At 59.0% G+C, this 56622-nt stretch carries 54 protein-coding genes and 2 pseudogenes (1 of these 56 only partly in view); 34 read left to right on the forward strand and 22 right to left on the reverse strand.

What is annotated here, in order from left to right:
- The 6 genes from TL5118_RS05615 to TL5118_RS21595 form a co-directional block, all read left to right on the forward strand.
- The coding region (locus TL5118_RS05615) for a DNA modification methylase (RefSeq protein WP_058260770.1) at positions 1-1175 on the forward strand (1175 nt) is incomplete at its 5' end.
- Positions 1172-1468: a DUF7220 family protein gene (locus tag TL5118_RS05620; RefSeq protein WP_370701665.1), complete on the forward strand. Its 297-nt coding sequence runs from the start codon at positions 1172-1174 to the stop codon at positions 1466-1468. The genes TL5118_RS05615 and TL5118_RS05620, both read left to right, overlap by 4 nt.
- A gap of 31 nt (positions 1469-1499) precedes the next feature.
- On the forward strand, positions 1500-1793 hold the full coding sequence (locus TL5118_RS05625) for a hypothetical protein (RefSeq protein WP_058243021.1): 294 nt from the start codon (positions 1500-1502) through the stop codon (positions 1791-1793).
- 220 nt (positions 1794-2013) lie between these two features.
- Positions 2014-2610: a hypothetical protein gene (locus TL5118_RS21585; RefSeq protein WP_058243020.1), complete on the forward strand. Its 597-nt coding sequence runs from the start codon at positions 2014-2016 to the stop codon at positions 2608-2610.
- On the forward strand, positions 2525-3034 hold the full coding sequence (locus TL5118_RS21745; protein ID WP_306345408.1) for a phage terminase large subunit family protein: 510 nt from the start codon (positions 2525-2527) through the stop codon (positions 3032-3034). The genes TL5118_RS21585 and TL5118_RS21745 overlap by 86 nt, the downstream gene beginning before the upstream one ends.
- The gene (locus TL5118_RS21595; RefSeq protein WP_242601734.1) at positions 2991-5657 is read left to right on the forward strand and encodes a phage terminase large subunit family protein; all 2667 of its coding nucleotides are present in this window, start codon (positions 2991-2993) and stop codon (positions 5655-5657) included. Before TL5118_RS21745 ends, TL5118_RS21595 begins: the two co-directional genes overlap by 44 nt.
- A 25-nt stretch (positions 5658-5682) precedes the next feature.
- On the opposite strand, the gene TL5118_RS05645 is transcribed toward TL5118_RS21595, so the two are convergent.
- The gene (locus tag TL5118_RS05645; protein WP_058243018.1) at positions 5683-6558 is read right to left on the reverse strand and encodes a DUF1186 domain-containing protein; all 876 of its coding nucleotides are present in this window, start codon (positions 6556-6558) and stop codon (positions 5683-5685) included.
- A gap of 82 nt (positions 6559-6640) precedes the next feature.
- On the opposite strand from TL5118_RS05645, the gene TL5118_RS05650 reads away from it, so the two are divergent.
- Together TL5118_RS05650 and TL5118_RS05655 are read left to right on the forward strand one after the other, a co-directional pair.
- A complete protein-coding gene (locus tag TL5118_RS05650; protein ID WP_058243017.1) occupies positions 6641-6856 on the forward strand; it encodes a phage head-tail joining protein in 216 nt (71 codons plus the stop codon).
- 5 nt (positions 6857-6861) lie between these two features.
- The gene (locus TL5118_RS05655; protein ID WP_306345407.1) at positions 6862-7914 is read left to right on the forward strand and encodes a phage portal protein; all 1053 of its coding nucleotides are present in this window, start codon (positions 6862-6864) and stop codon (positions 7912-7914) included.
- Between the two features lie 161 nt (positions 7915-8075).
- Here TL5118_RS05655 and TL5118_RS05660 read toward each other — a convergent pair whose 3' ends face one another.
- The 6 genes from TL5118_RS05660 to TL5118_RS05685 form a co-directional block, all read right to left on the reverse strand.
- On the reverse strand, positions 8076-9008 hold the full coding sequence (locus tag TL5118_RS05660) for a cation diffusion facilitator family transporter (RefSeq protein ID WP_058243016.1): 933 nt from the start codon (positions 9006-9008) through the stop codon (positions 8076-8078).
- Between the two features lie 22 nt (positions 9009-9030).
- Positions 9031-11388, reverse strand: coding sequence for a heavy metal translocating P-type ATPase (locus TL5118_RS05665; protein ID WP_058243015.1), 2358 nt, complete (start codon positions 11386-11388; stop codon positions 9031-9033).
- 125 nt (positions 11389-11513) lie between these two features.
- A complete protein-coding gene (locus tag TL5118_RS05670; RefSeq protein WP_082626224.1) occupies positions 11514-12182 on the reverse strand; it encodes a TVP38/TMEM64 family protein in 669 nt (222 codons plus the stop codon).
- A gap of 63 nt (positions 12183-12245) precedes the next feature.
- Positions 12246-12713, reverse strand: coding sequence for a rhodanese-like domain-containing protein (locus TL5118_RS05675; protein WP_058243014.1), 468 nt, complete (start codon positions 12711-12713; stop codon positions 12246-12248).
- Between the two features lie 24 nt (positions 12714-12737).
- Complete coding sequence (locus tag TL5118_RS05680; protein WP_058243013.1) at positions 12738-13124, reverse strand: DUF302 domain-containing protein; 387 nt, start codon at positions 13122-13124, stop codon at positions 12738-12740.
- 85 nt (positions 13125-13209) lie between these two features.
- The gene (locus TL5118_RS05685; protein ID WP_058243012.1) at positions 13210-13806 is read right to left on the reverse strand and encodes an EF-hand domain-containing protein; all 597 of its coding nucleotides are present in this window, start codon (positions 13804-13806) and stop codon (positions 13210-13212) included.
- A gap of 172 nt (positions 13807-13978) precedes the next feature.
- On the opposite strand from TL5118_RS05685, the gene TL5118_RS05690 reads away from it, so the two are divergent.
- The 9 genes from TL5118_RS05690 to lgt all read left to right on the forward strand — a co-directional run bounded on the left by TL5118_RS05690 (position 13979) and on the right by lgt (position 22279).
- Positions 13979-14701 carry a response regulator gene (locus TL5118_RS05690; RefSeq protein ID WP_058243011.1) on the forward strand — a complete coding sequence of 241 codons (723 nt, stop codon included), beginning with the start codon at positions 13979-13981 and terminating at the stop codon, positions 14699-14701.
- Positions 14701-16104, forward strand: a complete 1404-nt coding sequence (locus tag TL5118_RS05695; protein ID WP_058243024.1) for an ATP-binding protein — start codon at positions 14701-14703, stop codon at positions 16102-16104. Before TL5118_RS05690 ends, TL5118_RS05695 begins: the two co-directional genes overlap by 1 nt.
- Before the next feature lie 127 nt (positions 16105-16231).
- Positions 16232-16426 carry an SHOCT domain-containing protein gene (locus tag TL5118_RS21600; RefSeq protein WP_058243010.1) on the forward strand — a complete coding sequence of 65 codons (195 nt, stop codon included), beginning with the start codon at positions 16232-16234 and terminating at the stop codon, positions 16424-16426.
- Positions 16427-16493: 67 nt separating this feature from the next.
- On the forward strand, positions 16494-18494 hold the full coding sequence (locus TL5118_RS05705; protein ID WP_058243009.1) for a heme lyase CcmF/NrfE family subunit: 2001 nt from the start codon (positions 16494-16496) through the stop codon (positions 18492-18494).
- 3 nt (positions 18495-18497) lie between these two features.
- Complete coding sequence (locus tag TL5118_RS05710; RefSeq protein ID WP_058243008.1) at positions 18498-19061, forward strand: DsbE family thiol:disulfide interchange protein; 564 nt, start codon at positions 18498-18500, stop codon at positions 19059-19061.
- Positions 19061-19537 (forward strand): cytochrome c-type biogenesis protein, encoded by a 477-nt coding sequence (locus TL5118_RS05715; RefSeq protein WP_058243007.1) that lies wholly within the window; start codon positions 19061-19063, stop codon positions 19535-19537. The genes TL5118_RS05710 and TL5118_RS05715 overlap by 1 nt, the downstream gene beginning before the upstream one ends.
- Entirely contained in the window at positions 19534-20691 is a 1158-nt protein-coding gene (gene ccmI, locus TL5118_RS05720; protein WP_058243006.1) for a c-type cytochrome biogenesis protein CcmI, read from the forward strand. Before TL5118_RS05715 ends, ccmI begins: the two co-directional genes overlap by 4 nt.
- Before the next feature lie 4 nt (positions 20692-20695).
- Positions 20696-21277, forward strand: a complete 582-nt coding sequence (locus TL5118_RS05725) for a L,D-transpeptidase (RefSeq protein WP_058243005.1) — start codon at positions 20696-20698, stop codon at positions 21275-21277.
- A gap of 96 nt (positions 21278-21373) precedes the next feature.
- The gene (gene lgt, locus TL5118_RS05730; protein ID WP_058243004.1) at positions 21374-22279 is read left to right on the forward strand and encodes a prolipoprotein diacylglyceryl transferase; all 906 of its coding nucleotides are present in this window, start codon (positions 21374-21376) and stop codon (positions 22277-22279) included.
- Between the two features lie 51 nt (positions 22280-22330).
- Here the strand turns inward: lgt and TL5118_RS05735 are convergent, their stop codons facing one another.
- From TL5118_RS05735 to TL5118_RS05745, 3 genes are all read right to left on the reverse strand, one after another.
- Positions 22331-22807 carry a DUF411 domain-containing protein gene (locus TL5118_RS05735; protein WP_058243003.1) on the reverse strand — a complete coding sequence of 159 codons (477 nt, stop codon included), beginning with the start codon at positions 22805-22807 and terminating at the stop codon, positions 22331-22333.
- Positions 22808-22998: 191 nt separating this feature from the next.
- On the reverse strand, positions 22999-25086 hold the full coding sequence (locus TL5118_RS05740) for a protein-disulfide reductase DsbD family protein (protein ID WP_242601735.1): 2088 nt from the start codon (positions 25084-25086) through the stop codon (positions 22999-23001).
- Between the two features lie 325 nt (positions 25087-25411).
- A complete protein-coding gene (locus TL5118_RS05745; protein WP_058243001.1) occupies positions 25412-25717 on the reverse strand; it encodes a DUF2933 domain-containing protein in 306 nt (101 codons plus the stop codon).
- A 171-nt stretch (positions 25718-25888) separates the two neighbouring features.
- Here TL5118_RS05745 and TL5118_RS05750 point away from each other — a divergent pair, with 171 nt between their 5' ends.
- From TL5118_RS05750 to TL5118_RS05780, 7 genes are all read left to right on the forward strand, one after another.
- A complete protein-coding gene (locus TL5118_RS05750; RefSeq protein ID WP_058243000.1) occupies positions 25889-26458 on the forward strand; it encodes a L,D-transpeptidase in 570 nt (189 codons plus the stop codon).
- A 34-nt stretch (positions 26459-26492) separates the two neighbouring features.
- Positions 26493-26951, forward strand: coding sequence for a c-type cytochrome (locus tag TL5118_RS05755; protein ID WP_058242999.1), 459 nt, complete (start codon positions 26493-26495; stop codon positions 26949-26951).
- A 390-nt stretch (positions 26952-27341) separates the two neighbouring features.
- Positions 27342-27920, forward strand: coding sequence for a c-type cytochrome (locus TL5118_RS05760; protein WP_058242998.1), 579 nt, complete (start codon positions 27342-27344; stop codon positions 27918-27920).
- 1 nt (position 27921) lies between these two features.
- Positions 27922-28821, forward strand: a complete 900-nt coding sequence (locus tag TL5118_RS05765) for a c-type cytochrome (protein ID WP_058242997.1) — start codon at positions 27922-27924, stop codon at positions 28819-28821.
- Positions 28822-28869: 48 nt separating this feature from the next.
- Positions 28870-30264 carry a multicopper oxidase family protein gene (locus tag TL5118_RS05770; protein WP_058242996.1) on the forward strand — a complete coding sequence of 465 codons (1395 nt, stop codon included), beginning with the start codon at positions 28870-28872 and terminating at the stop codon, positions 30262-30264.
- The gene (locus TL5118_RS05775) at positions 30261-30743 is read left to right on the forward strand and encodes a c-type cytochrome (protein WP_106404186.1); all 483 of its coding nucleotides are present in this window, start codon (positions 30261-30263) and stop codon (positions 30741-30743) included. Before TL5118_RS05770 ends, TL5118_RS05775 begins: the two co-directional genes overlap by 4 nt.
- Before the next feature lies 1 nt (position 30744).
- A complete protein-coding gene (locus TL5118_RS05780) occupies positions 30745-31479 on the forward strand; it encodes a DsbA family protein (protein ID WP_058242994.1) in 735 nt (244 codons plus the stop codon).
- A gap of 47 nt (positions 31480-31526) precedes the next feature.
- On the opposite strand, the gene TL5118_RS05785 is transcribed toward TL5118_RS05780, so the two are convergent.
- Positions 31527-31727 carry a heavy-metal-associated domain-containing protein gene (locus TL5118_RS05785; RefSeq protein ID WP_058242993.1) on the reverse strand — a complete coding sequence of 67 codons (201 nt, stop codon included), beginning with the start codon at positions 31725-31727 and terminating at the stop codon, positions 31527-31529.
- A gap of 160 nt (positions 31728-31887) precedes the next feature.
- Here TL5118_RS05785 and TL5118_RS05790 point away from each other — a divergent pair, with 160 nt between their 5' ends.
- Positions 31888-34398 carry a heavy metal translocating P-type ATPase gene (locus tag TL5118_RS05790; RefSeq protein WP_058242992.1) on the forward strand — a complete coding sequence of 837 codons (2511 nt, stop codon included), beginning with the start codon at positions 31888-31890 and terminating at the stop codon, positions 34396-34398.
- Between the two features lie 11 nt (positions 34399-34409).
- Positions 34410-34829: a Cu(I)-responsive transcriptional regulator gene (gene cueR, locus TL5118_RS05795; RefSeq protein WP_058242991.1), complete on the forward strand. Its 420-nt coding sequence runs from the start codon at positions 34410-34412 to the stop codon at positions 34827-34829.
- A 79-nt stretch (positions 34830-34908) separates the two neighbouring features.
- On the opposite strand, the pseudogene TL5118_RS05800 reads toward cueR, so the two are convergent.
- Positions 34909-35217 (reverse strand): annotated as a pseudogene (locus TL5118_RS05800) (integrase core domain-containing protein); the annotation flags it as partial.
- Positions 35218-35256: 39 nt separating this feature from the next.
- Between TL5118_RS05800 and TL5118_RS05805 the strand changes: the two are divergent.
- Both TL5118_RS05805 and TL5118_RS05810 read left to right on the forward strand, forming a co-directional pair.
- The gene (locus tag TL5118_RS05805) at positions 35257-35964 is read left to right on the forward strand and encodes an IS6 family transposase (RefSeq protein ID WP_058242990.1); all 708 of its coding nucleotides are present in this window, start codon (positions 35257-35259) and stop codon (positions 35962-35964) included.
- Between the two features lie 54 nt (positions 35965-36018).
- Positions 36019-36372: pseudogene (locus TL5118_RS05810) on the forward strand (DNA methylase); the annotation flags it as partial.
- Between the two features lie 344 nt (positions 36373-36716).
- Here the strand turns inward: TL5118_RS05810 and TL5118_RS05815 are convergent.
- On the reverse strand, positions 36717-37784 hold the full coding sequence (locus TL5118_RS05815; RefSeq protein ID WP_058242988.1) for an integrase core domain-containing protein: 1068 nt from the start codon (positions 37782-37784) through the stop codon (positions 36717-36719).
- A gap of 327 nt (positions 37785-38111) precedes the next feature.
- Here TL5118_RS05815 and TL5118_RS21335 point away from each other — a divergent pair, with 327 nt between their 5' ends.
- Together TL5118_RS21335 and TL5118_RS05820 are read left to right on the forward strand one after the other, a co-directional pair.
- Entirely contained in the window at positions 38112-38279 is a 168-nt protein-coding gene (locus tag TL5118_RS21335) for a hypothetical protein (protein WP_165590022.1), read from the forward strand.
- 719 nt (positions 38280-38998) lie between these two features.
- Complete coding sequence (locus TL5118_RS05820; protein WP_058242987.1) at positions 38999-40315, forward strand: enoyl ACP reductase FabMG family protein; 1317 nt, start codon at positions 38999-39001, stop codon at positions 40313-40315.
- A gap of 82 nt (positions 40316-40397) precedes the next feature.
- Here TL5118_RS05820 and TL5118_RS05825 read toward each other — a convergent pair whose 3' ends face one another.
- The gene (locus TL5118_RS05825; protein ID WP_058242986.1) at positions 40398-41021 is read right to left on the reverse strand and encodes a LysE family translocator; all 624 of its coding nucleotides are present in this window, start codon (positions 41019-41021) and stop codon (positions 40398-40400) included.
- 93 nt (positions 41022-41114) lie between these two features.
- Positions 41115-43262 (reverse strand): phosphatase PAP2 family protein, encoded by a 2148-nt coding sequence (locus TL5118_RS05830; RefSeq protein WP_131727413.1) that lies wholly within the window; start codon positions 43260-43262, stop codon positions 41115-41117.
- 159 nt (positions 43263-43421) lie between these two features.
- Here TL5118_RS05830 and TL5118_RS05835 point away from each other — a divergent pair, with 159 nt between their 5' ends.
- Both TL5118_RS05835 and TL5118_RS05840 read left to right on the forward strand, forming a co-directional pair.
- Complete coding sequence (locus tag TL5118_RS05835; RefSeq protein ID WP_058242984.1) at positions 43422-44534, forward strand: phosphatase PAP2 family protein; 1113 nt, start codon at positions 43422-43424, stop codon at positions 44532-44534.
- Position 44535: 1 nt separating this feature from the next.
- Positions 44536-46299: a hypothetical protein gene (locus TL5118_RS05840; protein ID WP_058242983.1), complete on the forward strand. Its 1764-nt coding sequence runs from the start codon at positions 44536-44538 to the stop codon at positions 46297-46299.
- A 65-nt stretch (positions 46300-46364) separates the two neighbouring features.
- On the opposite strand, the gene TL5118_RS05845 is transcribed toward TL5118_RS05840, so the two are convergent.
- The gene (locus tag TL5118_RS05845) at positions 46365-48038 is read right to left on the reverse strand and encodes an AfsR/SARP family transcriptional regulator (RefSeq protein WP_131727414.1); all 1674 of its coding nucleotides are present in this window, start codon (positions 48036-48038) and stop codon (positions 46365-46367) included.
- Positions 48039-48530: 492 nt separating this feature from the next.
- Between TL5118_RS05845 and TL5118_RS05850 the strand changes: the two genes are divergently transcribed.
- Entirely contained in the window at positions 48531-49958 is a 1428-nt protein-coding gene (locus TL5118_RS05850; RefSeq protein WP_058242981.1) for a hypothetical protein, read from the forward strand.
- Here the strand turns inward: TL5118_RS05850 and TL5118_RS05855 are convergent.
- From TL5118_RS05855 to TL5118_RS05880, 6 genes are all read right to left on the reverse strand, one after another.
- A complete protein-coding gene (locus TL5118_RS05855) occupies positions 49922-51316 on the reverse strand; it encodes an ATP-binding protein (RefSeq protein WP_082626223.1) in 1395 nt (464 codons plus the stop codon). The two genes, TL5118_RS05850 and TL5118_RS05855, sit on opposite strands and share 37 nt — an antisense overlap.
- On the reverse strand, positions 51300-51974 hold the full coding sequence (locus TL5118_RS05860) for a response regulator transcription factor (RefSeq protein WP_058242979.1): 675 nt from the start codon (positions 51972-51974) through the stop codon (positions 51300-51302). Before TL5118_RS05860 ends, TL5118_RS05855 begins: the two co-directional genes overlap by 17 nt.
- Positions 51975-53345, reverse strand: a complete 1371-nt coding sequence (locus TL5118_RS05865; protein ID WP_058242978.1) for an LssY C-terminal domain-containing protein — start codon at positions 53343-53345, stop codon at positions 51975-51977.
- A 9-nt stretch (positions 53346-53354) separates the two neighbouring features.
- Positions 53355-54089, reverse strand: a complete 735-nt coding sequence (locus TL5118_RS05870) for a glycosyltransferase (protein WP_058242977.1) — start codon at positions 54087-54089, stop codon at positions 53355-53357.
- Positions 54090-54184: 95 nt separating this feature from the next.
- Positions 54185-55213 (reverse strand): 5-oxoprolinase subunit C family protein, encoded by a 1029-nt coding sequence (locus TL5118_RS05875; protein ID WP_058242976.1) that lies wholly within the window; start codon positions 55211-55213, stop codon positions 54185-54187.
- Positions 55210-55962, reverse strand: a complete 753-nt coding sequence (locus tag TL5118_RS05880) for a 5-oxoprolinase subunit B family protein (RefSeq protein WP_165590023.1) — start codon at positions 55960-55962, stop codon at positions 55210-55212. Before TL5118_RS05880 ends, TL5118_RS05875 begins: the two co-directional genes overlap by 4 nt.
- A gap of 184 nt (positions 55963-56146) precedes the next feature.
- Between TL5118_RS05880 and TL5118_RS05885 the strand changes: the two genes are divergently transcribed.
- Positions 56147-56622 carry the 5' end (the start) of a TRAP transporter substrate-binding protein gene (locus tag TL5118_RS05885; protein ID WP_058242974.1) on the forward strand. The gene runs 490 nt beyond the window's last position, so only the first 476 of its 966 coding nucleotides appear in the window; it begins with the start codon at positions 56147-56149; its stop codon lies beyond the right edge, outside the window.

A 56622-nucleotide genomic window follows, 5' to 3' on the forward strand; every position in this document is an offset into this window, starting at 1 on the left:
ACAACGCCGAGGCTATCGCCACGGTCGCGGCCTCGATCCAAGAGTTTGGCTGGCGCCAACCCATCGTCGTGGACGAGGCAATGGTCGTGTTAGCCGGGCACACCCGTCTTGAAGCGGCCCGCAAGCTCGGTTTCAAAACCGCGCCGGTGCATGTCGCCAAGGGGCTGACGGCATCCCAGGCGCGGGCCTTCCGGATCATGGACAACCGCTCCAGCGAAAACGCGGAGTGGGACAAGGACCTGCTTAACCTTGAGATGGCTGACCTGCTGGAGGCGGAGTTCGACCTTGGCCTGACGGGCTTCACCGACGATGAACTCAACGCACTGATGTCCAGCCTTGAGGACGGCGCCGGTCCCCAAGAGGGTGAGGAAGATGTGCCGGAAACTCCCGAGGATCCGATCAGCCGCCCCGGCGATCTCTGGATCCTCGGCAACCACCGGCTGCTCTGCGGCGACAGCACCGTCGCCACGGATGTAGAGCGCGTCTTGAACGGGATAACACCCCTCCTTATGGCGACAGATCCTCCATACGGTGTTGAATATGACCCGAGCTGGCGCAACCAAGCGGGCGCCGCCAAGACTAAGCGCACCGGCAAGGTGCTGAATGATGACCGGGCCGACTGGCGCGAAGCCTGGGGGCTGTTTCCCGGCGACGTCGCCTACGTCTGGCATGGCGCCTTGCATGCAGCCACAGTCGCCGAAAGCCTCGAAGTCGCAGGCTTCAGCATCCGGTCGCAGATCATCTGGGCCAAAGAACGGTTGGTTCTGAGCCGTGGAGATTATCACTGGCAGCATGAACCGGCCTGGTACGCTGTCAAAAAGACCGGCAAAGGCCATTGGGCGGGGGATCGCAAGCAGACAACGCTCTGGCAGATTGCCAACAAGGATCAGGACGAAAAAACAGTCCACGGGACGCAGAAGCCGGTCGAGTGCATGCGACGGCCTATCCTAAACAACTCGAGCCCCGGGCAGGCGGTCTATGAACCCTTCATGGGATCAGGAACGACGCTGATCGCAGCCGAGACCACGGGCCGCGTTTGTCTCGGGATCGAGCTGAACCCGGCTTATATCGATGTAGCCGTCCAACGCTGGCAGAAATTCACGGGCAAAGAGGCAGTGCTTGAGGGTGGCGAGATGACCTTCGATGCCCTGAAACCTGAGCGCGCGGCTGCATGAACCAGTCCCGCCTCATGTCTCTGGTCGAGGCGATCACCAACGTGATCGTCGGCTATGGCGTCGCGGTTGTGACGCAGATCCTGATCTTTCCGATCTTTGGGCTGCAAACAACGTTGGGACAAAATCTTGCTATGGGCGGGATCTTCACGATCGTCAGCCTGTTGCGATCGTTCGCTCTGCGGCGGCTATTTAACCAGCTTGCTGCGCGTCGTGGAGTCGGCGATAGTTTGCCTTATGTCCAAAACGCAGTCGCAAGATACACCGCTTTTAGATGCCGCCAAGGCGGCCGCTAATGTAGAGGATACACGCTCTCCTGAGCGGCGTATGTTGCCCCATGATCTTGATGTGGCGCTCAAATATCTCTCCGATGGGGAGCTTTCAGCGCTTTCGCGTGCTGTGACGGCTGAGTTGGATCGCCGGAATTCTTTGATGGCAAAGCCTCTAATGGAGCCCGCACAGCCCAAGCGGAAGCCAGCTCAAAAAGTTGAGGGCTTAACGCAATCCCAGATCAACCTGATCCAAGCTTCTGTAAAGGCCGGGGTTAAGCCAGCTGTTTTGTCGCGCCAATTTGGGCTCAGCCAAGCGCAAATCCGCGCTGCTTTAAAGGCGGGCGGATAAAAAAGGGCCAGCACATGGCTGGCCCAGTTGTGAGGCACATGACGCCGAGCAGAGAGGCGTCATGGAGCGAGGGTTCATACAGGCGAATCCTCGTGAATAAGCTTTGATGTTTGGCTTTCCGGGGGCAAGGCGTGGGGTTGACGTCCGCGTCAAGAGTCACCGCAATGACACATGTTTTTCCTCTGGGTGTCATCGTGTTGAGGGGAGGGGGGAGCGCACTATGTCAAACGCCACCCAACCCATCAGCGTCATCTCGCGACTCCTCGATCTCTCGGAACGGCGGGTGCAGCAACTGAGCCGCGAGGGTGTGATCCCAAAGGCCGAGCGTGGGCAGTATGACCTGATCGGCTCTGTGCGCGGCTATGTCCGCTATCTGCGCGACCAGGCCGTCAAGGCGCAGGCCGGTGCGCCAGACTATGCCGCCGAACGTGCCCGGTTCATCCGAGCGCGGGCGAACCTCGCTGAAATGGAAGCCGAGGAAAAGCGCCACTCGCTGATCGCAGCGGACCAGATTGAGGCAGCCTGGATCGCCGTGCTTGCGCTTCTGAGAACCCGCCTGTTGGCGCTGCCGGATCGGCTGGCGCCACAGGCCTTTGACCAACCCACCGTCGGAGATACCCGGACCCTGATCCGCACTGCGATCCGCGAGGTGCTCGATGATCTCGCGCAGCCAGACATTGAACTTGAAGCCGACATTGATCTTGAAGGGGTCGCCAATCCTGAAACGGACAGTGGCGAAGGCACTGGCAGTTCTGAAGCCGCCGCCGGACCTGACGATCAGCGATTGGGCAGACCAGAACCGCCGTCTGAGCTCTGAGGCCAGCGCCGAGCCGGGCCAGTGGCGCACGAGCCGCGCGGAATACCAGCGTGGGATCATGGAAGCGGTCTCTGATGCCGCCACCGAAACCGTCGTGATCATGTCCAGTTCACAGGTGGGCAAGGCGCTGGCGCTCGATACGCCGCTAGCGACGCCTACCGGCTGGACCACGATGGCCGACGTACAGGTGGGCGACATCCTTTTTGACGAAACTGGCGCGCCGTGCCGCGTCACGGGCGCCACGGATGTGATGCTCAATCGGCGCTGCTACCGCGTGCGGTTTTCAGACGGCAGTTCGATCATCGCCGATGCCGATCACCTCTGGGCGGTTGACAGCGACACACCAGTGCGCGCGCAGGACGCGATGAGGGACCTGTTCCATGACGATCCACCGGGCGGTCCTGACGACGAAGGAGATTGCTGAAACCGCGCATTACTACGGCGCGAAAAAGCGGAACCGATATGCCATCCCTGTGGCCGGTGCGCTGCAGCTGCCCGAACAGGCCTTACCGATTCCACCCTATGCCCTTGGTGTCTGGCTTGGGGACGGCCACAGCTACGGCTCGCAGATCACCTGTCATCGTGATGATCTGGAAATCGCCGACCATCTGCACGCATGCGGCATGGAGGTTGAGGTGACGTCGAAGGACAGGCGGTTTCCGCACATCCTGACACTGAAGCCGACGTTGCCTTGGCCAGCGCATATCTGCCGCCGCGGGCATGACATGAATGTGCTGGGTCGCCACGGAAATGGAAAGTGCGCGGAATGTGGGCGGCAGTTCTCGATGCAATGGAAGCACGGTTCTGCGGTTGATCCTGTTCTAGAGGAGGGCAAGCCGTTCAGCCTGCGCTTGCGGGAGATGGGGCTGGCGAAGGATCGGAAGACGCCAGAAACCGGCAAACACATACCGCCCGCCTACCTGCGCGCGTCGATAGATCAGCGCATGGCCCTTCTGCAAGGGCTGATGGATACCGACGGCTACATCGCGGAATGCGGCCGCTGCGAGTTCATCACCATTCACCGACGCCTGGCGGATGGCTTTGGCGAATTGTTGGCCTCCTTGGGCATCAAGTTTACTGCCGTCGACAAACAGCCGACGGTGGTGGTTGACGGCGAACGACGTCTTGGAAACCCTGCGACGCGGTTCTCCTTCATGATCTATGACGACACGCAGGTGTTCCGACTGTCTAGGAAGCGGGCGCGCCAGGTCTCCCGTGAGGGACGGCGGACAACGGAAACCGAGCGGCGCCGTATTGTCGCTGTCGAGCCGGTTGAGAGCGTGCCTGTGCGCTGCATTCAGGTCGATAGCCCAAACCGGCTCTATCTGGCGGGGCGGACCATGATCCCGACGCATAATACGGAGATGGTCAACAACGCCGTCGGCTACCACATCGATCAGGACCCGGCACCGATCATGGTGGTGATGCCGACCGAGCGCGACGCGGAAACCTGGTCGAAGGACCGCTTCTCACCGATGGCGCGGGATACGCCGTGTTTGCAGGATAAGATCGCTAATCCGAAGTCGCGAGACGGCAACAACAAGATCCTGCACAAGCGGTTCCCGGGCGGGCATCTGACCATCGTGGGCGCAAATGCGCCCTCTGGCCTTGCGAGCCGGCCGATCCGCTTGCTGCTGTGCGATGAGGTCGATCGCTATCCGTTCAGCGCAGGGGCTGAGGGGGACCCGGTCAACCTCGCGAAAAAGCGGACAGTGACGTTTTGGAACCGCAAGATCGTGCTGGTGTCCACGCCGACGAACAAGGGCGCGAGCCGGATCGAGGCGGCATTCGAGGAGAGCGACCAGAGGCGGTTCTGGGTGCCATGCCCGGCCTGTGGCCACGACCAAATCCTGACCTGGGGACAGGTCAAATGGGACAAGGACGAGAATGGCGGCCATCGTCCAGAAACCGCGCGCTACCATTGCGCCGAGTGCGATGCCGCGTGGAAGGATGAGACCCGCTGGGCAGCCATCTCGAAGGGCCGCTGGATCGCAGACGCGCCATTCAATGGGACTGCAGGCTTCCATCTGAACGAGATCTATTCGCCCTGGGTGCGGCTTGAAGCCATGGCCAAGGCGTTTCTCTCGGCGCGCGCGGGCGGCGACGAGACCATGAAGACCTTCGTCAACACCTCGCTCGGCGAGACCTGGATGGAAAGTGGCGAGGCGCCGGACTGGCAGCGACTGCAGGGTCTGAAGGAAGATTGGCGCGCGGGCATGGTGCCGGCGGGCGGGTTGTTCCTGACCGCTGGGGTCGACGTGCAGAAAGACCGGATTGAGATCGATGTCTGGGCATGGGGCAGGGGCCTGCAAAGCTGGCTCATCGATCACATCGTGATTGAGGGTGGCCCGGGGGATCCGGCGTGCTGGCAGCAACTCTCTGATCTGCTTGGCCGGACATGGCAGCATGAGTGTGGTATCTCGATGACCCTCGCCAAACTGGCGATCGATACGGGCTATGAGACCAGCGCTGTCTATGCTTGGGCGCGGCAGGTGGGGTTTGGACAGGTGGCGCCGATCAAAGGCCTTGAGGGCTTTAATCGGGCAAGCCCAGTGACAGGGCCGACGTTTGTCGACGCGACGATCGCGGGCAAGCGTCTGCGAAGAGGGGCACGTCTGTGGACGATCGCGACCTCGACCTTCAAGGCCGAGACCTATCGCTTCCTGCGGCTCGATCCGCCGGAGGTCAGCAGCCCGGCGGCGGAGGAGAGGTTTCCTCCCGGCTTTCTCCATCTACCGGGCTGGGTCGACGCCGAATGGCTCAAGCAGTTGACGGCCGAGCAACTGGTCACGATCAAGAACAAGCGCGGCTTTGCGAAGCTCGAATGGCAGAAGCTGCGGGAACGCAACGAAGCCCTCGACTGTCGGGTTTATGCCCGAGCTGCGGCTTGGATTCTCGGGGCTGACCGCTGGTCTGATGCGCGGTGGGAGGAATTGGCCGAACAGTTCGCTGTCGCTGAGGCAAAGGGCAGGGCCGTTACCAAAGCACAGAATCCGACGCGCAAAGCAAAGGTCCGCTACGTCGCGCGGTCAACATACATGGGCTAAGAAAGAAATGGGTTTATTGGTGGCATCACTGCAGGCAGCATTTTTTGAACTTTTTGCCGCTATCACAGGGACAAGGGTCATTACGACCGACTTTATCTGCGGCGTTCACAAAAGCCTCGGTCCATGGCGAAACCCGCAATAGATTATCGGCTTTGCGCCGATTTTGTTCTGCGAGGTATTCTGCGGAATAACTGTGCCATTTCGAAAGTTCGTCGATCGCATCTGAGATCAGAGCTTTCTGGTAACGCTGGCCCACTAGCGTGCCATTGGCAGCTAGCGTGGCTTCGTAATCCTCAAGAAAATGCTCGACGTTGCAGTATTCTTTTGGGATCAAACCTTGGTCGAACACATCGCGTACAGGTTGCGACATGTTAGGGATGCCGAGAGCAGCAATGGCTTCCATCCAACCGGTGAGCACATCAGTCTGTGCCTTGGGGCAGCGTTGACGAAACGTCCGGAAGTAATCCTCAATGCCCGCGCGTTGTTCGGAGTGCTGTTGCGCAATCAAGACTAGGGCATCGAGGAGAGAACTTCTGGAAAAGTCATCAGCTTTATCGTCTTCGACTGCCTCAAAGATTGGCTGCAAGTCACCATCGAATGTGCCTGCGATGACGCGAAAGCTGGTCTCGGTCACTGCATCTCCGAGGAGGTGCTCGAGAGCGTGGGTGGGGCGTCGGAGCAGTTGTAGCAATGGCCGATAGGCGCTCGGTTCACGCCATTCACCAAGCAAGTGGAAGATGGGAATGAGCGCCATCACGTCATCAGCCTGCATATCGCGAATGCGTTGCCGCGTGAGACGGTCGATGAGATTGATGAAAACAGGCGCCATATCATCACGCTTGTCGCTGGCCTCGGCCATTGCGGCTTTGGGGAAAATGTCGTCGCGCGCAAGATCGCGCATGATCTCATCTGGGGTCATGGTGTCGGCTGAACTCTCAATTGTTGCGCCTATTGAAGCAATTTAATGAGGGAGGTCAATTCGGATGCCGACAATTACCGATCTTCGTCTACGCCGCGAGGTACTTTCAACGCAGCGCGCCTCTGGTGTGGCGCGAGTGAGCTACGACGGTAAGAAGGTCGACTATCGCTCTGTCGCCGAGATCGACCGGGCCATCGAAGCGCTGGATCGTGAGATTGCCTTGGCAGAGGGGCGGCGGATCGTGCGCCATGTCCGCGTGACAGCGACCAAAGGCCTCTGAGCGAAATGGCAATTTTTGACCTGTTCCGCCGCCCCAAGCCGGGCGACCCTGAAGCCATGCGCGCGCGGCTTGAAGGGGCGATGGCCAAGCGCCGGCTGCGCGGTTGGAACCCGCCGCTGGAAAACATCAACGCGTTGGTCGCCTCCGGCGGCCCCCGCCTCTTGGCCCGCTCGCGGGAACTGGTGGTGACCAATGGCTATGCGGCGAACGCCTGTGAAGCCTTCGCGGCCAATCTCGTCGGAGACGGCATCAAACCGTCTTCGTTGATTGGTGATGCCGATCTTCGTGATCAGGTGCAAAAGCTCTGGCTCGCCTGGACCGACGAGGCGGATGCCGATGGGCTGACCGACTTCTACGGCCTGCAAGCCATGATCGCGCGCGAGATGTTTGTCGCAGGCGAGTGCTTCGTGCGCTTGCGCCCGCGTCGCGCGGAGGACGGTCTGCTGGTTCCACTGCAATTGCAACTTCTCCAATCCGAGATGTTGCCCTTCGAGAAAACCGAGACGGACCCAAACGGGAACCGCATTCGCTGCGGGATCGAGTTTGACCTGATCGGACGCCGGGTGGCCTATCACTTTCGCAGGCGGCATCCCGGCGATAGCACGGACCAACGCGTGGCAGTACCCGAGACGGTCCGCGTGCCGGCCGAGGAGGTGCTGCACATCTACCGCCCCATTGATGCGGGGCAAATCCGGGGTCTGCCGCATGTGGCGCCTGCCATGGTGCGGCTGTTCCTTCTCGACCAATACGACGACGCAGAACTCGACCGGAAGAAAACCGCGGCGATGTTCGCAGGCTTCATCACCAAGACAGCGCCAGAAGACCCAATGATGGGGGAGGGGGAGGCGGACCTTGATGGCGCGGCGCTGGCAGCTGCCGTCGAACAAGATCTTGACGTCAAATCCGGATTTGATCTGGTGCGTTTCAATGCCGGAGTTTCGGCGCCACCTCAGGGAAGGAACCAATCCGATTCCGCTGAAGGCGTACAAAGAAATCGAGGAGGCGAAACGAAATGGGCACCTTTATTGATTCTGGGCCCAATATCCGATCGCGCTTAGCAGAACGGACGAATCAGTTTGGGATCCGTAACCAAAAGATATCTGCGAGTTCCATTCGGTCTACTCAGGACTCTCTTATTTCGACCAATCCTCCGTTTTCTAACTATAGGGCCGGACCACTCAAGTGGGGCGGATCACGATGTAGTGCGTGAATGTTTTCATCAGCCATGGCTGTGGTTTCCTTCCTTCTCAATTGCCGACAAATCGATCACGTCGGCACCACTCTCATCAAGGCAATGCGTCTCGATCTGAAGCGTGACGAAGAAGAACCCGTAGGTTTCGCGAAGCTGGGAATGCGCTTCTTCTAGTATGGTCTGTTGAGGGGCGCCTTCCGTGATACGCAAATGCGCTGAAAACACGTGCCGCCCGCTCGTCAGCGCCCAGGCATGGGCGTGATGGACGTCTTCGACTCCTGAGAGCGCTTCCAGCGCACGTGAAACCTCTGGCAAGCTGACATCGGGCGGTGCGCCCTCCATTAACAGATGCGCCGCTTCCCTGAGAATCCCCCAACTGGCCCAGATCAGGACAAACCCGAATCCCATGCCCAGAAGCGGGTCGATCAGCAAGAAACCGGTATAGCGGATCACCAGCGCGGTCACGATGATCAGAAGGCTGCCGACGAAGGTCTGGATGACATGCCAGAGCGCGCCCTTGGTGTTGAGATCGTCCTTGCTCTGCTTCCAGATCAGGCCTAGCGATATGAACTCAGTGATGAGCCCGCCGGCGGCTGCGATCAGCATTGGGCCTGTCGGAAGATCGATCGGTGAGGAGAGACGCATAGCGGCCATGGCGATGACGACGAGCGCCATGGCCAACAGAAACCCACCATTGACGAGCGCCCCGATGATCTCGGCGCGATACCAGCCGAAGCTGCGCTCCTCATCCGCGGGTCGCCGCGCCAGCTTTGCAGCCACGATAGCGACCAACACGCCTCCGACCGCCGAGAAAGTGTGAAAGGCGTCCGAGATCACGGCGATGGAACCGGTCCAGAGGCCTATCCCAAGCTCGATGACAAAATACACACCCGTCAGCCAAGCCGAAATCGCCAATCCGCGACCGCTGGTGGGCATGTGTCCCTGATGTCCGTTTGCCATGGGTTTTCCTCCTAAGCCACTATCAAAGCCGCACCCGCCGCAGCCGCAGCGCATTCGAGATGACCGAGACAGATGACAGGCTCATCGCCGCGGCGGCGATCATTGGGGACAACAAAAGGCCGAAAACCGGGTAGAGAATACCGGCCGCGACCGGGACGCCGGCGGCGTTGTACGCGAAGGCAAAAAACAGGTTCTGCTTGATGTTGCGCAACGTCGCCGTGGCGAGTTTGCGCGCCCGCACGATACCCACCAAGTCACCGCCGAGAAGGGTGATCCCGGCACTTTCGACGGCCACGTCAGCCCCGGTTCCCATGGCAATGCCGACATCGGCTGCCGCGAGGGCAGGGGCATCGTTCACCCCGTCGCCGGCCATGGCGATATGGGCCCCGTTGCTGCGCAGTTCCTCGACCAAGGCCTTCTTGTCCTCTGGCAAAACGCCGGCGCGCACCTCGTCGATGCCAAGTTTTCCAGCTACGGCCTCCGCGGTGCGCTGGTTGTCGCCTGTCGCCATGATGACGCGTAGACCCAGCGTGTGCAGGTCCCGGATGGCACCTGCGGTCGTCTCCTTGATCGGATCGGCGACGGCAACAATTCCGGAGAGCGCGTCGTCGACCGCGATATACATCGCCGTTTTCCCGTCGCTGCGCAGACCGTTGGCGGTCTCGTCAGTCGATGTCGTGTCGAGGCCCAGTTGCTGCATCATGGCCGGGTTCCCGAGCGCGACCTTGCGTCCATCCACGACGCCTTGGACACCCTTGCCAGTGACGGCCTCGAATTGCTCGGCCAGCGACAAAGCTATGCCACGCTCCTGTGCCCCTTCGACAATGGCTTCGGCCAGCGGGTGTTCTGACCCGCGTTCAAGTGCCGCGGCAAGCGCCAGGACCTCTTTTTCATCCCAGTCCGCAAAAGCTATTACATCGGTCAGCTTCGGTTTGCCGAGGGTCAGGGTGCCGGTCTTGTCAACGATTACGGTATCGACGCGCGCCATTCTCTCCAAGGCTTCGGCATCCTTGATGAGAACGCCGGCCTGCGCTCCGCGCCCGGCGGCGGTTGTAATCGAAATCGGCGTTGCCAGACCGAGGGCGCAAGGGCAGGCGATGATCAGAACCGACACCGAAGCGGCAATTGCAAAGACCAGCGCCGGGCTCGGGCCAAATGCCAACCAGAAAAGGAATGCGGCAATCGAAATGACCACAACAGTGGGCACGAAGATTGAGGAGACCTTGTCGGCGAGACCCTGAATCGGAGCGCGGGAGCGTCGCGCGCCGGCGACCATGTCCACGATCTGGGCCAGAACGGTGTCTGCGCCAACCTGGGTGGCGCGGATGGCGATGGTGCCGTTCTTGTTGATAGTGCCGCCGGTGACCCGGTCATGTTCGGTCTTTTCGACCGGCACTGGCTCGCCGGTGAGCATGCTTTCGTCGATCGACGTCCGGCCATCGACAACCGCGCCATCGACCGGAACGCTGTCACCAGGACGGACGCGGAGCAGATCGCCTTCGACGATGTTTTCAAGCGGTGCGTCATATTCCGTACCATCGGGCAGGATTCGGCGCGCCGTTTTGGGCGCCAGATCGAGAAGAGCGCGAATGGCATCGCCCGTTCGTTCCCGCGCCCGCAATTCCAGCACCTGGCCGACGAAGATCAGCGCCACGATGACCACGGCGGCTTCGAAATACGTACCCACGGATTCGCCTGCGCGGTACTCATCGGGAAAGAGGCCGGGGAGAAACGTTGCAAAGAGCGAGTAGATATAGGCCGCACCCACCCCGAGCGAGATCAGCGTCCACATGTTCGGCGACATGTTCCCGATCGACTCCCAGCCGCGCTGGAAGAAAGGCCGCGCTGCCCAGAAAATGATGGGCGTTGCCAGGAGAAACTCCACATAGGTTGCAACCTGGTGCCCGATCCAGTCTCGCACTGGCAGGTCGACCAGTTCGCCCATTGTCAGGATGACCAGGGGAACCGCTGCCGCAGCGCTGATCCACATGCGCCGGGTGAAATCGGTGAGTTCCTCGCTCGGCTCGTCCGAAGGCACCATCGGCTCCAGCGCCATGCCGCAGATCGGGCAGGCGCCAGGTTCGTCGCGGATAACTTCGGGGTGCATCGGGCAGGTCCATTGCGCGCCCGGCTGAACCTGTTGGCCCACTTTCTCAGCGTTGCCCGATGCAAAGAACCAGGGATCGGTCTCAAACTTGATCTGGCAACTATCCGAGCAAAAGAAGTACTCTAGATCGTTGAATTCCGCTCTTTTGGTCTCGGCGGAAATCTCGATCTCCATGCCGCAAACGGGATCAAGGACGGTGTCAGCGCCAGGTTGCCTTTTGTCCGAACCGTGTTCGTGCCCATGGTGGTGGTGATGGTTCATATGGTCGGCCATCGATTTCTCCTGTCTTTCCGAAAAGGTGGCGCCTCCAGTCACTGGAAGGTCAACGGGAGAACTGTAACAATTGGTATCGAGCGGCTTCCCAGAGCGCATTATTCTTTTAATTCAGTTGTTTATGATCAGGCCTGGTGGCGATCATCTGATCGGCTGCGTCTGAGTGCGATGATTAGAAGAGGCATTGCGGTGAGAAAACCAAGCCCGAGCGTCAGCCATTCCGCCGCACCAAAATCGCCGGACATGGCCTCGCTGCCAAAATGAGCCAGCACGAAACTGGCGGGAATGATCCCTGCGAATGTCGCAAGCATGAACCGCCAGAGATGAAGGCCACTCAGCCCCGCCGCGTAACTCATCGCATCGAAAGAAATGAATGGAAGCAACCGGCTTGAAAACACGATCACGGTGAGTGCGTTTTGCGAGCCGAGCAGCCCGTAGTCTGCCTTGCTCCCAAGCACCTTCACAACAGCGTCTCTTCCCAGATGGCGCGTGACCAAAAACGCGATCATCGCTCCCAGTTCGGAACCGATTGCGACATAGGCGGCGCCGGCGTAGTGACCGTAGGCTGCTCCAGCGGCCAATGCGATCGGGGCGCTCGGAATCGGGCTGGCGACCACTGCAACAATCATCAAGAGAATTATGAGAGCTGGGCCAATGACCCCGATGTCTGAGACAAAGTGCTCAACTGTTTCGCGATCAAAAGAGCTAAACTGCTCTGGAGACCAGGCGAGCAAGAGGAGACCCAGTGCAAAGAAGGTCAACACATACAGGATCGGTCGGATTCGTTGGTTCAACCTGTTTCCCTGGTTTTTGATTTTATCCTCTTAACTTTGTACTTCGCCGCCGTATCGCTTTTTTCAAAGGAGTGCGGCGGGCAAAACGGCCAAGGCTTCGTTCATCGACACAACCGGAAGACCTGCGGCTATCCAACCCGGGCCGAGACGGTTTCCGAGCATCCCTTCCGATACGTCGACAAATCCCGCATGACCGGCTTGCCGCAGAGCATTCATGACAGCGCCAGACCGTCCGCCAGTTGCGCAGATCAGGGCAACGGTTCGGCCTTCTGCCAATTGCCGCGTTGCGAACAGCCGTTCAGGGAACCGCTTTTCGTGCATGCTGACCAACCAGGCACCCTGGGCGACTCCGGTTTCCCGCCATTCTTCACGGGATCGGATATCCAAGAGCCTAACCTGATCCTCCAGCAAAGCCGCGTGCGCTTGCTTGGTTGACCAGACTTTGCGGCTTTGAGCCAGCACAGTTGTTGCGAATGACTGAGGGGAGATTGCGGCTGACATCGCAAGGAATGTTCGGCGATCAAATCTCATTGCGAATTGTCCTCTTAACAACGATCAAGCCTTTTCTACCGCCTCAATCAGCATTTCGCGTACCTCCCCGGCAATTGCGTGCAGGTCCCGGTTGTCCACGGCGGCCATTGACGCGACCGGATCGACAGCGCTAATTTCCGTTCCGCCTTCGAGGCTTCGCAGAATCACATTACAAGGCAGCATGGCCCCGATCCGAGCCTCGATACCCAGAGCCTGATTCGCCATGTTCGGGTTGCATGCGCCGAGAATGCGATACCCATCCATATCTACGCCGATCTTATTTTTCATCGTCTCCTTCACATCGATCTCGGTCAGGACACCAAATCCCCGCTCCTTCAGCGCCTCACGAATTCGCATATCTGCGTCATCAATGTGAACTCCAGACAATAGCCGGTCGTATGTGTAGCTCATTCTATACTCCAGATTAGAAGTTGCCCTGATCAAGCGAAAAGGGATAAAACGCTCGACCAGGGCGGGAAAACCGCGTTACCGCGGATCAGTTTTCCTCGGTGCTCGTGTCAGCTCCATCCATCATCGCGCCCGGCTTCATGTTCCCGCGCATCATGGTCATGCGCTCCATCTTGTCGGCCGGCGCCGTCATCTCACCAGCGGTCACCTTGCCGTCGCCATCCGCATCGAGATGCTGAAATCGGTCAACCATGGCTTCGCGGATCATGGAACTGTGCAGCATCTCGAACTCTTCGATCGAGAGAGTGCTGTCGCCGTTCGCATCAAAGCTCGAATGCATCGCTTGAAGTTGCCCGTGCGCTTCTTCCGATGTGACATTGCCGTCACCGTCTGCGTCGAACTTGGCCATCATCGGACCCATCATGCCCGACATGCCGCTGTTGCCCATCATGCCCATTTGACCCATGCCGGTACCGCCCATCATGCCAGCGTGCATGCGCATCATCATTTGCATCATGTTATGCCCGCCGCCATTCATCATGTTGTGCCCGCCGCCTTTCATCCCGGCACCCGGCCCGGCATTCGGTGCGTTGGCACCATGGCCGTGTCCAGTGTCGGCGAACGCAATACCGGCTGATGCTGTCGAAAGAACGATGGTTACTGCAAGAACGGAGATCTTTTTCATTGTTTCCTCACGTGTTTGGTTTCGATGTCTTTCAGTTCGGTATGAGAAATCGAATTTTGAATGGCCTGCACGGAGCGTTTTGTAATGGCCTGTCGCAAGACCCGTGAGTTGATACAATTGGTGACAAAATAGGCCCTGACCCTTCGAAACCGCACTGATTAAAAGGAAAAACATGTCCGAGGCACCGCATATCCTGGTGGTCGATGACCACAAAGAAATTCGAGAGAGCGTATCGCGCTTTCTCGAAAAGAACGGCATGCGCGCGACTGCTGCAAAAGACGCGCATGACATGGACGCCAAACTCGCCTTGGGACATTTCGATCTCATTGTGCTTGACGTCATGATGCCGGGAGAAAGTGGTCTCTCGGCTTGCCAACGGCTTTCTGCAGATCGCAGTTTGCCGATCATCTTGCTAACGGCTCTCGGTGAGGAGACGGACCGGATCGTCGGGCTTGAGATCGGAGCTGATGACTATGTGAGCAAGCCATTCAACCCCCGCGAATTACTCGCTCGCATCAAGGCTGTGCTTCGGCGATCCGAGCGACCGGAAATGCACGCCGGTGACTTCGCAGGTAAAAAAGTGCACTTCGCACATCTGACGCTTGATACCGACAGGCACGTCCTAATCGATGAAACTGGCTTAGAAACACCTCTGACCACTTCGGATTTCAAATTGTTGACGGTTCTTCTCGAACGGGCGCGCATGGTGCTCAGCCGAGAACAACTGCTGGACTTGACTGCGGGTCGAATGGCCGGGCCGCTTGATAGAACGATCGACAACCAGATTAGCCGGCTGCGCCGAAAAATCGAACCTGACATTCTCCGACCGAAGATCATCACCACGGTTAGAAATGGCGGGTATTGCCTTGCGGCGGATGCCGAGGTTCTCGAATGATGCGGTGGCCATTCAACACATTGCGCGTTCAGTTGGTCTTGTTGGTCGTGGCAGCGTTAGCCGCCGCGCAGATCATCAGTCTTTGGCTCTTTGTCGATGAGCGAAGCCTTGCGATCCGGGCAGCCTTCGGGTTCGAAGCGGCCGGAAGAGCCGCAAACGTCGCGCGGCTTATCGACGAAGCGCCGCCGGATTTACATGCCTCGATTTTGCGTGCAGCCAACTCCCCCTTAGTTCGCTTCGACATGTCGGACAAGCCGATCGTGACGCATACTGGTCACTCCGATGGCGGATTGGTCGAAGCCCGTGTCAGGGCTTTACTTGGTGATACCTACAGCCGCGACATCCGCGTCGAGTTGCATCAAATCGAAGGGCAGATTCTGCCGCTGCCGCATTTGTCGGAAGAAATGGCCGAAATGCACATGGCCATGATGCGGGGAGAGCTGTCGGCCGTTGAGATGAACCTTTCTATCGCCATTTCAGGCGGGCAGTGGCTGAATGTGGGCACGAGGTTCGAACGGCCACCGCTTCAATGGCCACTGTTTTCAACCCTGACATTCGCGCTTACTGCGGCGGTGCTCTTGATTGTCGTCTTTTGGTTTTTGCTGTCACGCCTAACAGGTCCGTTGCAACGACTGGTGAAGGCGGCTGATGCCCTTGGCAGAGGTGAAGACGTGGCTGATTTGCCGATGTCGGGGCCCAAAGAGGTGCGCGATCTCACAACAGCATTTAATCGAATGCAAGATCGCCTTACGCGCTATGTCGCTGATCGGACAAGGCTGCTTGCCGCCCTGGGGCATGATTTGCGTTCACCGCTGACGGCTCTGCGTGTTCGAGCTGAAATGGTGGAAGAAGCGGAAACGCGCGACAGTCTTGTGACCTCGATCGAAGAAATGCAGACCATGGTCGACGCAACGCTTACATTTGCACGCGGGCTGACCGGATCTGAAGAAGCAGTCGAGGTGGACGTCGGCGAGTTTCTGTCGACGCTTCGCATCGATATGGTCGAGCAATTCGAGCTCGAAACAGGTGCAAGCATACATGCGCTTGTTCGTCCGAGCGCTTTTCGGCGCGCTCTTCGCAATGTCATCGAGAATGCGGTTCGTTATGGGAAGAGTGCTCGCGTTAGCTACACGGTCCGAAAGAGTGATCTTCTGATTTTCGTCGATGACTCAGGGCCAGGCATCCGGGCAACCGAACTGGAGCGCGTTTTCGATCCGTTCTATCGGCTTGAAGAATCGCGATCTCTCGAAACAGGTGGGCATGGTCTCGGACTTGCCATCGCCCGCACGATCATCCGCGCGCATGGCGGCGATATTTCACTGGCAAACCTGGAAGAAAGCGGAGTGCGAGCCAGCATCGCTATCCCTCTCGCTGGCGATGCCATTCAAGGAGAAGAGGAATGAAGAAATGCGATTTTTCAATATGTTGTCCACATCTACGACGGCTCTCTTGCCATCCATCGTGCTCGCAGATCAGCGAAGTGACGGGCCGTGGGACTATGGTCACATGATGTGGGGTGGAGGGTATGGAATGTTTGGCGGTTTGATGATGCTGGTTTTCTGGGGACTGGTCATCTTTCTGATTGTGGTTGCAGTCCGCCGGTTCACCAATGGGAACAGCGCTCCCAAACAGCCGGACGCGCTGGATATTTTGAGGGACCGCTTCGCGAAAGGCGAAATCGACGAGGAGGAATTCCAGAAGCGCAAAAGCACCCTGGAAAGCTGAACCCCGACTCCACACCGTACTTTGAGCTTCAACCCCGCAACCGAACACATACGAATTGGAAGACACCATGACGCCCGAATTCGGCCATTTCGCACTGGCACTCGCATTGGCACTTGCGCTTGTCCAAAGCGTGCTTCCCATCCTCGGTGCGGCACGTGGCAACCTAAAGTGGATGCGCTCGGCGCGGGCATTGTCCGTGGCTCAACTATTGTTCGTTGGCTTGGCATTCGCGGCATTGATGCGCGCGTTTGTTGTCAGCGATTTTACGGTTTTGAATGTCGCCGAAAACTCACACTCCCTGAAGCCGATGCTTTACAAGGTTGCGGCGACCTGGGGCAGCCATGAGGGGTCACTCCTTCTTTGGGTTCTCATTCTGACGGCATTCGGCGCTGCAGTTTCCTTTTTCGGTTCAAACATCCCCGAGCCTCTCAAGGCTCGAACCTTGTCGGTGCAGGCCTGGATCAGCGTCGGATTCCTGTCCTTCATGCTGTTGACGTCAAACCCCTTCGAACGCCTGTTTCCACCGCCAATCGACGGCAATGACCTGAACCCGCTGCTTCAGGATGTCGGGTTGGCGATGCACCCACCGCTATTATACCTGGGCTATGTCGGGTTCTCGATCGTCTTTTCATTTGCTGTTGCGGCCTTACTTGAGGGGCGGATCGATACAGCTTGGGCGCGGTGGGTCCGACCGTGGACACTTGCCGCGTGGATGAGCCTGACCGCAGGTATCGCACTCGGGTCATGGTGGGCGTATTACGAGCTTGGCTGGGGTGGCTGGTGGTTCTGGGACCCAGTTGAGAACGTCAGCTTCATGCCATGGCTGCTTGGCACGGCGCTGCTGCATTCGGCCATCGTGACCGAGAAACGCGACGCATTCAAAAGCTGGACGATCCTTCTGGCGATCCTAACGTTTTCGCTGTCGCTGCTGGGTACCTTTGTCGTGCGGTCAGGGCTTTTGACGTCGGTGCATGCCTTTGCGGTCGATCCCGAACGCGGGCTCTACATTCTGATGCTTCTGGCGCTGTCAATCGGCGGTTCACTGGCGCTTTTTGCGTGGCGTGCACCGATGATGGAGGCCGGTGGGCTCTTCAAGCCGGTCAGCCGGGAAGCGGGGCTATTGGTAAACAACCTCATTCTGGCGGCGGCCACTGGAACCGTGCTGTTCGGAACGCTTTACCCGCTCTTTCTGGAAGCCGTGACGGGTGACAAAATTTCGGTTGGACCACCGTTTTTCAATGCATCTTTCATTCCGATGATGCTGCCTCTTGTCTTTGTGATGGGGCTTGGCCCGTATTTGTCATGGAAACGCGCCGATCTTGCTGGGGTCTTTCAGCGGCTTCGCTTCGTCGCCATCCTGTCGGTGCTGGGTGTCCTCGCCATTTGGTATATGACTATGGGCGGCCCGGTTCTTGCCTATCTTTCGATCCTTCTGGCGATCTGGTTGTTCCTTGCGACCTTACGGGAATGGGCGCTTAGAATTCGACTGTTCGATGTCCCCTTCAAAGAGGCACTGCGACGCGCGCGAAACCTGCCAAGGGCAACCCATGGTATGACTATGGCGCATGCGGGTCTTGCAGTTGCAATGTTCGGTTTTGTTGGATCGAGCGCCTGGAAATCTGAACAGGTCGTGTTTGTCGGGCCGGGCTCGAACATCTTCATTGCCGGTTTTGACGTTACGTTTGAAGGTGTTCAGCGCCTTAGCGGCCCGAATTACTTTGCAGACCGAGGCACGTTGGTCGTGCGTCGTGACGGTGAGATCGTGACGATGCTCTATCCCGAACGCCGAACGTTTCCGGTGGCACAAAGCTCGACGACGGAATCCGCGATCCGCTCGACCCTGGCAGGCGATCTATACGCTTCGATTGCACAGCCTGCTTCGGAAGATGCAGAAGAAAGCGGTGCCTGGACGCTTCGCATTCTTTATGAGCCCCTGGTGAACTTCATCTGGATCGGATCGTTCATGCTGGTTCTTGGTGGAGGGCTGTCCCTTTCGGACAGGAGGCTACGGGTTGGCGCGCCTCGGCGTAGAACCATTGACGCGACCACCTCGGTTCCGGCGGAGTAGAAGATGAAACGTATTCTTGCCTTCGCACCCCTTGTGATCGCTATGATCTTTGGAGGGTTCTTCCTTTGGGGTCTGAATCCAAACCGCGATCCAAACGCAATCCCTTCGGTTCTTATTGAACAGCCAGCGCCGGAGTTCGAGCTTGCAGCTGTTGAGGGTCTGCAAACACCGGGATTGTCGCGCGCCGATTTGACCGGGCACGATCGCCCGATCGTGCTCAACGTGTTTGCCTCATGGTGCGTTCCGTGCCGCGCCGAGCATACAGTGTTGACCAACCTGGTCGAACGCGATGGCATCCGGCTGTTCGGGATCAATTACAAGGATAAGCCCAAGGATGCGGTGCGCTGGCTTGCCAATCTTGGAAACCCGTACGAGCGGATCGGATCGGACCTGAACGGTAGGATCGGGATCGAGTGGGGGATTTCCGGTGTTCCGGAAAGTTTCATCATCGGAACGGATGGCACGGTTCTTTTCCGCTATGTCGGCCCGGTCGTGGGCGATGAGGCCATTGCAAAGTTCCGTGAAGCGCTCACTCAGGCTGGCGCGCTTGAGGAAAGGAACAGCTAATGCATCGGTTTGTCGTTCTGCTTGTTTTCATGATCCTTCTGCCGTTGTCAGCGCAAGCGGTGGAACCCGACGAAATGCTTGCTGACCCGGTGCTTGAGGAACGGGCGCGCGTTATCTCGAAGGATCTGCGCTGCGTTGTCTGCCAAAACCAGGACATCGACAGTTCCAACGCGGGCGTCGCGAGAGATCTGAGGCTACTGGTCCGGGAACGGTTGCTGGAGGGAGACAGCAACAATCAGGTGATGGCCTACATCCAGGCACGCTATGGCGACTATGTCCTGCTGAAGCCTCCATTCAAACCGTCGACCTACGCTTTGTGGGGCACACCGATCGCCTTGACGCTGATCGCTCTGCTCTTTGGTCTGAACATCGTTCTGCGAGGCAGGCGGAAAAGCGCGTTACCTGAATTAACAGAAGCCGAAGAGCGTCAGGTGGCGAAGTTTATCGACAATGAAAAATCAGGAGATCCATCATGATCTGGGCCGGTTTCGGGTTTATGACCCTGATAGCGGTGCTGTTCGCAGCCTGGCCGCTTTTAGCAAAGGGCAAGGGTGTTGTCGCCACCGAGGATGGAACCTCGGCGGTATTGGTGGACCAGCTCGACGAAGTCCAAAGAGACCATGAGCGCGGCGTGATTTCCGAGGGTGAAGCCGACGCCGCCAGGATGGAGATCAAGCGGCGAATCCTGGCGTTGTCGCGTAAAACCTCTGACGCAGGCCCGCAATCAGCTGGCGATGGAAACGCCGCCATGTATTTGGCCGCGTTGTTCGTTCCAATTCTGGCTATTGGATACTATTCGATTAACGGCACTCCTGTTTCATCAAGCCGTGCGTTGGAAGCACTTCAGGCCGAGCGCGAAGAAGAACAAAAAATCGCTGACTTGGCGCAGAAGCTTTTTGAACGCCTGACCAGTGAACCAAATGGCGGTCAATCGGACGGGTGGATGCTGCTTGGGCAGACCTATATGCGCATGGGGAAACACAGTGACGCCGTTCAGGCCTTTGACGTCATCACGCGTCGTGAAGGTGCCACATCTGAAACCTGGTCGCGGCTTGCCGAAGCATTGGTCATGGCAGAGGCTGGGATTGTCACGCCTCGGGCACAGTCGGCGATCGACCAAGCGTTCAGGTTGGACCCTGCCAATCCGGCAGCGGCCTTTTACATGGCGGTCTCATTGGAACAGGCCGGTAAAACGAAGGACGCACATGACCTGTTGATCAGCCGCCTGAATGAAGCGGAGGGTTTCGCGCCTTGGATGGAAACCTTTGTCGCCAAAGCGAACCGAATTGGAAGCGAGATTGGCCGCGCCCCGGTAAACTTGGCCAGCTTTGCTCCGATGGTAGCGGACCCGGGACCATCGGCGGACGATGTCGCGGCAGCTGGCGACATGACCGAAGAGGACAGGTCCGCCTTTATCCGGTCCATGGTTGAACGCTTGGCATCCCGTCTCGAAGACGAGCCGGACGACCTGGAAGGCTGGATGAGGCTGGCAAACGCCTACACCGTGCTTGGCGAGCGCGATAACGCAGTATCCGCATATGAGAAAGCGAGCGCCTTGTTGCAGAACGCACCGGAAACCGATCCGAGACGACAAAGGATCGAACGCGCGTTATCGGAATTGAAAGGATAGAGCCATGAAACGGCGTGATTTACTGAAAGGCGGGATGGCAATGTCGGCATTCGCTGCGGCAACACCCCTGCTGGCGCATGACGAGATTATCCCGGACTACCAGTTGCCCGAAGCGTTCATGCCCCGCGAGGTCCGGCTCGAAACGGATTTTGAGCCCAATGAAATCCATGTCGATCCCGGCCAGTTTGCGCTCTACTGGACGTTGCCGAAAAAGAAAGCCCTCAGATACACAGTGGGTATTGGTCGACCTAGGCTCTATGAGGCGGGCGAGTTTTTTGTCGGAGCGAAAAGAGAGTGGCCCTATTGGAGGCCCACTCCCGACATGATCAAGCGCGAACCGAACCGGTACGGGCGGCTTTCGAATGGGCTGCCCGGTGGTCTCAACAACCCGCTGGGCGCACGGGCGCTTTATCTGTTCCAGCCCGGTCGTGGCGACACCTATCTGCGGATTCACGGGACCAATGAACCTTCGACGCTGGCACGCCGCGTATCTAACGGGTGTGCGCGTTTGGTGAATGATCAGGTTATCGATCTGTACAACCGTGTTCCCATGGAAACCCGCGTGGTTCTGCATCCCGTCGCCTGAAGTCGAGCTTTGAAGAACTTCCGAGGTCCAGAGGGACCTCAGCCGAAACAGCTTTGACCGGGCAACTCGGGCCGACGCAACGATAGGCATACCAAAATGATCCCTTTTCCGGACATCTCCCCCGAACTGTTCGCATTCGACGTCTTTGGCTTTGAGGTTGCCCTCAGATGGTATGCCCTGGCCTATATCGTTGGGATCCTTATTGCCTGGCGGTTGGCCAAGGTGGTGTTGGCGCGGCCGCAAATGTGGCGTAATGACCAGCCTGTGATGCAGCCCGACCAGTTCGAAGATCTGGTCACCTACCTGATCCTGGGCATCATCCTCGGTGGCCGGATGGGATATGTCCTGTTCTACAATCCCGGGCAGTTTTCCAACGATCCGCTGGCGATTTTGAAGATCTGGCAAGGCGGGATGTCGTTTCACGGCGGGCTTCTCGGCGTTGCCATCGTGGCCCTGGTCTATGCATTGCGGCAAAAATTGTCGCTACTTTCGACCGGTGATCTGCTGGCGCTGATTACGGCGCCGGGCCTGTTCCTCGGCAGGGTGGCCAATTTCATCAATGCCGAGCTTTGGGGCCGCCCCACCGATTTGCCCTGGAGCGTGGTATTCCCCGGACGGGCGGCGCAGGATTGCGGGCAGCAGATCGGGCAGCTCTGCGCCCGCCACCCATCCCAGCTCTATGAAGCGGCGCTTGAGGGCATTCTGCTCGGCACAGTCATTTTCTGGATTGCGTTTCGAAAGGCCGGGTTCAGAAGGCCCGGATTATTGATGGGTGTCTTTTTTGCCGGCTATGGTCTGGCGAGGTTTACTGTCGAGTTCGTACGCCAGCCGGACGCGCAGTTTGTCAGCGCGGGCAATCCGACCGGGTTTGCCTGGCAGATTGGCGATCTAGGGCTGACACAGGGTCAGGCATTGACGCTTCCGATGATCGCTGTGGGGTTGGTGCTGATCTGGCGCGCCGCTGCGGGCGAAGGCAAGGCATTGGGCAGATCTGCAAACTGAGTGCCAAAGCGCTTCAAGACCGACCCTGTAGACAGGTGATTTCAAGACACCCTATTCGCCTTGGTAACTTGCGAATACCTCGGTCGTGCCATCCTTTTTCATCAAAAGCACATCGTAGGCGTCTCGTTCGCTCTCGGGACCCATTCCGGGCGACCCATAAGGCATGCCGGGCACGGTCAATCCAATCGCATCGGGGCGCTCGGCAAGCAGGCGACGCACATCGGATGCTGGAACGTGGCCTTCAACGAAATACCCCTCGATCGTCGCGGTGTGGCATGAGGCAAGGTCTTCGGAAATTCCGTTTCTGAGTTTGTAACCATAAAGAGCCTCATTTGACGCGTTCTGAACGGTGACATCAAACCCCGAAACACGCATTATCTTGATCCAAGCACCGCAGCATCCGCAATTGGGATCCTTGATCACGTGGAGTGTAGAGTTGCTTTGAGCAATTGCAGGCAGGGTGGATGCAATCAGCGCGGCCGCAGCGCTTTGCAAAACGGCTCTGCGGTTGGGGTTGATTGGTGGCATGGTGTTTTCCTTCGTTTAATGTGCCGAGCTTGCTTGGCCGTTAGAAATCAGTTGCGAGTTTGCTCTTGATATTGAACTGTGGCGCTTTGAACCATGACTTTGCTCAAGTTTCACGGCGAAGTGAATTAAAAGCATGGTATTCGCCAAGGAGTCTTTCTCGGACAAGAATGGCTGGTCGTATGCGCATCAGCTTAGTTATGTGCCGCGGCAATCGGCGTTGCGAGACGGGCATCTTCCAAAGCCTGGAGAACGGCTGCCGCCGAGAGAATTTCCGACAAAACGATCCCGTTCGGGGCACCCGGGCCGTAGACCGCATTAAACGGAATGCCGAAGCGGTTGAAACTTTCCAGGTAGCGCGAAATCGCCTCGTTCGGCCGTGTCCAATCTGCCTGCATTTGTGTGACGTCATCACTTCGCAGAGCATGGAGGACGGGTTCGCGATCGAGAACAAGTGCCTTGTTCGCTTTGCAGGTCAAACACCAGTCGGCGGTGACATCGACAAACACCACCTCGCCACGAGAGACCAGGCGGGCGATTTCAGCGCGATCGAATGCCGTCCATTCCTGAGTTGCGGCGTTTGTCTGGTTGTGGGCAGGTTGCGCCAGCATGGCGGATGCGACGAGCGGCAGGGTCGAAAACACAGCGATGCTCGGCCAGCGCAGCCGGGCTGACAGGCCGCCGCGGGACAGGACCAGGATCAAGGCTGCTGACAGGGCGGCAACCGCAATCGCCGCCCGGGTACCGGCGACCCCTGTGAGAACCCAAAACAGCCAGAGTGCGGTGACAACCAGAAGCAGGCCCAACGCAAGCTTCAATCCGACCATCCAACGGCCGGGCTTAGGCAGGAAGGTCACCAAGCGCGGGGATGCGGCGACAACCAGGTAAGGTGTGGCGAGCCCGAAACCAAGAAATGTGAACACGATCAACAGATCGGTTCCGCGACCGGCGAGCGCGAAGGCGATGGCGGTGCCAAGAAATGGCGCCGAACATGGCGTTGCCATAACCGCGCCAAACAGGCCCGTGAAAAAGTCAGAGGTATACCCATGCCTCCGGCCGGCATTGGAGAGCCGCGTCTGCAGGCCGGATGGCAGAACGATTTCAAACATTCCGAACAGGTTCGCCGAAAACACTGCCAGGACGGTGAACATCAGGGCCAGGAACACGGGGTTTTGAAACTGAAGCCCCCAACCGACCATGACTCCGAAGCGCTGCAGCAGGAAAAGCACGGCGGCAAGCCCCCACATGAACACCATGACGCCTGCAGCGGCCGCAAGAAATCCGCCGCGTACCACCTGTTTGTCACGGCCCTGCTGTTTGAGGGCGGAAGAAAGCTTGATCGACAGGACCGGAAGCACGCAAGGCATGGCGTTGAGGATCATCCCGCCAAGAAACGCAACCAGCGCGATCCAGGCGAGTTGGTCAATGCCGGGGCCAAGCACATTGAGGCGGAAAGGCGGCGCGAGCTGCGTCTCGACCCGTTCGGGGGTCACGGTGAAGGCGCGGCCAGCACCATCGGTAACGGTGATGATCGGAGGCCTGAAGCGCTCCTCGTCAAATGACAACACCGGGAAGCGCGCCCAAAGCAGGGTTCCGCGATCGCCCAGCCGAATGTCAGGTTTGCCAAGAGCGGTGCCGGTTCCGAGTTCAGGGAACACGTCAGGTGCCTGAAATGGCGCAGCGGCCTTTACCGAAATCGTCAATTCCGAAAACCCGTCATCAACATGCGCAATGGCAGATCCCAGCTGTGCGTCCTTCTCTTCGATCGGCACCCGCGCAATAAACTCGCTCAGTCGGCTGGCGCTTTTGTTATCAATCCCGTTTCCCGAGGGAAGGGTCAGCGACAGTTCAAAATTCTGCGGTACACAGACATTCGAGCAGATCAGCAGAGAAACCCTGGCAGAAAGGGAAACGGGTTTGCCCGGCTGCTCCAGTTGAACCTCCAGAGGGAAGACAACCTCATCGCTGTAACCGAAGTTCTCGATCCCGAATGCCGTGAACCGGGTTGGTGCCGGCCAAAGCATTTTGACATTCGCGACGTTCTGCGATCCGCTCCAGTCGATTTCCGGAGGAAGACCAACCTCTCCCGGTGATCGCCAATAGGCCTTCCAGCCCTCACTAAGCACGAGGTCCAAACCCGCAGAAATCGTTACCGCGTCTTTGGCGACCGCATCCTGCACTGTTATCAGCCGGGCGCTCAGGGCGGGATCGGAAAAGGTGTCCGAGTTCTTTGCCAGAGGAGCATCCGGGATGAAGGCACCAAGTCCGAAGCCGATGACCACGGTCGAGATCAGCGTTCTGAGAGTTCGGTTTCTTATCATTTTTCGTCGCGCATCTCGAAGATTGGGTTTTTATTCGGAAGCTTGGAAAGATACCCACTCAACGTCAGCGATGACATAGCCCTGTCGCCCGTTTTCGCAGGAAAAGGCTTGCACGGAGCCGGAAGGAGATCCTTCAATACTACACCCTTCTGGAATGGCAGAAGCGGTGCCTTTCGAAGACACCGCCGGGCCATCCGGTTTGACGCATTGATCAACAGTTGAAGAACAGCCAGTAACTGCGAGCCCCAGCAAGCTTACACAAACGACGCGACAATGGCCGGCCAATTCACACCCCTTGGCGTTGGGATTTTTCCATTTGTTGGTTCGTGAGTAATGGAATCGCCTTTGTCGTCTCTTCGTCCTCCGAAGCCCCATGACAGGGTTTCCCCATCATCTTGTGCATCATGAAATGCGCCCCGACACAAAGCACAAGCGGCAGAAAGACCGCTGATTTGCCCCAAAGCCCACCAATCGTTCCTCCAGCAACAAAGTAGCCGGCAATCGGCAATAGCATAACGGCACAGCACACCATCATGCCGTAGCGCATTATCTTTGAGTGGCCTGACCCGGTTGGGCTGGATTTTTTAGTCATCGAGTCCTCACAACATTTGATCGCACCCCCATTTGCAGGCCTCACATATGGTAAGGTCAAGGTTACATATGGATACAAAAATCACAGCCTTGTCAGGTTGATGTCGAGCAGTCTTCTAGTAGAAAAAATCCGAAGATCTAAACGGATGATCCTACTAATTGGAGGCAAGACATGGGCAGGTTCAGATCAAACCAGATCACCAGACGAACTTTGTTCTTTGGAGCGTCAGCATTCCTTGCCGCTCCCTCGATAGTGCGGGCGCAGGACTCAGAACCTGTGCGCCGCAACATCTCGTCGTTCGCATTGCACGACTGGCGAGACCATTTCGACAGTATGGGCAAGGGAGTAATCGTGTCCGACACAACCACCAAGGTCCTCCAGCATTGGACAACGGACGGGGAGATGCGAGTCTACCCCACGTCGGTGCCTTTAACGGACGAACTGACAAAGCGCGGCTACACCGAAGTTGTCGAAAAGCGAAAAAATCCGGGCTGGGCTCCAACCCCATCCATGCGCGAGCGCAATCCTGAATGGCCCGCATACGTCAAAGGCGGCGATCCGATAAACCCTCTCGGAACACGGGCGCTCTACCTTTCGTGGCAATACTACCGGATCCACGGAACCCAGGACACACGCAAAATCGGACGAAAATCGTCGAACGGATGCATTGGTCTTTTCAACGAGCAAATCGAGGAAGTGTACGAGCGGACGCCGATCGGGACACAAGTCAAGCTTATCTGAAGAAAACTGCCCCAAGACGGGCAAAGGACGGCAAATGAATAAAACTGGTCTGTTCGTTGGAGGGGTCTTGCTCGCGGGTTTGGTCGTGGCAGCGTTGCAGTTTCTGCAACCCGCACCCGCCACTCTGGGTCATTCGATGGTGACACCGGACACAAGCAGGATCGCCCAGGGCGAACCAATCGTTGAGCTTCGCATACCAGCCAATTTGTCTGCTGAAGCGGAGATCGGCAAGCGTGCATTCGAGGCAAAATGCGCGGACTGCCACGGTGAAAATGCGGCAGGCCAGAATGGTGTCGCACCTCCGTTGGTTCACAAGATTTACGAACCAAGCCACCATTCAGACATGGCATTCGTTTTGGCCGCCAAAAACGGTGTACGCGCGCATCACTGGAAGTTCGGAAACATGCCTCCGGTCAAAGGGTTGACCCAAGCCGACGTGAAATACATTGCGCGCTACGTGCGCGAGCTTCAACGGGAGAACGGGATCAACTGATGCATCTCTGGAGAGGAAATCAGGTACGTCTTCTAGTCCGCGTTGTCGTTTTGACTGTGCTTGGTGTTTTTCTGGCGGTTCCTGAAGCGGTGCGCGCGCATCCCGAAGTCGAATTCGCCATTGCCGGGGAGCACGAGAAGTCCCACCGGGGTGCGCATGACGCAGATTTCGCGGAAATTTCTGGTCACTGCCATCCCGGCTTGGACTGTTACGTGACCGCCGTTCTAACGCTGCAACCGAACTTTACAGTCTCAAGTGCCCAAACCCCTTTGCCATTTTCGTTTACCAACCATTCACGCGAAAGCTGGTTGGCTTTGTTTGATCCACCACCTCCAAGAGCTCGGTCCTGATTGCAGATACATCAACTCATACAGATCAAGGACCAACCCGATGAAAAAACTCACCGTAATTACCGCTTTTGTTTTCACTTCGGCAGCGCTCGCAGCCTACGCGCATGGCGGCGCTACTGGAATTGTCAAAGAACGCATGGATGCCATGAGCGCCATGGGAAAAGCCGTTAAAGCGATCACCCCAATGATGCGTGGCGAAATCGAATTCAATGCCGCCACGGTTCGTTCGGTAGCAAAAACGATTGGGAATCACGCGGGCGCTGATCTCACAGAGCTTTTCCCAGAAGGCAGCGGCGGTGCCCCGTCGGAAACCAGGGACGCGGTCTGGACCAACTGGAACGAATTCACTGAATTGGCCGAGCAACTTGAGATCTATGCTGACGGACTGGCGAGAGCAGCCAACAACGGCATGATGGCAGGCGCCCAAAGTGGCATGTCTTCTGGCGCAATGATGGGCGGCAGTTCGATGATGGGCGGCGGCACCATGATGGGCGGTGGAATGATGCAGGGGGCGATGACGGCTGACGACATTGCGGGTATGCCAGTGGATGGTGCCTTCGCAATGGTCAGTCAGGTATGCTCGGCCTGTCATACAAAATTCCGTGCTGAGTCAAAATAAGATGAAGCGGATGATCTTATTTGGTTCCGGCGTATCTCTACTGGGCATCGTTGGGCTTGGAACGCTGGTGATTTGGCCGATAGGCCTGAAACCCAATCCAATCGAGTTGATAGGTGACGTAGATCGCGGCGCCTATCTCGCGCGTGCAAGCGGTTGCATTGCGTGCCACACTGATTTTGAGGGCGGTGGAGCTCCACTTGCGGGTGGTGTGAAGTTGGACACGCCCTTCGGGGCACTCTATTCCGCAAACCTGACTACCGACCCGGAGCATGGCATCGGTGATTGGACAATCGAGGAGTTTGCGCAAGCGGTGCGGCAGGGCATCTCGCCCGAGGGAGAGCCGTACTACCCGGCGTTCACCTATCCGTTTTATGCGAATTTCACAGATCAGGACATTGCAGATCTTTGGGCGGCCTTTCAGACCGTCCCTGCGGTGTCTCAACCGGCCCCAAGTCATCAAATGGCGTTTCCGTTTAATCAACGATGGGGCCTGAAACTGTGGCGCGCGGCATTTCTTGAACCACCTCGGACAGGCCCGATTGAAGGTAACGACCCTGTCTGGAACCGTGGGCGGGAACTTGTCGAAGGAGCGACACATTGCGCGGCCTGCCATACAGGCAGAAACATCCTTGGCGCTCGAAACTCCGATGACGAGCACTTCGCAGGCAACCCATCTCTTCCGGGAGGCAACAAAGCGCCGGCGATCGACCATGAAACGCTTCAGTCTCGTGACTGGACCGTGGATGCGCTCGCATACGCCCTGAAGACGGGAATTACGCCCAGCGGAGACGCCTTCGGTGGTTCAATGGGTGAGGTCGTTCTTCAAGGAACGCAATTCCTGACGGATGCAGATCGACAGGCCATCGCAACGTATTTGATGGATGATCATTCAGGTGGGTGACAAGATTGTGGGCGGTCCCAGACTGCCCGCAAAAACGAAAGGGACGACATGACACAATCACGGCGGGAATTTCTGCAAGCAAGCGGCGCAGTGGGATTACTCGGAGCACTGCCGAATGCGGGATTTGCTGATTCGGAAGAGATGGCCGTGATGGCGGCTCGACCAGCTAGAGTACAGTTGGCGCCGTCAGCGTATCCGCAGACTGAGATATGGGGATATGACGGGCAAATGCCGGGACCTGCGATCCGGGTAAAACAAGGTGAGCGCGTTGCGAGACGGTTTGTCAACGAGCTGCCGCAAGCAAGCTCTGTCCATTGGCATGGGCTTCGGATCGACAATGCTATGGACGGAGTTGCAGGTCTCACCCAAGATGCGGTGGAGCCGGGAAAAAGCTTTGACTACGATTTCGTTGCCCCTGATGCGGGAACTTTCTGGTTTCATGCTCATAATCGCTCTTTTGAACAGGTTGCCAGAGGGCTTTATGGTGCGTTGATTGTCGAAGAACCGGTTGCGGCGGACGTTGACCGTGACGAGGTGCTGATACTTGATGATTGGCTTCTTGACCCGAAAACGGCCCAAATCGATCCGGAATTTGAGGCTCCGCACGATCGCAGTCACGCCGGCCGCCGGGGCAATTACATAGCGACCAATGGAAGGTCGGGTTTCACATTGCCAGTCAAGCGCAACGAGCGACTTCGCTTGCGCTTAATCAACGCGGCGAACGCCCGGATCTTCGAACTGGGCCTTGCTGGGTTGAAAGGTTGGGTGATGGCTTACGACGGTATGCCTTTGGCAAAGCCGGAGTTGGTTGAAGGGGCGTTTTTGCTGTCCCCGGGAGAGCGGGTCGATCTTTTCGTTGATGTTGTTGCCGAGTCCGGAGATATGGCTCATCTCGTCCGAATTGATGACCAGCAGCAGTATTCGCAAACGACTTTCACGGTCGCCGGCGACGCGGCTGCAACGCCGCGCGCTGATCCGGCGCCACTTCCGCCCAACCCGAACATGGAAATAGAGGGTGTTGAAACAGCACGACGGTTTCGCCTGAACATGGAAGGAGGGGCGATGGGTGGCCTGAATGCCGCAGAGCTAAACGGTGAGCGCAATTCCTTTCGCCAACTCGCGCAGGCCAACCAGTTCTGGGCATTTAACGGGGCGGTCGGCATGACCGACGCTCCACTTGCCCGTTTATCGCGTCGAGAAACCGCACGTCTGGAAATTTACAATGACACGTCGTTTCCGCACGCGATACATCTTCATGGCATGCATTTTCGTGAGTTGCTGAAGGATGGTTCGGTAGGGCCTTTGCGGGATACGGTTTTGATGTTTGGCGGTGAAACGCGCGAAATCGCATTTGTCGCGGACAACCCGGGCAAGTGGCTTTTCCACTGCCACATGCTCTCACATGCGGCTTCGGGCATGATGACATGGATCGACGTATCATGAACAAACCAACCATTTTGCTCGGTGCGGCGGCTATCGTCCTCATAGGCGCGACCGGGTGGGTTGTCTCGCAAGAAAGCAGCCCCCAATCCATAACCGCTCCCAACGAACCAGACATCCAAGTTGGACAGGCTTTGTATGGCGAGTATTGCGCGTCATGCCATGGCGATAATCTCGAGGGGCAACAAGACTGGCGCTCACCGGGAGAGGACGGGCGATTGCCCGCCCCTCCGCATGATGAGACCGGGCACACATGGCACCACGCAGATCGAATGCTTTTTGACTACACGAAGCGTGGCGGGAAAGCTGTTTTGGCCGACCAAGGGGTTGAGTTTGACAGCGGCATGCCGGGATTTGGCGATGATCTGGGCGACGAAGAAATCTGGAACATTCTAGCGTTTATCCAATCAACCTGGCCTGAGCGTCAGCGTCAGCTCCAGGCTGAACGAACACGTTTCGATAATGAACGGGGAGGAAACTGAAATGAGATTCAGACAAGGAATTGCGGCGCTTACGCTGGCAATCATGGCACCTTTCACGGCCTATGCCGATGGACTGGATGAAGCGCGCGTACGAGAGCTGGTTCTTGAGACAATCCGCGCAAATCCGCAAATCGTGATGGAGGCGGTCGCCATCCTTGAACAACAGCAGGCAGGCGCCCAAGCATCTGCGCAAGCTGAGGTTCTGATCAACCAAAGGAACCTTTTGGAACAAGACCCCAATGCACCGGTTCTAGGTAATCCGGATGGAGATGTGACGGTTGTTGAGTTCTTCGATTACAATTGTTCTTTCTGCCGCAGGGCCATGCCGCAAGTTCAGGGCCTGCTCGATGGCGACCCGAATGTGCGGCTTGTCTACCGAGAGTGGCCGATCTTGGGGGACGGATCAGTGTTTGCGGCCAAAGCAGCCCTGGCCGCGCGCAACCAGGGCAAATACGAAGAATTCCACTGGGCCATGATGGGGATGAGCGGCCGCGCCGAAGAGGCATCGGTTCTGCGCATCGCGAAAGAGGTGGGTCTTGATATCGGCCAGCTTCGTCGGGACATGGAGGCACCGGAAGTGCAAGAGCACATTGCGTCTTCCATGCGCCTGACACAGGCTCTCGGCTTCAATGGCACGCCGTCATTTGTGATCGGAGACGCCTTGGTGCCGGGTTTCGTCGAGCAATCCGAACTGGAAATCTATGTTTCCGACGCCCGGTCCGACGCGGACGAGTGAACGCGCGGGCATACCGCCTAGGGGTCAGCCCTGAGGCGGTATGCTTTTCAAGCGGTTGCAGGTTCTGACTCGTACCCTGCCTCTGTGATCGCTTGGCTCACATCCGCTTGCGAAAGGGAGGTATCAACGGTCACACGGCGGGTGTCGAGATCGCAGTTAACCGTTGCCGCCGGATCTACATCCTTGACGGCTTTTTCAATTGCGGCCGTGCAATGCCCGCAGCTCATTTCGGGAACACTGAATTCCATGATTGGCTCCTAATCTTGGTGTCTTTTCGGGATATGGGGGCTCCAGTAGGGGGAGGGTCAAGTCAGTTTCAATTTGCTGGGTATATTTCTTTCTCACTCTTGACCTTACAGTAACTGGAACCACTAGATGTAAGGCTGAAAGCCGGAACCGGAGACGACAATGACCAACCCTACAAGCGCAACGCTGTCCATTGAATCGATGACCTGTGCGTCCTGTGTCGGGCGCGTGGATCGCACGCTTCGTTCCCTGGAGGGCGTGGACGATGTTGCGGTTAATTTGGCCAGTGAAACCGCCCGTGTGTCAATCGACACACCGGAACGGCTGCGTGAAATCGCAGGGACACTTGACGAGGCGGGTTATCCAGCGCGGCGCGCCAGTGTAACGCTTAACGTTGCCTCGATGACCTGCGCGTCCTGCGTTGGCCGCGTTGACAAGGCACTTGCCGCTGTGTCCGGCGTTCTCGACGTGAACGTGAACCTGGCATCGGAGACTGCCACTATTTCCTACCTTGAGGGAGCAACGGATGCTGCGGCGCTTGCCACGGCCGCCACACAGGCAGGTTATCCGGCCGAGATTGCCGAGGCGGATGCGTCGTTGGACCGCGCCGCACGCAAGGAAGAAGAGGCTCGTGAAATCGCCCGGCGAACGATCCTGGCGGCTTCTTTGGCACTGCCGGTGTTTCTGCTCGAAATGGGGGCGCATCTTGTTCCAGGCATGCATGAATGGATCGGTCGCACGATCGGTCACCAGACAAGCTGGCTGATTCAGTTCGCCCTGACCACGGCGGTTTTGTTGGGGCCGGGTCGGTTTTTCTATCTCAAGGGCTTTCCTGCGCTTTTGAAGGGTGCGCCTGACATGAACAGCCTTGTCGCGGTCGGTACAGGTGCGGCCTATGTTTATTCGGTGGTTGCGACGTTCCTGCCCGCAGTTCTGCCTGCATCGGTGCGGGCGGTGTATTTTGAGGCGGCGGCGGTCATCGTTGTGCTGATTTTAGTCGGTCGGTATCTGGAGGCGCGGGCAAAAGGACGCACCGGCGCCGCGATACAGAAACTCCTGGGCCTGCAGGCCCGCACGGCGCGGGTTCTTCGGGACGGAAAAACGATTGAACTGGCCATTGAAGAGCTGAGGGTCGGCGATATTGTTCAGGTGCGCCCCGGTGAGCGTATTGCCGTGGACGGCGAAGTCACAGATGGCGAGAGCCATGTCGACGAAAGCATGATCACCGGCGAGCCGGTTCCCGTGGCAAAAGCCCCGGGTGAAGCGGTTACCGGGGGGACGGTCAACGGCGTTGGGAGTATCCAATTTCGCGCCACACGCGTTGGGGCGGACACTACGCTGGCACAGATTATCCGGATGGTAGAAGAGGCACAGGGCGCGAAACTTCCGATTCAGGGGCTCGTGGATCGCATTACCCTCTGGTTCGTTCCTGCAGTCATGGGGGTTGCAGTGTTTACAGTGCTCGTCTGGCTGTTTTTGGGCCCCGACCCGGCGCTTACATTTGCGCTGGTAGCCGGCGTGTCGGTGTTGATCATCGCGTGCCCATGCGCGATGGGGTTAGCCACGCCCACGTCGATCATGGTGGGCACTGGGCGCGCGGCTGAAATGGGCGTTTTGTTTCGCAAGGGGGATGCCCTGCAACAGCTAACCTCGGTCGGGGTTGTGGCGCTCGACAAGACCGGCACTGTTACGCAAGGCCGCCCCGAACTTACCGATGTCATCCTGACAGACGGGTTTCAGCGTACAGCGGTGCTGGCGCAAGTCGCGGCGGTCGAAAAAAAGTCCGAGCATCCGATCGCCCAGGCGATTGTTCGCGCGGCGCGGGTCGAGAGGGCAGATGATGTCAAGGCATCCGGGTTTCAGTCCGTGACCGGCTACGGCGTGAAAGCTGATGTGAACGGTGTCGAAGTGCTGGTCGGAGCCGACAGGTTCATGCTTCGTGAAGGGATTGACCCGGGAACGATCGCAGAAGTCGAAATCGATCTGGCGAAACGTGGACGCACGGCGCTTTATGCTGCAATCGGAGGAAAGATCGCCGCGGTTATCGGGGTTTCCGACCCGGTGAAAGCCAGCAGTCGCGAAGCAATCGAAGCTCTGCACCGTCAAGGCCTGAAAGTCGCGATGATTACCGGTGACAAACAGCAAACAGCCGATGCAATCGCTGCGGAAACCGGGATCGATCATGTCGTGGCGGGCGTTCTGCCGGACGGAAAAGTCGAAGCGCTCGACCGGCTCAGGGCTGATGGTCAGAAAGTCGCCTTCGTAGGCGACGGCATCAACGATGCCCCGGCGCTCGCCCATGCGGATGTGGGAATCGCCATTGGAACCGGAACTGATGTAGCCATCGAATCTGCCGATGTAGTCCTAATGTCGGGGGACCTGCGAGGCGTGGTCAATGCGTTTGAAGTTTCGACGCGCACGATGCGCAACATCCGTCAGAACCTGTTCTGGGCGTTCAGTTACAATACCGCGCTGATCCCGGTGGCCGCAGGCGTTTTGTACCCGGCGTTTGGGCTGCTGCTTTCGCCGGTTCTGGCGGCAGGTGCGATGGCGCTTTCTTCGGTATTTGTTCTGACGAACGCCCTGAGACTGCGCCGCGTCGCACCGCTTCTAGACGAAAATGAGACCCCGGGTCGGGAAGCCGTGCAAGCAGCTCCCGCCCCTGCGGAATAAAGGAGAAAAGCATGAACATTGGAGACGTCGCTCGCCAGTCCGGCCTGCCCGCAAAGACGATCCGGTACTATGAGGACATCAGCCTGGTCAAACCTAAGCGTGAAACGAACGGATATCGGGTATTTAACGATGCCGATGTTCACAAACTGACCTTTCTGGCACGTGCGCGCGCCTTAGGATTCACCATTGAAGATTGCCGGACGCTGCTTGCGCTTTACGAGGACAAGTCCCGCGCCAGTGCAGAGGTCAAGAAAGTCACCGGAAAACATCTCAATGAAATTGAGGCCAAGATCGCCGACCTGCAAGCCATGCACGCCACGCTCACGCGCCTGTCTGAAGAATGTGCCGGTGATCAACGCCCCGACTGTCCAATCCTAGAAGAGTTAAGCGGCAAAGACCGCCGCTCGAACACACATGATGCCAAGCAGTAAGGAATTCAGTTAATGATTACTCGACGCGGTCTGATTACCGGTCTCTGATCCGCCCCACTTGAGTGGTCCAATTTGATTGTTAGTGCATGATCGGCCTTTGGTCCATCTGGATGATGGTTTCGGGGGCCGGTGGGCGATAGCCCAGAGCACTGTGGGGTCGTTTCGTATTGAAGTGTTTCCTCCATTCTTCGATCAGGATTTGAGCCTCGCGCAGACTGTAGAAGATCTCGCCGTTCAAGAACTCGTCTCGGAACCGAGCGTTGAAGCTTTCACAATATCCATTCTCCCAAGGGCTGCCCGGTTCAATGTAGGCCGTCTTTGCGCCGACAGCCTTGATCCAGTCCTGGACGGCCTGAGCAACGAACTCAGGGGTGATGTCAGAAGAAACCAACTTGAGGCGGGCAGGGCGGTCACATAGCGTCGAGGGATGACAAAACGCTCCCCTTTTCGCTATTTCAAAACCAGCCCAGAGATCATCCGGCTGGCGGTAATGATGTACGTCCGATTTCCGCTTTCGCTGCGGAACGTGGAAGATCTCCTTCACGAGCGGGGTATCGACGTCAGCCACGAAACCATCCGGTTTTGGTGGAACAGATTTGGCCCGCTGTTCGCATCTGAGATACGTAAGCGCCGAGTTTATCAAATGCGATCTCACTCCAACTGGCGATGGCATCTGGATGAGGTTTTCGTGAAGATCAACGGTGAGCAACACTATCTATGGCGGGCTGTCGATCATGAAGGTGAGGTGCTGGAAAGCTATGTCACGAAGCGCCGAGATCGTGCCGCAGCCTATAAATTCTTGAGAAAAGCGATGAAACGCTACGGCCATCCCGAGGTCGTAGTCACTGACAAGTTACGTTCATATGGCGCTGCGATGAAAGTTATCGGGAATGCGTCCAGGCAGGAAACGGGACGCTGGAAGAACAACCGAGCCGAGAATTCCCATTTGCCGTTTCGACGACGAGAACGCGCGATGCACCGTTTTCGCCGGATGCGAAGTTTACAGAAATTTGTCTCCATTCACGCATCCGTTTTCAACCACTTCAATCAGGAGCGCAGTCTTTCAAAACGAGATCATTTCAAGCTGAACCGCGCCGCCGCTCTTGCCGAGTGGCGGATTCTCTGCGCGACATAAAGGTTAGAGCTACTGGCCCAGTAGAGACGAGTTCGAATTGGTCTGACACCACCCTGGGGGCTGTTTCCCGGCGACGTCGCCTACGTCTGGCATGGCGCCTTGCATGCAGCCACAGTCGCCGAAAGCCTCGAAGTCGCAGGCTTCAGCATCCGGTCGCAGATCATCTGGGCCAAAGAACGGTTGGTTCTGAGCCGTGGAGATTATCACTGGCAGCATGAACCGGCCTGGTACGCTGTCAAAAAGACCGGCAAAGGCCATTGGGCGGGGGATCGCAAGCAGACAACGCTCTGGCAGATTGCCAACAAGGATCAGGACGAAAAAACAGTCCACGGGACGCAGAAGCCGGTCGAGTGCATGCGACGGCCTATCCTAAACAACTCGAGCCCCGGGCAGGCGGTCTATGAACCGGAGGGTGCCAACTGAATGAGCAGCATTTCATACTTGCAACCACGCCGTAACGCTACTGTAAACATGGGCACGACGGTGTTCGCGCGTCATGATCTCGGGGGTGGATCGAGCGGCTGCCCGGCTGGTAAGGTTGGTGCAATCAGGCGGTTCAAACGGATCGCTTCGGTTCTGGGGGAACGCCTGTCTCAGTCGCGCGCTGTCCCTAGCGTCTTTGGCCTTCCCTGAGAGGGGTGCCAAAATGTGTACGTTGCGCCATCACGTTGACTTGCAATATTTTTTAATGGCCTTGACGAAACTCGGCAAGATGAATCCGACGTTATCAATCCTTGTGTTGGCTCGGAAATTCACGCTGCGTCACGAGTATACGATGTGACAATCCCACCAAGTTGGCGTCTGCGCCGGATCGGGCCGTCCCGGACGGGCCGGAAATCGACTTGCAGAACGTTGTTGCCGATGTCTCGTCCGCGATGCGGGCGCTCGACATTGTAGTGTCGCACCCAGGTCCGCACGATGTAGTCGAGTTGGGATCGGCTGAAGCAGACGAAGAAATCTAGGCATTCGCGCTTGATGGTGCCAATGAATGATTCTGCGAAGGCGTTTGCGTCCGGCGCCCTGTGTGGGATTTGGAGGACACGAGTTGCCTCTGATGTCCAAATAGTGTCGAAGTTGGCGCTGAACTTGGTGTCGGCGTCGCGGATCAGGAACTCCGGTGTGATACCTTGTTTTTCGCACCACATCAGAGTGTTGCGGGCCTGCTGAGTCACCCAAGCCGTGTCCGGGTTATAAGTCGGTGCGCTGCAGAAGACGCGGCGGCTGCCAAGATGGATGAACATCAGCACATAAGCCGTCCTTGGCCCGCGTAGCGTGAACACGGTCTTCGAGAAGAAGTCGCAGGCGACCATGGTTTCCATATGCGCGCGGATGAATGTGGTCCAGGGCAGGGCGGGCTTCTTCTTGCGCTTTTCCGGGCTTGGGTGAATGCCGGCGTCGTTCAGGATGCGTTTGACGGAATTGGCGCCGGCATACAGCCCGAGCTTTTTCAGCTCGCCCGCGATCCGCTTGTAACCCCAGAGGCGATTTTCAGATCCGATGCGGATGACAATATCGCGCAGCTCTTGCGTGAGGCGTGGCCGTCCTACGGCTTTGAAAGGACGGCCCACGCGCATCTGGGCGAGCCAGCGCTTGTAGGTCGCGGGCTTGGCCACTTCCATCAGCCCGTCGACCTCATGCCCACACTCTTCCCCGATGCGCAGCAGCTCAGCCTTCTCGGCGGGCGACAGGATGATCCTTTGCGTCGGGATGCGGGCTCGTAAGATCTCGATCTGGGCCTTCAGCAGTCTCAGTTGTGCGTTGTGCCGCGGCAGGAAGAACTGGCTCAGGAAAACCAGAAGGAGAGATAAGATCGAATGCATCTTGCCGGGCTCTACTGTGGTGTTTAAAAAATGCCGCTATGTCAAGTTGATGGGGCTTTCATACATTTTGGCACCCCTCTCAGGGAAGCCCAAAATGTTGGGGCCGGCTGATGGCCGCCATCAAGCCGGGGCAGGGGGCCTGTCTAAGTCTTTGCCCGCACGTGTTGCCGCGAGATTTCGACATTGCGACCCGCAGAGCCGCAATGGATTCGGGCTTCCCCTCAGAATTTTGTAGAGAGGTTCGTTGCCAGACCGTTTCGAGGCATGTGACACAGGTTCACGATTTGGAGGCAATGATTTAAATGGGTTAGAGCGAGAGAGAGTTGGGTGCCAGGTTGGCTCCCTCCGGCGGATCAAAACCGGGCGCGTATCGATCTTGGCTTCAACCTCGTCAATGGCGCCAATACCCTGCGGTTTGAGGTGTTCCATGATGGGATCGCAGCCTCGGATTATGAAAACACCGGGGTGGAAATCCAATTCAGCCGCTCGTTCTGAGCAGTTTGATGATGAACTTAAAAAGGGGGGCTCCACGCTCCCCTTTTTCTTTTGGAGCGCCCGGATCATTGGGGTGGATTCCGCGCCGTCGGTCCAATGACGGGGGCATATTGGACCGTCACCGACAACGGTTTGACTTTGCAAACTCGCTGATGATCGGGCGGAGGTCACGGTGCCTGCATTCGCTCAACCCAGCGCATCCGCCTAGCCCATCTGCGCGATCCTTTTTTGAATTTGACTTCGGCACCTTGATTGATCCCCAAAGTGGCCTGTCTGAGGTGGTTGCTCGGTTCGGCCCATTCCGCAGGACAGACACATGACAAATGCGGGATGAAGTGTTTGGCTTGGAAAAGGTACGTCATTTGGACCGCTGCAAGGCCTGCAAAAATGCTGTTTTTGGGTTCACTATTCACTCTGTCTTCTAATCCTGATTCAATCTCTCCTGATCAAAGCGTCCGCCTGTCAACCTGGGGGCGTTCCCTTCTGGCCTGACGCTGCTGTTGACAACCCTTTCGTTCGGGCCAAGAAATGCGGGATATATTAATCCCCTGTTTGCGCATTTGCCGCGGATCTTTAAGAAATTCATCTTGTCGATGGTGCCGAAGGCAAAAGGGCGTTATTTGAGGGGCAAGCCGTTGCGTCAACCGCAACTCAATTGCCGTATATGCAGCCGCTGATGGTCAGCGGTTCCAGACAAAAGACATATGTAGAAGGCCGTGATGAAACAATCGATCCCGCTGACCTCTCTCCCTGAAAACAGCCTCTATGGCGAAGGTGATATCTTCGTTCTGTTTGGCGAACTGTTTGGCCGCGGCTATGCCACCGGCTTGATCGAAGCGGCCAAAGCCGCGGGCATGACCGTTGTGGGCGTCACCGTTGGCCGCCGCGATGAGGATGGCAGCCTGCGGGCGCTTACAGCCGAAGAACATGCCGCAGCCGAGGAAAACCTGGGCGGCAAGATCATCAACGTGCCGCTGATGGCGGGCTTTGACATGGACGCCCCTGAAGGCGAAAAGACCCCGACCGATCTGGTTGGTGAGATGACCATCGATGGCTGGCAGGACCACAAGCTGGATTGGGATCTGATCGATCGCTGCCGTGACTTGGGTGTGACCCGTTTCAAAACCGCCCTGGCTGAGGTTATGGCCCAACTGGACGCGCTGATCCCGGCCGGCAAGAACGTGTTCTTCGCCCATACGATGGCCGGTGGCATTCCACGCGCCAAGGTGTTCATGGCCATTGCCAACCGCATCTACAAAGGTCGCGGCGCCCGTTACATGCCGTCGCAGTCGCTGGTCGAAAGCGATCTGGGCAAGCTGATCCTGCAGAACTTTGATGAGGTGACCGCGCATACCTTCGGCCATCTGATCGAAGCCAGCAGCGCCATCCGCACCCGTATTGAAGGCGAAGGTGGTCAGGTCCGCTACACCGCTTACGGCTATCACGGCACCCGCGTGCTGATCGATGGCGAATACACCTGGCAGACCTACACCAACTACACCCAAGGCTTTGCCAAGATGAACCTTGAGGCCCATGCGCAGGCCGCATGGGACAAGGGTGTGAAAGCCACCGTGTTCAACTGCCCGGAAATCCGCACCAACTCGTCCGATGTGTTTGCTGGCATCGAGCTGTCGCTGCTGCCTCTGCTGGAGGCGCTGCGCAAAGAAGGCGGCGGTGCCTGGGTGGATGCGCTTTGGCAGCAGTGTCAGGACCTGCTGAAAGAGGGCGCAACCGTCGAAGGTCTGCTGAAAGACGTCAACGGCTATCAGCTTGATCCGGTCATGCAACCCTTCAACAACTTCGAAGCCTGGCCCATGCCCAACAGCGGTGAACAGGTTGAGAAAACCGTTGGCACCTCGCAGGCGATTGTGGCCCTACACAAAGACCGCAAGGTGCTGGTCAGCGATCTGTTGAGCCAGGAGGTGCTGAGCGCCACCGGTTCCCTGATCTTTGGTGAGGCCTCGGATCCGACTGGCCCGGTGCTGTGGCTGGATCACGACCTTGTGGCGCAGCAGCTGATCGCCGCCAAAGGCTGATCGCGCCGTTGATTAACATGACAAAGGGCCACCCGATCAGGTGGCCCTTTTTGTTGCATCGCTCACTATTGGCGGCGCGTTGTTATTTCTGTGTCAGCAGTTTGAACGCCAGCCCCAGGAAGACAACACCAGCAACCCGCTGCAGGATGACCTGGGCTTTGCCGGTGCCTGCCATCTTTTGCCCTGCCATGCCGGCGGCAACGGCCAGACTGCCAAAGACCAGTAGGGTCACCAGCGCCATCACCAGACCTAGGATGAGGATCTGCATCGCCACATTGCCAAGGGCCGGGTTCACAAACTGGGGCAGGAAGGCCAGCATGAAAATCGCCACTTTGGGGTTTGAGATGTTCATGATCATGCCACGCCCGACAAGCCGCAGCGGGCTGAGGCGCGGCGCTTCTTTGTTCTGCAGCGCAGAGGCACCGGCACGAAATGCCCCCCAGGCGAGGTAAACCAGATAGGCCGCACCAAGGGTTTTCAGCACGGTGAAGGCCGCAGGAACCGCCTGCATCGCCGCCGCAAGACCTAAGGCAACGGCTGCAGTGTGAACTGCCAACCCACAGCAGAGCCCCAGCACCACCATCAGGCCAGCACGGCGACCGACAAGGGCGGATTGGGTCATGACAAAGATATTGTCGGGACCGGGCACCAGTGCAAGCAGGGCACTTGTGGCAGAAAAGGCGATCAGGGTTTCAATACTCAGCATCTGTCTTCCTTGCAGGCACGCCCCACCGGCGCGCTGTCAAGCTGTTACAGATGTTGCTTCAAAAGCCAAGAGGCGAGCTGCGCCTGCGTGTCCCTAGCGATGACGGTCCCGCCAGGCGTCATATGCGGCCTCGGTGCCACCTTTGCCGTGGCGGTCCCAGACATGTACCCGGGTTTTGGCCGTTGCGCGGCTGCCCATTGTGGGGGGCTGGCAGGTGATGGCCACGTGATCGCCATCGAAAGAGGCAAACCGGACAGAAGCTGCAGACTGCCCATCCATCAGCTTGCGCCTCAGGAAATCCACCGCAATCCGCTCCCCCTGACGCAGAGATTCATAGTGTTCGCTGTATCGCTCAACCCCTGCAAAACACCGCCCGAAGGAGATGTTGCTGGCCAGCTTGTTCAACTCACCCTGCACGGTGAGGTCTGCGCTGTCCTTGGCTGCGGTCAGTCGGGTGTAATCGTACTCGGGATCTGGTGTGTAAGGATGGGGCAGCATTGCCCCTTCACCACTGAGCATCCGTTCGTCACTGAAATAGGCCGCAGGATGCAGGGGCTCTGCCCCGGTCAGGATGGGGCGACCCCGCTCAGGCGTGCCAGCGGGCAGCTGATACATCTCAAAAAAGGCCTTCAGCACGGTCACACAGGCGCCGGCAACAGTGGCATGGGCAGACCCATGGCCGGGGTGCATTGGCGACCCTTCCGGGTAGACCTGCGGCAACAGGGCATTGCTGTCCTCATGCAACGGACCCAGATCAACGGTACCGTATTGGGCGCTCCAGAACCTGTTGTTGGTGCGGTTCAGCTGACATATGGCGCTGAGCAGGCCGCTTTCCGTCAGATCCCGCGACATCCTTGCAAAAAGCGGCTGCTCAGAGCCAAGGCTTTCCGCAGCGCTGCCACCGGTTTGTGACAGGGCGATGCCGGCGGCCAATGCCTCGGGCCGGGCGGTCAGCGGGGGAGCGAATTTCTGTGATTGCGCACTGGTCAGGGCCAGATGACCTACCTCGGCGAGCATGCTGAGGATATGGGCGGCCCCAAATGTCGCGGCGCCGTCGCGGGTGGGATGACCGCGCCCTTCAGGCAGGCCCTGATCGGTGGGCTCCTCCGCACCCAGAAGGATCAGCGCGGCGTTCTGGTAGGCCTGGAACAACGTGTCAAAATGGACATAGGTCGCCAGATCACGTGGCGTGGTAATGAACCGGGCGGTGTCGCGGAACCGGTCGTAGGCATCTTTGCGGTTGGATCCGTTTTGCACATCCAGCCAGGTTGCCCATTCCGTCATATGATCACAGCCATCCAAGTGACCCGCAAACCGCTGCGAGATCATCTGAACCCCGTAACGGATCACGCCGTCATTTGGCTGAATGCAATCCTCCTGCGTCCTCAGAAGTTTGCGAATGGGGGCAGGGACGTAGCGTGCTGCGCGGCTGAGGGCATCCTGTGACGGTGCGGCACGCGCGGCCTTGGGGCCATCTTCGGTGTCCAGCGCATCAAGGGCTGCATATTCGCGATTTCCGACCAGCAGAAACTGCGAGATATAGGGACCAACGCGATCCCCGGGGGTGCAGCCGTTGAACAGATGTGCAGGATCCAGATCGCCCCGCGCCAGACGGCGTTTGGCGGCCGCGGGGCCTTTGGCATGCTGGAAATAGGGCAGATCCGCCAGCTGTTCGGTCAAGCGCGCGGTGATCCGGCAGGTGGCCCACCGTTCAAAGGGAATGTCCCGCAACAGCGCGGCGGCATAAAGCTCGCCCATTTCGGCGGTCAGCTCATCCGATCCCAGTTCCGGGGACGCCGGCATCTGTGGCGCTGCGGTGGGGCCGGTTGCACCCAGCCCGTCATCGCCCGGCCGTGTCAAAGGTGCTGGGGTGGCAAGTGGGCTTTCCTGTCGCCTTGCCTCATGGCTGCCACTGGGCCGCAGGAAGCCGCCAGAATAAAGCGGCACATTGAAACCCGCATGGCGGGTGGTCAGCGCAGTGATCAGTTGTTTCAGATCGCCCGCCCGGACGCGACCGTAGGGATCATGGCCCAGCCCCTTAGTGTAGGTGCCAAAGGCAGCCAGCAATATGTCATCATCGCTGCTGTGCAGGGAAGTGGCAGCCTTAATCTGGGCGGCGGACCAAGAGCCGTTTGTTTGCCCCCGGCCAGTGTCGACCCCACCAGAGCTGAGCATCAGCGCTGAATGGGTCCGAGTGGCGGTGGCGGAAGGAGGGGAGGGGTTGGGACGAAAACGAGTCATACTGGATCTCCTGCCGCGGGCTGGAGCGGTCAATGCGCGGCACACCCATGCTGCAGTATGGCGCGTGAACTCAGCGTGAGTTTTTGCCGTCAAATAATCGGCGACGGCGGGCTTTGGCCTCGTTAAGGTTGTTTCATATAGACAATAGGGGAGTTCATTATGCCATTTGCCCAGACACAACAGACGCAACAGACCCAGCAAACCCAACAGACGCAGCAGACCCAGCAAACCCAACAAACGCAGAGCGCGCCGGGGCTGGCACATGCCGGGCAGGGCAGTTCACTGGCGCTGAGCCTTGCCTTGGATGCGGTGGCGCTGACCTTGCCGGGCACGCCGGACAGCAGCGTCAGTCACAAGGTGCCGCGCGCTTCGGATGAGGTGGCTTGGGGCCGGCTGCAGCCCTTGCATCGTCACATCATGATGACCGAAAAATTGGCCGAGGGTCTGAGTGTTGAGGTGTCGGGCACCGATAAGGTGGCGGTTAAGCATAACGGAACCCTCCTGTGTGAGCTGACCACCCCGTTCCCTACCGATCCCGGTGCAAGCGGTGGCAAGGCCAAGGCGAAAGCTGCCTTGCAGCCGGTGCTGGACCGGCGGTGGCTGCGCGGTGAACGTGCGGGTGAGATCGTGACCCAGCAGACCGACATCCTGTCGTTCCTGGGGCTGGCCTATCCGATGACGCGCTCTAGCCACCCGATGACCATGGCGGTGCTGGATGCGGTTCTGGCCGCGATTGGCAAGATTGTTGTGCAGGCCAAACATCTGTTGAACACGCCGCGTCCGATCGAACTGACCTCAGCCGCATCGCCGATCATTCGCACCCCCGCCCATGCGGCCTGCCCCAGCGGGCACGCCAGTGAAGCCTTTGCAATGGCCTTCGCGATGGAGGCGATGATGTTTGGTTGTGCCAGCACGGAATTGCGTCTGATCGCGGCCCGGATTGAGGAAAATCGGGTGGTTTCCGGGGTTCATTACGAACATGACGGCTGGATGGGCCGCAAGCTGGCGGCTGCCTTGGCCCCGATCTTTGCCGATCGTTTGGGTCTGACGGCAACCGCCCCAACAGTCACTGAGATTGAAGATCACTGGTCCGCCTCAGGCGAAACCGGGGTTTGGTCGGCGCATGCTGCACATCAGGCCTCAACCCAAACTGTTGAGTGGCTCAGCGGCGCACCGGCCAAACGTGGCGGCATTAACGTAAACCCACCGGCTGATCGTGCGGATGTTCTGGCCTTCGCCATGGCAAAAGTCACGCAGGAGCTGGGTGCCTGAGATGCTGAGCTTTCATGATATCTCAGATCTGAGTCATGCGCCGGACAACCTGCTGCCCGCAGGTCTGTCCGCGCTGCTGGCGCCGCCCGGCGCGGCGCGGAGCCGGGTGATCTACCAACAACAGGCGGCTGGGCAAACGGGTGCCTTGGCCGTCGGATCCTTGCCGGAGCCCTTGCCGACCCTGATGGAACAGGACCGTCTGGGCGCGGCATTGACGGCGATGGGGGCAGATCCCGCGGCGGGTGTCGTGCTGGCGGGGGAGGACGCAGCGGCCACAGCGGGTGCTTCTTTTGCACCAGCGGTCTGGCCCGCAGCCTGCACCGATATGGTGCCGCCCACCACCGTTGAGGAAATCGGCATCATTGATGCTGGCATCGCCTTCTGGAACCCGGCGTTTCAGGACAGCCATGGCGCCAGCCGCTTTGCCTCCTTCGGTGGGCTTACCCTGAAATCGGGTGAGTTGCTGGCAGGGGAAACCCTTGATCCAGCCGTGCTGACAGCGATGGTGGCCCGGGGGCACACGAGCGCTGGTGACCGTGAAAACCGCCAACAGTTGGCGGCCCTGCTGCCGTCATCGGTTTATGCCCCGGTGGCCTATGGGCGGCCGCTGTTTCCGCCAAACGAGATGGCACATGGCACGGCGATGACCGAACTGGTGCTGTCCACCGCATCTGATACGGCGCGGCTGCATGGGCTGGAACTGCCACAGGATGTGGTGCGTGATCTCAGCGGTGGCATGATGGGCGGTGTGCTGAATGGCGCGGTGCGGGCGCTGGTGGATCAGGTGGTTGCCTGCCGCAGCGATGGCAATCCCTTCCGAATGGTGCTGTTGCTGGCCTTTGGGTTCCTTGGTGGTCCGCAGGAAGGCATGGCCGCCCCGCATCAACTGGTTGAACAGTTGAACGCGACCCTTGCCAGCTATCGTAACCTTGGCATTGAGGTACAGCTGGTTGTGCCGATGGGCAACCATCTGCAGGATCAGGCGCATGCCACCCTGCCTGCGGACCGAAAACTGGGTTGGCGTATCCAGCCAGACGATCACTCCCTCAACACGTTGGAGGTGATCCACCCCGGACCTGTGGCCAAGATCAAGTTGATCGCGCCGGATGGCAGTAAGGTGAAGCTTAAGCGCAGCCGGAAGGCCCTGGGCATTCTGAAACATGGCGGCAAGGCGATTGGTGCAGTGTGGCATCAGGAGGTTGGTGGCGGCTTGCTGCGCACCCGGATCAGCCTGAACCCCAGCGCCACCCGGCAGAGCGGCCTTGCCGCCGCGCCTTTTGGTCTGTGGCAGATCAAGCTGCCCAAAGGCCCGGAGGCCGAGGTCTGGATCCTGCGCGACGAAATGGGCTTTGATGCCAATCCCGCAACCCCATCCCGCCGCAGCTGGCTGGAAGATGGGGCGCGGCCATTGCGTGATCCCAACGGGATGCCATTCCTCGATGACAGCGCGGCACCTGCCGGGGCGCTGGTTCTGCGGGCGGGCAGCGGATCGCTCCTGGCGGCACATTCCGCGCCGCAGATCACTTCGGTCGGGGCGCAGTGGCAGATGGCAGCAGGTGGCATGGAACAGTGCTGGTATTCCGGCAACGCGCTCGATGGCACCGCGCCTGAACGGTGGGAAGATCTGGCGGCAGGCGCTGACCCGGCGCATCGCCCTATCGGGCCCTTTGGGCGGCGTGCGGTTCTGGGCAATGGTGGCCAGCGGCGCTACCGCGCGGCGGGCACTTCACTTGCGGCGGCCTTGGCGGCGGGTAGCATGGCCTAAGTATTGAAGTAAAAATGCAAAAGGCGTGGGATTCCCCACGCCTTTCGCTTTCTATCCTTGAAACATCAGACCACCAATTGATCCGCAAAGCCGCTGTTGCGTAGGGTCAGCATCGGATAGTCCGACTGGCGCAGCTGCGAAAACTCAAACTGCGGCTCATAGCGGCGCAGCAATTGGGCGGCCTGTTCCGCACCGTCGCGATCCCCAACCAACAGGCGCAGGGCCACCAGATAGCGCAGGGCCGCACGTTGCGATGGGTTGTTCTGATGCGCCGCCTTTGCGGCAGACAGCGCGGTGTTGAGGTCGCCTTTGCCAAGGGCGGTCAGGCAGACTTCCATATCCCAGGCAAAGACATGCGGCAGGCCTTCTGCAGCACGGCGTGCTTCGGTCGCGGCGTGGTGCGCGGCCTCCACATCCCCCTGCAACAACGCCACGCGCGAAGACGCCTGCAGCGCATAGGGATTGCCATCATCGCTGCGCAACGCGGCGCGGGCCAGATGATCCGCACGCTCCAAATCTCCGTTCAGATCCAGCGCGATGCGGGCGCCAAGCGCACAGACCAGCGGGTTCGCTGGGCGCAGGGCCAGGGCCTCGGCCGCAAGGCTTTCGGCCTCCGCAGCGACACCACTGTCATTGGCGGCAAATTCCATCGAGCGGGCCAAACGGGCAAAGGCCCGCCAAGCGAGCGCAACCGCAGCGCCTTCGCCAGAGCTGAGATTGACCAGCTCGTCCTCTGCTTTGTTGAGTTCAGCGAGGTCAGACACATAAAGGCGTGAGGCCGCGCGCTGCATTGCAATCAAGGGCGACTGCGCGGTGAGGCGCACTGAGCGAAAGCGCAACAGGATCTGCGAAAGTGCGCGTGAGGCAAAGGCCTGAATATCAGCGCCATCGGCAAGGCGCGACACGTCCATCGGGACGCGCAGACGCCCTGACCAGAGGAAACGCCGATCGACATCCGCCAAAGCGCGCAGATGCACGTTCCACCAACCACTATCCACCACTGAGGTTAACTCCAGATAGATAACGGCGGCGGCCTGCTGCAGCCGCGCCGGATCCGGTTCGACTGCGGCATAAATCTCATCTGCGCCCTCAGCCTCCAGCCGGGCGGACAACGTATCAATCAGCATCATCTCAAGGAAATATGCCTCATTACCCGTGCCACGCTCCAAAGGCCGGATCACGATGATTGTATTGCCCTGCGGGGTGAGCGACGGGCCGAGTTCCAAGGGCGAAGCGCCTGATACCGCCGCCTGTGCGGTTTCGAATTCTGCGGTGTGCTGCCCCTTCGGCGCGTTGCCGGACGTTTTGTCAAACGCGGCTTCATCCGCGGCGCGCAGATCCCGCAGCCATTCGTCAAAGGCCGGGTCCGGCGCATCGACCAATTCCAGCAACTCGGCTGTGCCGGCCAGATCCGGGCGTGTGTCGACCTCAACGGCGTCTTCCAGCCAGATCTCCAACCGGTTGGCCCCGATGACGCCTTTTGCATCCGCCAGTGAATCGCGCAGGTTGGCCAGCGCCCGGCGCAGGTTGGCGGACGCTTTCTCAGGTGGTTTTTCCGACCATAGCATGGATTGGATCCAGGCACGTGACAGGCGGCGTTCTGGTGTCGTCGCCAGCAGCGCAAGGATGGCACGTTCTTTACGGTAGGGCGGCGTCAAATCACGCCCGTCCTCTGCCCGCAGGGCAAAGCGACCGCGCACTGTGATCGTGACGCGAGGCGGCGTGTCTAATGTAGGCATCAACTTACCCTTCAGCTGGGCCCCAACATTCACCGGTCAGGTGACAGTCCCTTCAGTCGGCCCGAATTTTCTGCAGCAGAGTGGCGAGGATAGCATAAATTTTAATCTTTGGTTAGAAAAATTGGATCACGTTCAACCCATTGTATATGAACTGAAATTTTAGCACTTCGGTCAAAATTCAGACGTAAAATCACGCTTTTTCGGTAAACTTCGTGAACAGATCACGCTGGCTTCACGCTGCACTGCGACAAAGGGCTGTACCGGGCGAAACGGTCGTGAACTATCCCCACCACATACAGCAAATGTATTGGCGTTCACTTGATCGTTTCGCCCTGTGCACGTGACGAGTGTTCTGTGGCTTCACAGCGGGTGGTGCGCCGCCCGATCTTTTCTGACCCCTCGGACCCGCCCGCGATGGCGACCGGTGACTACGCCCGATCTTTTATCCTCCCAAGGGATCGGGCGGTTTTTCGCAAGTCAAAGGACACGACGATGCCGACGCCTGAACCTATCCTTCGTTTCTCTGACACACAGTTGGACGTGGCGCGCGACACCCTTATGCGATCCTACGGCAAGGCTGCGTTCTTTCGCGGTGCCGACGTTGGATTGCGCGCTGAAGGCAGCACCGGGGCAGGGGAAGTTGTGGCCCGGCTGTTTGTTGAGACGGGGCAAGCTGGCTGTGATTTTGACCGGGCGGACCTCCCGTCTGAGGTTGCAGGTGTCCCGGTTGAAGTGATCACCGCTGCCCCCGTTTCAGCATGCGAAACCCGCCGGCCTGAGGTTCCCAGTGGTCAGCCCGTGCCCCAGGTGATGGGGGGCGCGTCGCTGGGTCGGTTGAGCGGGGCCACGGGAACCGCAGGATTGCTGGTTGTCGATCGCCAAAGTCGTCAGATCGGGGTGCTGTCATCCTGGCAGGTGTTAGCCGGTGCAACCGGTCGCTTTGGTGACGTGATCCTGCATCCCGGCCTTGCCGATACCGATATCAGCCGCGCCGATCAGGTGGCGAGCCTGGAGCGATGGACGCGTGGCACAGATGGCGATGCAGCGTTTGCCGCGCTTTTGCCGGGGCAAAGCTGGTTGCCGCTGCAATTTGGCAGTTTCCAACCGGTCAGCTCTGTGCGGACCGCCCGTCTGGGGGAGCGTGTCTATCGTGCCGGGCGCGGCACGACCCAGGCGCAGGCGATTGTGGAGGGTGCAGGGATCTACCGCGTCGCCTATGAGGTGGCCCCGGAACAGGTGGAGATGCGCGATGTTCGGGCTGTGCGGCTCCGCCCGCTTGATCGCGATGCCGCTGCCGGCGCGGGCCACCAAGGTGCGCTTTGGGCTGCGGGGCCAGAGCAGGCGGGCATCGGGGTGCAGTTTGCCATGGATGACGCCGGCCAAACTGGTGCGGGCGCAGTGGTGCTGGTCAGCCCGATGACGCATGTGCTGGACTGTCTGGACCTTGAGGTGGCGTGCTTTGAGCCTTGGCTTTCCAGCGCTGCACCACAGGAGGCGTCAATTACTCCCTCGCGTTGGGGCAGTGTGGAGGCCTTCCTGACCGAATATGCCGGCCGGGCGGAAGCGCCCAGCCCCTGCACGGGACCACAAGCCTTCGCCACGGCTGGGGGCTTTGGTGACCAGTTGCCTGACCTAGCGCAGGAGGATGACATGCAGCAGTTGCTGCCTATTTGGGTGGAACTGCGTGCCGCCCTTCAGGACCGGGGTTTTGGTGATGGCGCGCTGCGCATTTCGGACCCGATTGAAGCCTTGCAGGTAACGGCCCAGTGCGGCCATGACGCAGTGGCTGAAACCATCCGTCGCCTGCCCGTCCTACCAATGGTGGAGGGCGATCAGCTAAGGGGCGCCAAGACCTTTGTTGAGGTCTGTCGACTGCTCCGTGCTCAGACGCCCGCCACGTCAGGGCCTTTCGGGAAATAAAGGCTGAACTGTGTGCCAGTCCCACCTTCCATTGAGGTGAGGGTCAGCTGCATCCCATTGCGCCGGGCCAGTGCCGCGGCGATGGACAGTCCCAATCCGGTGCCGTCTTCTGCTGAGGTCTCCGCACCGCGATAGAACCGTTCAAACACTTTTTCTTGTGCTTCAACCGGGATGCCGGGGCCGTTGTCTGATACTGTGATCCGCTCCGCAGTCAGGGCCACACGGATGTCAGAACCGCCATATTTCACGGCGTTTTCGATGAGGTTGCGCAGGATATCTGCCACATCCTCGGCGCGGCAGATTACCGGGACCGTGTTGTCGGCGGAAAGGGTGATGTGCCGACCGCGCGCTTCGGCCAACGGGTAGAGGTCTGCAACGGTGCGGCGCAGCACAACATCCACATCGCAGCGGCTAAGGTCAGGCGCCCCGCCAAGTTGCGGCTGCTCCGCCCGAGCCTGATCCAACAGGCGGTTGGCCAGGTTTGCGGCCCGGTCCACACCGGTCAGGATGTTCTCAAACCGGCGCTTGCTGTTCGGATCCAACTGGGTTGCGTCAATCGCTTGGCACTGTGCTTTGATGGCGGTGAGCGGCGTACGCAGCTCATGCGCGGCATCATCGACAAATTGACGTTCGCGCGACAGGAAGGCCTCAATGCTTTGAAACAGGTTGTTGAGCGAGGTCAGGATCGGCCGCAGCTCATCCGGGGCTTCGGCATCTTCCAGCGGTTGCAGCTGCGTGGGCGCGCGTTGGCGCAGATCGCGTGACAGCCGGGTGAGCGGGCGCAGGCCTGAGCGTACCACGACCAAAGGCGCAATGACCGATGCGGCAAAAACAAACCCAAGCGGCAGGATCGCGGCCAGAGCAATCGCGCCGAGCAGATCATCGGCACTGTTTTCATGCCGGGCGATCAGGATCCCCCGGCCACCGCTGGTCCAGAAATGGCTGATCTGCCAGCCCGCATCGTCAGTTCCGGCATTGCCTTCAAGCCGCTCCTCTTCGCTAAAGGGGCGGGTGTCCGGGTGGCTGTCAAACAGCACGGTGCCATTGGCATCCGTCACCCGCAAAAGGTAGCCGTCGCGGTAATGATCCGGGTCCCAATCCAGACTGCGCAGGGCGATGCTCTCATTGTCCACGCGGGCAAGGGCGGTGGCCATCAGCTGCGCCTGCGCGTCGAAACTGGCGTTTAGTTCCAGCCGGGCGTTGATCACAATCGCAATGCTGGCGGCGATCCAGATCATCAGAACCAGCGGCATCAATCGCCATTGGATGCGGGAGCGTATGGAAGTGCGCGGCTGGCTGAACGGGCGGCGCAGCGTTGCCCAGAGGCGGGCAGCCGTTGAGTTACTGGTCGATGACATAGCCGATACCCCGAATGGTGCGGATCAGATCTGTGCCGAGGCGGCGGCGGATCTGGGAAATGTAAACCTCTACGGTGTTGCTTTCAGCCCCGTCGTCCCAGCCATAAAGCACCTGAGCCAGATCGTCTTTGGACACCACACGACCACGCCGTTCCAGCAACACCTGCAACACCTGAAACGCCAGCGGTGGCAGGTCGATCAATGTGTTGTCTTTGCGCAGTGTGCGCGCGGCGGGGTCCAAGATGATATCGCCAATTTCCAGTGCAGGTACGGCGCGGCCGTTCGCACGGCGGATCATGGCGCGGGCGCGGGCCATCAGCTCCTGCATGTCGAAGGGTTTCACCATGTAGTCATCCGCCCCCAGATCCAGCCCCTCAATCCGGTTTTCCACCGCTTCCCGCGCGGTCAGAATAATCACCGGGATCTGTTTGCCTTGTGCGTTATGGCCGCCTTGACCGCGCAGCCAGCGCAATAGGGTGATGCCGTCCTGACCGGGCAGTCCCAAATCCAGCAGCACCAGATCAAAGGCCGAACTGGCCAATGCCTCCTCGGCGCTCAGCCCGTCGGCCACCCAATCCACGTGGAAGCCTTCGCGGCGGAGGGTGACCTCAATCGCGTCAGCGATCAGCGCATCGTCTTCGACCAGCAATACACGCATTTAACTTAGCCCCGCTGTTGGCATTGGTGCCCCGGCACATGTCAGCTGTGCCAAGTCTACGTCAGCTGAGGCTTCGGCCACAATCAACAGCTTACCGTCTGTCTTGTAATCGCGAAATTCTCCAGCGGGCTGCAGCGGCTCCAGATGTAGATCAGGCGCGATTGGCAGGGCGGCAATCTGTTGGGCCAGCGTGGCGCGGGCGGCATCCACATCGGGGTCAATGTCGTGCAGCAGCGCAGGGATGTGGCGATAATATTTGATCGCGATCTCTTCATCTCGGCTGATCGCGCCAAGATACAGCGGCTGGCCATCAACCTGTCCGGCCGGCCACCAGCGGATGTGCAGCCGTTCGCTGAGCGTGCCAGGCATCTGAAAGGCAGATTGCGCGGGCTGACCGTTCAGGTAAAGCTCAGACACCGGGGGCGTGCCGGCCAGCAGCAGTTCGATGTAGGTCAGGATCCCGATGGAGTCGCGCGAAAAGGTCATGTTTCGCTGCCAGCCCAATTGCTCCATCAGCGCCTCAGGGGACCGCTCGCCGATCATCGCAATATTCACCGGCTGCGGTAGATGCAACGGGGTCTCCCCCGGGCGCGCCAGCAAGGGCTTCTGGCCAAGCTCGCAAAGCGATTTATGGGTGGCAATGGGCTGTGGCTCAGGCTTCGCATGGGCGTTGCTGGCAAAGAAATAGACCATATTGCTGCTGAGGAATAAGGCCCCCGCCGCCAGTCCGGCCAGACACAGCCGCCGCCCATGCGACCGGTCAGATCGCCAAATGCGCCAGCATAGCAGGGCAAAGGCCATGAGCAGCATCACCGGCACCCAATGCGGCAGGATCCATAGGGCGATCCACGCCCAAACCGCGCCGAAGACCTGACTATAGGTTGCGCCCAGGGCCCCCAGCAGCAGGAACTGACCGGCCCCAAGTGTGATGCCCAGCGCCGCCGCCGCCCCAAAACGTAGGCGGGACAGGCCCAGACTGCCGGCCAAAAACGGGGTGATCCAGGCAACCGGGCCCAGAAGGCGTGAGATCACCACAAACTTGGCGCCATGTGTGCCCAGCATATGCCGTGCCCGCCGCAAGGCGCGCCGGTGTTTTTGCCGCCGCATCACTCGCAGGAGGGCGCGCGGCCCCAGCCGCTGACCCAGAATGAAGCTGGCCATATCCCCCAGCCAGGCGCTGAGCAGCACCAGCGCGATCAGATCCCATTGACCGGTCGCCGCCCCGATCGCCCCCGCCGCGAGGAAGGCAACCTCGCCAAAAACGAAGAAGCCGATGCCGATCTGCGTGTCCAAAAAAGCGATGGTGGCAAGGGCCATATAGGTCCAGGCGCTGGGCAGCTCAGCGAGGGATAGAGAGAGTGTGTCCCACATGGTCCCGCCTCACTTGTAGTGGCCAAAGGCGTAGGGGATTTCGTTTTTGTACATCTCACCGCGGAAGAACCGCCGCAGATTGGCGCGCAAATAGGTCAGGCCGGTGCGCAGGGTGCCATCCTGATCCAGCCGGCGGGGGTCAAAGCCAAACCGTGCACGCAGAATGCCCAAGGTGGTGCGTTTGCCTTCCGCGGCTTTCAGAACGTAATTGCAATCCTCACAAAGGCTTAGGCCTTCATCAAACCCACCAATGCGCTGGTGCACGGCCGGTGTGGAAAACAAGCAGGCACCAATGGCGGTCGGGAAAAAGGGCAGGGTGACGCGGATGCCCAAGTTAAAGATGCCATAGCCCAGCGCCAGCCGTCGCGGCAGACCTGCGGTATCCATGCAAACCACACCAACGTCCAATTGGCGGCGATCCAGTTCGGCTAGGCTTTCTGCCAGGAACGCGGGATCTAGACGTGTGTCCGCATCCAGAAACAGCAGCTTATCCCCCTGCGCGGCTGCGGCCCCGGTGTTGCGGCCCAGGCTGACACCACGGGTCTGCATTTCAATGACACGGTACTGCGCAAAACGCGATGCGGCCGCATGGGACAGGGCAACGGTGTCATCGTCGCTGTTGCTGTCCACATGAATGATCTCAAAATCCTGAAAACTCTGCGCGGCCAGATCATCCAGCAGGCGCGGCAGGCGTTGGGCCTCATTCAAGGTGATGATCACGATGGAAACGGTTGGGGTGCTCATGTTGATTCTCCAGTGTTTGCGCGGTTGTCACGCGCAAAGCTGAAGGCAAACTGAAGAGCCTGAAAAAGACCCGCCAGGCGGCGGGTCTGGGAATGTTATGCGTCGTCGCGATCCAGATCGTCACCGGCTGTCACGCCGCTAATTAACTGATACCTCAGCAGATCCCGGATCTGGTGGGGATCGCGGATCTTGACCTCAGCCTTGCTGCGCAACGCGGCAAGGCGGGCACTGTCCGGCTGCCACAGCGCATCCGCATCTTCTTGCGACAGGAGCTGAAGCTGAATCGGCGCGCCCAGCGGCGCTTGCGCCAGCATCGGCAGATCGTCCGGTATCACAGATCCCAATCGCGGATAGCCGCCCATGGTCTGGCAATCGGCCATCAACACGTAGGGCACCCCGTCGCCGGTCATCTGCACATCCCCCTGGGTGATGAAATCAGACCCTAGTGAGGCCGCTTCATCGGCGGGGAAGGGGGCATCATCGTGGTTCAGTCGCACGCCTTGGCGGTTGGCGGCAGCGTCGCGGGTGAATTGTGTGGCCAGCGCCCGCTGCAGGGTCGCCGTGCTGAACAGGCCGGTTTGTGGTCCGGGCATCATCCGCAGAATGCCGCCCTTGAACCTGTCTGGTTTTGGCAAGCGGCGTGGCGGCTCCTCAGGATCGGGGTCGCCCGTTAGGGGCAGGGTATCGCCCTCGGCCAGCAGCTGGCCAATCCCCAGCCCTGCCTGGGTTGCGACACTGCCCAGCCACTGCGGCTGTGCGATGGTCGCTGCAAAGGTCACGTAGCCATAGACCCCTTCGCTGACGCCGCCGATCTCCAGCCGTTCGCCGGGTTGCAATACGTGGCTTTCATTCCAGCCCAATGGTTCGCCATCCAATGTGGCGCGCATCGGGGCGCCGGTCAGCGCAAAGCGGCTGGGGGCGGTCACGCTGAACGTACCGCCCAATCCGGCCATCTCAATCGCGGGCAGCACCTTGGGGGATTGCAGCAGCGCCGCCGCTTCCATCAGCGCCAGCCGATCCGCCGCGCCACCGGTGGCAATGCCCTGCGCCATATGGCCGGGCCGTCCCAGATCCTGAACCGAAAGTGCAGGTCCTGCGCGGTGAATGATCAGCTCCGCACTCATGACAGCACCTCACAGCGTGCGCCGCCCAGACCCTCGGCATTGTCTTTCAGCAAATCGCGGTAGGCGTCATGGCTGACCTGATGTAGGCGCATCGCATCCCCCTGCCGCAGCAGAAAGGATTCGCTGCGTTCCTGCAAAAACGGGCGAAATCCGGTTTCAGCGATCTGCCGCCAGCCCGTGGTTGAGGCGCTGGTAAACAGCACCATCTGACGAATAGCGGTGGCAATGGCCCCCGCTGGCACCCGTGGTGTCAGGCTGCTTTGGCGTGGCACCTGCCAGCCCTCGGGCAGATAGCCCAGATAGGGTTGGCCCGGTGCAAAACCGATGGCCAAAACCCGCAGCTCGGTTTCCTGAGCTTCGGCGATGATGGTGTCTTCGCTCAGCCCGCTGACCGTCGCGAAATCCGTCAGCTGCGGGCCGAACTGCCCGCCGAAAGCCACGGGAATGTGCCAGCACCGTTTCGGCGCGGGCAGCGGATCATGCAGCCAGTCGCGCCCGTCGAGCAGCGCTGATGTTGCTGCGGTCACCGCTGCCCGATCCGTCCGGGCCGGGTCAAATTGCAGCAAGACTGAGATCAAAGAGGGCACAACATCCGTCAATCCGGGCAGGTTGGCATCCTCAACCACACGCTGAAAGGCAAGGCAGGCGGCCGTGGCCTCGAAAGAGGCCTGTTTGGCGAATCGCACCAGCACACCGTCTTGGCCCAGCGGCAACACTTCGGGGGCTGGCATGCTATGTTGCTGTATCATTCGTGGCGATCCTTGCAGGGACATGGAGGGAACAGGACAAAACAGGGCGAATATAGCTGTTAAAGCAGGGGGGCGTGCAGAAAACTCTTGACCAGATTTTCATTTTACTGACATTTTGTCAACGTAATGCCAAAAAATTACTTCCAACAGTGAAGCCCGACCGTCGGGCTGAGGAGAAACAACCATGTTTAAACTTGCTGCAACCTTCGCGCTGGGTCTGGGCCTGGCCGGTGCCGCAACCGCCGAGACCTGGGACATGCCGACGCCCTATGGCGACAGCACCTTCCACACCGTCAACATCCGTGAGTTCGCGGCCGACGTTGCTGCGGCCACCGATGGCGCGTTGGAGATCACCATCCACTCAGCCGGTTCGCTGTTCCCGCACCCCGAGATCAAAAACGCCGTGCGTTCGCGTCAGGTTCCAATCGGTGAATTCTTCCTGTCGCGCCTGTCGAACGAAGATCTGGCCTATGGTGTAGACAGCCAGCCGTTTGTTGCGACCTCCTATGATGATGCCGCCAAACTGTGGGCCGCACAGAAACCGGTGATCGAAAAGCTGATGGCCAAAGAAGGCCTGAAGCCGCTGTTCTCGGTGCCGTGGCCGGCGCAGGGTCTTTACACCAACGGCGAAGTGAAAACCGTCGATGATCTGGCAGGTCT

It is taken from the genome of Thalassovita autumnalis, from assembly GCF_001458255.1.
GTDB lineage: Bacteria > Pseudomonadota > Alphaproteobacteria > Rhodobacterales > Rhodobacteraceae > Thalassobius > Thalassobius autumnalis.

What these genes read in the sequence shown, in the direction of transcription:
- TL5118_RS05620 (WP_370701665.1), top strand. Translation starts at nt 1,172, where the DNA reads ATGAACCAGTCCCGCCTCATGTCTCTGGTCGAGGCGATCACCAACGTG.
- TL5118_RS05625 (WP_058243021.1), top strand. Translation starts at nt 1,500, where the DNA reads ATGTTGCCCCATGATCTTGATGTGGCGCTCAAATATCTCTCCGATGGG.
- TL5118_RS21585 (WP_058243020.1), top strand. Translation starts at nt 2,014, where the DNA reads ATGTCAAACGCCACCCAACCCATCAGCGTCATCTCGCGACTCCTCGAT.
- TL5118_RS21595 (WP_242601734.1), top strand. Translation starts at nt 2,991, where the DNA reads ATGACGATCCACCGGGCGGTCCTGACGACGAAGGAGATTGCTGAAACC.
- TL5118_RS05645 (WP_058243018.1), bottom strand. Translation starts at nt 6,558, where the DNA reads ATGCGCGATCTTGCGCGCGACGACATTTTCCCCAAAGCCGCAATGGCC.
- TL5118_RS05650 (WP_058243017.1), top strand. Translation starts at nt 6,641, where the DNA reads ATGCCGACAATTACCGATCTTCGTCTACGCCGCGAGGTACTTTCAACG.
- TL5118_RS05655 (WP_306345407.1), top strand. Translation starts at nt 6,862, where the DNA reads ATGGCAATTTTTGACCTGTTCCGCCGCCCCAAGCCGGGCGACCCTGAA.
- TL5118_RS05660 (WP_058243016.1), bottom strand. Translation starts at nt 9,008, where the DNA reads ATGGCAAACGGACATCAGGGACACATGCCCACCAGCGGTCGCGGATTG.
- TL5118_RS05665 (WP_058243015.1), bottom strand. Translation starts at nt 11,388, where the DNA reads ATGGCCGACCATATGAACCATCACCACCACCATGGGCACGAACACGGT.
- TL5118_RS05675 (WP_058243014.1), bottom strand. Translation starts at nt 12,713, where the DNA reads ATGAGATTTGATCGCCGAACATTCCTTGCGATGTCAGCCGCAATCTCC.
- TL5118_RS05680 (WP_058243013.1), bottom strand. Translation starts at nt 13,124, where the DNA reads ATGAGCTACACATACGACCGGCTATTGTCTGGAGTTCACATTGATGAC.
- TL5118_RS05685 (WP_058243012.1), bottom strand. Translation starts at nt 13,806, where the DNA reads ATGAAAAAGATCTCCGTTCTTGCAGTAACCATCGTTCTTTCGACAGCA.
- TL5118_RS05690 (WP_058243011.1), top strand. Translation starts at nt 13,979, where the DNA reads ATGTCCGAGGCACCGCATATCCTGGTGGTCGATGACCACAAAGAAATT.
- TL5118_RS05695 (WP_058243024.1), top strand. Translation starts at nt 14,701, where the DNA reads ATGCGGTGGCCATTCAACACATTGCGCGTTCAGTTGGTCTTGTTGGTC.
- TL5118_RS21600 (WP_058243010.1), top strand. Translation starts at nt 16,232, where the DNA reads ATGTTTGGCGGTTTGATGATGCTGGTTTTCTGGGGACTGGTCATCTTT.
- TL5118_RS05705 (WP_058243009.1), top strand. Translation starts at nt 16,494, where the DNA reads ATGACGCCCGAATTCGGCCATTTCGCACTGGCACTCGCATTGGCACTT.
- TL5118_RS05710 (WP_058243008.1), top strand. Translation starts at nt 18,498, where the DNA reads ATGAAACGTATTCTTGCCTTCGCACCCCTTGTGATCGCTATGATCTTT.
- TL5118_RS05715 (WP_058243007.1), top strand. Translation starts at nt 19,061, where the DNA reads ATGCATCGGTTTGTCGTTCTGCTTGTTTTCATGATCCTTCTGCCGTTG.
- ccmI (WP_058243006.1), top strand. Translation starts at nt 19,534, where the DNA reads ATGATCTGGGCCGGTTTCGGGTTTATGACCCTGATAGCGGTGCTGTTC.
- TL5118_RS05725 (WP_058243005.1), top strand. Translation starts at nt 20,696, where the DNA reads ATGAAACGGCGTGATTTACTGAAAGGCGGGATGGCAATGTCGGCATTC.
- lgt (WP_058243004.1), top strand. Translation starts at nt 21,374, where the DNA reads ATGATCCCTTTTCCGGACATCTCCCCCGAACTGTTCGCATTCGACGTC.
- TL5118_RS05735 (WP_058243003.1), bottom strand. Translation starts at nt 22,807, where the DNA reads ATGCCACCAATCAACCCCAACCGCAGAGCCGTTTTGCAAAGCGCTGCG.
- TL5118_RS05745 (WP_058243001.1), bottom strand. Translation starts at nt 25,717, where the DNA reads ATGACTAAAAAATCCAGCCCAACCGGGTCAGGCCACTCAAAGATAATG.
- TL5118_RS05750 (WP_058243000.1), top strand. Translation starts at nt 25,889, where the DNA reads ATGGGCAGGTTCAGATCAAACCAGATCACCAGACGAACTTTGTTCTTT.
- TL5118_RS05755 (WP_058242999.1), top strand. Translation starts at nt 26,493, where the DNA reads ATGAATAAAACTGGTCTGTTCGTTGGAGGGGTCTTGCTCGCGGGTTTG.
- TL5118_RS05760 (WP_058242998.1), top strand. Translation starts at nt 27,342, where the DNA reads ATGAAAAAACTCACCGTAATTACCGCTTTTGTTTTCACTTCGGCAGCG.
- TL5118_RS05765 (WP_058242997.1), top strand. Translation starts at nt 27,922, where the DNA reads ATGAAGCGGATGATCTTATTTGGTTCCGGCGTATCTCTACTGGGCATC.
- TL5118_RS05770 (WP_058242996.1), top strand. Translation starts at nt 28,870, where the DNA reads ATGACACAATCACGGCGGGAATTTCTGCAAGCAAGCGGCGCAGTGGGA.
- TL5118_RS05775 (WP_106404186.1), top strand. Translation starts at nt 30,261, where the DNA reads ATGAACAAACCAACCATTTTGCTCGGTGCGGCGGCTATCGTCCTCATA.
- TL5118_RS05780 (WP_058242994.1), top strand. Translation starts at nt 30,745, where the DNA reads ATGAGATTCAGACAAGGAATTGCGGCGCTTACGCTGGCAATCATGGCA.
- TL5118_RS05785 (WP_058242993.1), bottom strand. Translation starts at nt 31,727, where the DNA reads ATGGAATTCAGTGTTCCCGAAATGAGCTGCGGGCATTGCACGGCCGCA.
- TL5118_RS05790 (WP_058242992.1), top strand. Translation starts at nt 31,888, where the DNA reads ATGACCAACCCTACAAGCGCAACGCTGTCCATTGAATCGATGACCTGT.
- cueR (WP_058242991.1), top strand. Translation starts at nt 34,410, where the DNA reads ATGAACATTGGAGACGTCGCTCGCCAGTCCGGCCTGCCCGCAAAGACG.
- TL5118_RS05805 (WP_058242990.1), top strand. Translation starts at nt 35,257, where the DNA reads ATGACAAAACGCTCCCCTTTTCGCTATTTCAAAACCAGCCCAGAGATC.
- TL5118_RS05815 (WP_058242988.1), bottom strand. Translation starts at nt 37,784, where the DNA reads ATGCATTCGATCTTATCTCTCCTTCTGGTTTTCCTGAGCCAGTTCTTC.
- TL5118_RS05820 (WP_058242987.1), top strand. Translation starts at nt 38,999, where the DNA reads ATGAAACAATCGATCCCGCTGACCTCTCTCCCTGAAAACAGCCTCTAT.
- TL5118_RS05825 (WP_058242986.1), bottom strand. Translation starts at nt 41,021, where the DNA reads ATGCTGAGTATTGAAACCCTGATCGCCTTTTCTGCCACAAGTGCCCTG.
- TL5118_RS05830 (WP_131727413.1), bottom strand. Translation starts at nt 43,262, where the DNA reads ATGACTCGTTTTCGTCCCAACCCCTCCCCTCCTTCCGCCACCGCCACT.
- TL5118_RS05835 (WP_058242984.1), top strand. Translation starts at nt 43,422, where the DNA reads ATGCCATTTGCCCAGACACAACAGACGCAACAGACCCAGCAAACCCAA.
- TL5118_RS05840 (WP_058242983.1), top strand. Translation starts at nt 44,536, where the DNA reads ATGCTGAGCTTTCATGATATCTCAGATCTGAGTCATGCGCCGGACAAC.
- TL5118_RS05845 (WP_131727414.1), bottom strand. Translation starts at nt 48,038, where the DNA reads ATGCCTACATTAGACACGCCGCCTCGCGTCACGATCACAGTGCGCGGT.
- TL5118_RS05850 (WP_058242981.1), top strand. Translation starts at nt 48,531, where the DNA reads ATGCCGACGCCTGAACCTATCCTTCGTTTCTCTGACACACAGTTGGAC.
- TL5118_RS05855 (WP_082626223.1), bottom strand. Translation starts at nt 51,316, where the DNA reads ATGTCATCGACCAGTAACTCAACGGCTGCCCGCCTCTGGGCAACGCTG.
- TL5118_RS05860 (WP_058242979.1), bottom strand. Translation starts at nt 51,974, where the DNA reads ATGCGTGTATTGCTGGTCGAAGACGATGCGCTGATCGCTGACGCGATT.
- TL5118_RS05865 (WP_058242978.1), bottom strand. Translation starts at nt 53,345, where the DNA reads ATGTGGGACACACTCTCTCTATCCCTCGCTGAGCTGCCCAGCGCCTGG.
- TL5118_RS05870 (WP_058242977.1), bottom strand. Translation starts at nt 54,089, where the DNA reads ATGAGCACCCCAACCGTTTCCATCGTGATCATCACCTTGAATGAGGCC.
- TL5118_RS05875 (WP_058242976.1), bottom strand. Translation starts at nt 55,213, where the DNA reads ATGAGTGCGGAGCTGATCATTCACCGCGCAGGACCTGCACTTTCGGTT.
- TL5118_RS05880 (WP_165590023.1), bottom strand. Translation starts at nt 55,962, where the DNA reads ATGATACAGCAACATAGCATGCCAGCCCCCGAAGTGTTGCCGCTGGGC.